General features: G+C 42.6%; 58 protein-coding genes, 2 pseudogenes and 1 other annotated feature (2 of these 61 only partly in view). Of the genes and pseudogenes, 11 read left to right on the forward strand and 49 right to left on the reverse strand.

Annotation, left to right across the window (positions count from 1 at the left end; translation table 11 throughout):
* The 9 genes from VIG27_RS09630 to VIG27_RS09670 all read right to left on the reverse strand — a co-directional run.
* Positions 1-28, reverse strand: the 5' portion of a protein-coding gene (locus VIG27_RS09630) for an iron-containing alcohol dehydrogenase (protein ID WP_394522284.1). 1,124 nt of this gene lie to the left of the window's left edge; the window shows 28 of its 1,152 coding nt (coding positions 1-28); the start codon lies at positions 26-28; its stop codon lies off the left edge, out of view.
* A 22-nt stretch (positions 29-50) separates the two neighbouring features.
* Positions 51-1,376: an aminotransferase class III-fold pyridoxal phosphate-dependent enzyme gene (locus tag VIG27_RS09635; RefSeq protein WP_394522285.1), complete on the reverse strand. Its 1,326-nt coding sequence runs from the start codon at positions 1,374-1,376 to the stop codon at positions 51-53.
* A 188-nt stretch (positions 1,377-1,564) separates the two neighbouring features.
* Entirely contained in the window at positions 1,565-2,725 is a 1,161-nt protein-coding gene (locus tag VIG27_RS09640; protein ID WP_394522286.1) for a PucR family transcriptional regulator, read from the reverse strand.
* A 134-nt stretch (positions 2,726-2,859) separates the two neighbouring features.
* The gene (gene rnr / locus VIG27_RS09645) at positions 2,860-4,962 is read right to left on the reverse strand and encodes a ribonuclease R (protein ID WP_394527474.1); all 2,103 of its coding nucleotides are present in this window, start codon (positions 4,960-4,962) and stop codon (positions 2,860-2,862) included.
* 157 nt (positions 4,963-5,119) lie between these two features.
* Complete coding sequence (gene secG, locus VIG27_RS09650; protein ID WP_394522287.1) at positions 5,120-5,347, reverse strand: preprotein translocase subunit SecG; 228 nt, start codon at positions 5,345-5,347, stop codon at positions 5,120-5,122.
* Positions 5,348-5,434: 87 nt separating this feature from the next.
* Positions 5,435-6,502, reverse strand: coding sequence for a hypothetical protein (locus tag VIG27_RS09655; RefSeq protein ID WP_394522288.1), 1,068 nt, complete (start codon positions 6,500-6,502; stop codon positions 5,435-5,437).
* Positions 6,503-6,636: 134 nt separating this feature from the next.
* On the reverse strand, positions 6,637-9,057 hold the full coding sequence (pheT, locus tag VIG27_RS09660) for a phenylalanine--tRNA ligase subunit beta (RefSeq protein ID WP_394522289.1): 2,421 nt from the start codon (positions 9,055-9,057) through the stop codon (positions 6,637-6,639).
* Between the two features lie 22 nt (positions 9,058-9,079).
* Entirely contained in the window at positions 9,080-10,099 is a 1,020-nt protein-coding gene (gene pheS, locus VIG27_RS09665) for a phenylalanine--tRNA ligase subunit alpha (RefSeq protein WP_394527477.1), read from the reverse strand.
* A gap of 72 nt (positions 10,100-10,171) precedes the next feature.
* Positions 10,172-10,412 (reverse strand) — a binding site (T-box leader).
* A gap of 120 nt (positions 10,413-10,532) precedes the next feature.
* On the reverse strand, positions 10,533-11,357 hold the full coding sequence (locus tag VIG27_RS09670) for a methyl-accepting chemotaxis protein (RefSeq protein WP_394527480.1): 825 nt from the start codon (positions 11,355-11,357) through the stop codon (positions 10,533-10,535).
* Between VIG27_RS09670 and VIG27_RS09675 the strand changes: the two genes are divergently transcribed.
* Positions 11,358-11,600: a winged helix-turn-helix domain-containing protein gene (locus VIG27_RS09675; RefSeq protein ID WP_394527483.1), complete on the forward strand. Its 243-nt coding sequence runs from the start codon at positions 11,358-11,360 to the stop codon at positions 11,598-11,600. It abuts the gene before it with no gap.
* Here VIG27_RS09675 and VIG27_RS09680 read toward each other — a convergent pair.
* Positions 11,487-12,605: pseudogene (locus tag VIG27_RS09680) on the reverse strand (cache domain-containing protein); the annotation flags it as partial. The gene VIG27_RS09675 and the pseudogene VIG27_RS09680 sit on opposite strands and share 114 nt — an antisense overlap.
* A 373-nt stretch (positions 12,606-12,978) precedes the next feature.
* Between VIG27_RS09680 and VIG27_RS09685 the strand changes: the two are divergent.
* Positions 12,979-13,287, forward strand: coding sequence for a helix-turn-helix domain-containing protein (locus tag VIG27_RS09685; protein WP_394522290.1), 309 nt, complete (start codon positions 12,979-12,981; stop codon positions 13,285-13,287).
* 97 nt (positions 13,288-13,384) lie between these two features.
* Here VIG27_RS09685 and VIG27_RS09690 read toward each other — a convergent pair whose 3' ends face one another.
* From VIG27_RS09690 to VIG27_RS09730, 9 genes are all read right to left on the reverse strand, one after another.
* Positions 13,385-13,579 carry a hypothetical protein gene (locus VIG27_RS09690; RefSeq protein WP_394522291.1) on the reverse strand — a complete coding sequence of 65 codons (195 nt, stop codon included), beginning with the start codon at positions 13,577-13,579 and terminating at the stop codon, positions 13,385-13,387.
* 34 nt (positions 13,580-13,613) lie between these two features.
* Positions 13,614-14,204, reverse strand: coding sequence for a hypothetical protein (locus tag VIG27_RS09695; RefSeq protein ID WP_394522292.1), 591 nt, complete (start codon positions 14,202-14,204; stop codon positions 13,614-13,616).
* A gap of 24 nt (positions 14,205-14,228) precedes the next feature.
* Positions 14,229-14,489 carry a hypothetical protein gene (locus VIG27_RS09700; RefSeq protein ID WP_394522293.1) on the reverse strand — a complete coding sequence of 87 codons (261 nt, stop codon included), beginning with the start codon at positions 14,487-14,489 and terminating at the stop codon, positions 14,229-14,231.
* A gap of 445 nt (positions 14,490-14,934) precedes the next feature.
* Complete coding sequence (locus VIG27_RS09705) at positions 14,935-15,516, reverse strand: accessory gene regulator ArgB-like protein (protein ID WP_394522294.1); 582 nt, start codon at positions 15,514-15,516, stop codon at positions 14,935-14,937.
* Positions 15,516-15,677 carry a cyclic lactone autoinducer peptide gene (locus VIG27_RS09710; RefSeq protein WP_394522295.1) on the reverse strand — a complete coding sequence of 54 codons (162 nt, stop codon included), beginning with the start codon at positions 15,675-15,677 and terminating at the stop codon, positions 15,516-15,518. The genes VIG27_RS09705 and VIG27_RS09710 overlap by 1 nt, the downstream gene beginning before the upstream one ends.
* 70 nt (positions 15,678-15,747) lie before the next feature.
* On the reverse strand, positions 15,748-17,097 hold the full coding sequence (locus VIG27_RS09715) for a sensor histidine kinase (RefSeq protein WP_394522296.1): 1,350 nt from the start codon (positions 17,095-17,097) through the stop codon (positions 15,748-15,750).
* On the reverse strand, positions 17,097-17,876 hold the full coding sequence (locus VIG27_RS09720) for a LytR/AlgR family response regulator transcription factor (protein WP_394522297.1): 780 nt from the start codon (positions 17,874-17,876) through the stop codon (positions 17,097-17,099). Before VIG27_RS09720 ends, VIG27_RS09715 begins: the two co-directional genes overlap by 1 nt.
* 142 nt (positions 17,877-18,018) lie before the next feature.
* Positions 18,019-19,764 carry an ABC transporter ATP-binding protein gene (locus VIG27_RS09725; protein ID WP_394522298.1) on the reverse strand — a complete coding sequence of 582 codons (1,746 nt, stop codon included), beginning with the start codon at positions 19,762-19,764 and terminating at the stop codon, positions 18,019-18,021.
* Between the two features lies 1 nt (position 19,765).
* Positions 19,766-21,496, reverse strand: coding sequence for an ABC transporter ATP-binding protein (locus tag VIG27_RS09730; protein WP_394522299.1), 1,731 nt, complete (start codon positions 21,494-21,496; stop codon positions 19,766-19,768).
* Positions 21,497-21,619: 123 nt separating this feature from the next.
* Here VIG27_RS09730 and VIG27_RS09735 point away from each other — a divergent pair, with 123 nt between their 5' ends.
* Positions 21,620-22,504 carry a LysR family transcriptional regulator gene (locus VIG27_RS09735; protein ID WP_394522300.1) on the forward strand — a complete coding sequence of 295 codons (885 nt, stop codon included), beginning with the start codon at positions 21,620-21,622 and terminating at the stop codon, positions 22,502-22,504.
* On the opposite strand, the gene VIG27_RS09740 is transcribed toward VIG27_RS09735, so the two are convergent.
* Entirely contained in the window at positions 22,501-23,394 is an 894-nt protein-coding gene (locus VIG27_RS09740; protein WP_394527485.1) for an SPL family radical SAM protein, read from the reverse strand. The two genes, VIG27_RS09735 and VIG27_RS09740, sit on opposite strands and share 4 nt — an antisense overlap.
* A gap of 191 nt (positions 23,395-23,585) precedes the next feature.
* Between VIG27_RS09740 and VIG27_RS09745 the strand changes: the two genes are divergently transcribed.
* Entirely contained in the window at positions 23,586-24,422 is an 837-nt protein-coding gene (locus VIG27_RS09745) for a YihY/virulence factor BrkB family protein (RefSeq protein ID WP_394522301.1), read from the forward strand.
* A gap of 70 nt (positions 24,423-24,492) precedes the next feature.
* Here the strand turns inward: VIG27_RS09745 and VIG27_RS09750 are convergent, their stop codons facing one another.
* The 4 genes from VIG27_RS09750 to VIG27_RS09765 form a co-directional block, all read right to left on the reverse strand.
* A complete protein-coding gene (locus VIG27_RS09750; protein ID WP_394522302.1) occupies positions 24,493-25,989 on the reverse strand; it encodes a carboxypeptidase M32 in 1,497 nt (498 codons plus the stop codon).
* 80 nt (positions 25,990-26,069) lie between these two features.
* Positions 26,070-27,146: a 5'-3' exonuclease gene (locus tag VIG27_RS09755; RefSeq protein ID WP_394522303.1), complete on the reverse strand. Its 1,077-nt coding sequence runs from the start codon at positions 27,144-27,146 to the stop codon at positions 26,070-26,072.
* A 35-nt stretch (positions 27,147-27,181) separates the two neighbouring features.
* Positions 27,182-27,415: a hypothetical protein gene (locus VIG27_RS09760; RefSeq protein WP_394522304.1), complete on the reverse strand. Its 234-nt coding sequence runs from the start codon at positions 27,413-27,415 to the stop codon at positions 27,182-27,184.
* Positions 27,416-27,439: 24 nt separating this feature from the next.
* Complete coding sequence (locus VIG27_RS09765) at positions 27,440-27,937, reverse strand: appr-1-p processing (protein WP_394522305.1); 498 nt, start codon at positions 27,935-27,937, stop codon at positions 27,440-27,442.
* Positions 27,938-28,121: 184 nt separating this feature from the next.
* Between VIG27_RS09765 and VIG27_RS09770 the strand changes: the two genes are divergently transcribed.
* Positions 28,122-28,943, forward strand: coding sequence for a CZB domain-containing protein (locus VIG27_RS09770; protein WP_394522306.1), 822 nt, complete (start codon positions 28,122-28,124; stop codon positions 28,941-28,943).
* A gap of 74 nt (positions 28,944-29,017) precedes the next feature.
* Here VIG27_RS09770 and VIG27_RS09775 read toward each other — a convergent pair whose 3' ends face one another.
* The 7 genes from VIG27_RS09775 to ruvA all read right to left on the reverse strand — a co-directional run bounded on the left by VIG27_RS09775 (position 29,018) and on the right by ruvA (position 36,704).
* Positions 29,018-29,470, reverse strand: coding sequence for an NUDIX hydrolase (locus VIG27_RS09775; RefSeq protein WP_002603763.1), 453 nt, complete (start codon positions 29,468-29,470; stop codon positions 29,018-29,020).
* A 133-nt stretch (positions 29,471-29,603) separates the two neighbouring features.
* Positions 29,604-31,031: a peptidoglycan D,D-transpeptidase FtsI family protein gene (locus tag VIG27_RS09780; protein ID WP_394522307.1), complete on the reverse strand. Its 1,428-nt coding sequence runs from the start codon at positions 31,029-31,031 to the stop codon at positions 29,604-29,606.
* Positions 31,021-32,346 (reverse strand): FtsW/RodA/SpoVE family cell cycle protein, encoded by a 1,326-nt coding sequence (locus VIG27_RS09785; RefSeq protein ID WP_394522308.1) that lies wholly within the window; start codon positions 32,344-32,346, stop codon positions 31,021-31,023. The genes VIG27_RS09780 and VIG27_RS09785 overlap by 11 nt, the downstream gene beginning before the upstream one ends.
* 7 nt (positions 32,347-32,353) lie before the next feature.
* Entirely contained in the window at positions 32,354-34,489 is a 2,136-nt protein-coding gene (locus VIG27_RS09790; protein ID WP_394527487.1) for a U32 family peptidase, read from the reverse strand.
* A 138-nt stretch (positions 34,490-34,627) separates the two neighbouring features.
* Positions 34,628-34,996 carry a cell division protein ZapA gene (locus tag VIG27_RS09795; protein WP_394522309.1) on the reverse strand — a complete coding sequence of 123 codons (369 nt, stop codon included), beginning with the start codon at positions 34,994-34,996 and terminating at the stop codon, positions 34,628-34,630.
* 82 nt (positions 34,997-35,078) lie between these two features.
* On the reverse strand, positions 35,079-36,077 hold the full coding sequence (gene ruvB, locus VIG27_RS09800) for a Holliday junction branch migration DNA helicase RuvB (RefSeq protein ID WP_394522310.1): 999 nt from the start codon (positions 36,075-36,077) through the stop codon (positions 35,079-35,081).
* Positions 36,078-36,098: 21 nt separating this feature from the next.
* Entirely contained in the window at positions 36,099-36,704 is a 606-nt protein-coding gene (gene ruvA / locus VIG27_RS09805) for a Holliday junction branch migration protein RuvA (protein ID WP_394522311.1), read from the reverse strand.
* Positions 36,705-36,866: 162 nt separating this feature from the next.
* Here ruvA and VIG27_RS09810 point away from each other — a divergent pair, with 162 nt between their 5' ends.
* Positions 36,867-37,955: a ribonuclease H-like domain-containing protein gene (locus VIG27_RS09810; protein ID WP_394522313.1), complete on the forward strand. Its 1,089-nt coding sequence runs from the start codon at positions 36,867-36,869 to the stop codon at positions 37,953-37,955.
* Positions 37,956-37,965: 10 nt separating this feature from the next.
* On the opposite strand, the gene VIG27_RS09815 is transcribed toward VIG27_RS09810, so the two are convergent.
* Together VIG27_RS09815 and VIG27_RS09820 are read right to left on the reverse strand one after the other, a co-directional pair.
* Positions 37,966-38,778 (reverse strand): AraC family transcriptional regulator, encoded by an 813-nt coding sequence (locus VIG27_RS09815; RefSeq protein ID WP_394522314.1) that lies wholly within the window; start codon positions 38,776-38,778, stop codon positions 37,966-37,968.
* Between the two features lie 38 nt (positions 38,779-38,816).
* Positions 38,817-39,362: a DUF5662 family protein gene (locus VIG27_RS09820; RefSeq protein WP_394522315.1), complete on the reverse strand. Its 546-nt coding sequence runs from the start codon at positions 39,360-39,362 to the stop codon at positions 38,817-38,819.
* Positions 39,363-39,576: 214 nt separating this feature from the next.
* On the opposite strand from VIG27_RS09820, the gene VIG27_RS09825 reads away from it, so the two are divergent.
* Positions 39,577-39,774: a cold shock domain-containing protein gene (locus VIG27_RS09825; RefSeq protein ID WP_025233342.1), complete on the forward strand. Its 198-nt coding sequence runs from the start codon at positions 39,577-39,579 to the stop codon at positions 39,772-39,774.
* Positions 39,775-39,897: 123 nt separating this feature from the next.
* Here VIG27_RS09825 and hslO read toward each other — a convergent pair whose 3' ends face one another.
* The 3 genes from hslO to VIG27_RS09840 all read right to left on the reverse strand — a co-directional run bounded on the left by hslO (position 39,898) and on the right by VIG27_RS09840 (position 42,161).
* Positions 39,898-40,779, reverse strand: a complete 882-nt coding sequence (hslO, locus tag VIG27_RS09830) for an Hsp33 family molecular chaperone HslO (RefSeq protein ID WP_394522316.1) — start codon at positions 40,777-40,779, stop codon at positions 39,898-39,900.
* A 1-nt stretch (position 40,780) separates the two neighbouring features.
* Positions 40,781-41,539: a class I SAM-dependent DNA methyltransferase gene (locus VIG27_RS09835; RefSeq protein ID WP_394522317.1), complete on the reverse strand. Its 759-nt coding sequence runs from the start codon at positions 41,537-41,539 to the stop codon at positions 40,781-40,783.
* A 112-nt stretch (positions 41,540-41,651) separates the two neighbouring features.
* Complete coding sequence (locus tag VIG27_RS09840; RefSeq protein WP_394522318.1) at positions 41,652-42,161, reverse strand: SEC-C metal-binding domain-containing protein; 510 nt, start codon at positions 42,159-42,161, stop codon at positions 41,652-41,654.
* Between the two features lie 371 nt (positions 42,162-42,532).
* On the opposite strand from VIG27_RS09840, the gene VIG27_RS09845 reads away from it, so the two are divergent.
* Positions 42,533-42,754, forward strand: a complete 222-nt coding sequence (locus tag VIG27_RS09845; protein WP_394522319.1) for a heavy-metal-associated domain-containing protein — start codon at positions 42,533-42,535, stop codon at positions 42,752-42,754.
* Between the two features lie 235 nt (positions 42,755-42,989).
* On the opposite strand, the gene VIG27_RS09850 is transcribed toward VIG27_RS09845, so the two are convergent.
* Entirely contained in the window at positions 42,990-44,663 is a 1,674-nt protein-coding gene (locus tag VIG27_RS09850; protein ID WP_394522320.1) for a S8 family peptidase, read from the reverse strand.
* 174 nt (positions 44,664-44,837) lie between these two features.
* Here VIG27_RS09850 and VIG27_RS09855 point away from each other — a divergent pair, with 174 nt between their 5' ends.
* On the forward strand, positions 44,838-46,520 hold the full coding sequence (locus tag VIG27_RS09855) for a S8 family peptidase (protein WP_394522321.1): 1,683 nt from the start codon (positions 44,838-44,840) through the stop codon (positions 46,518-46,520).
* Here the strand turns inward: VIG27_RS09855 and mscL are convergent.
* From mscL to VIG27_RS09870, 3 genes are all read right to left on the reverse strand, one after another.
* The gene (gene mscL, locus VIG27_RS09860) at positions 46,517-47,050 is read right to left on the reverse strand and encodes a large conductance mechanosensitive channel protein MscL (protein WP_394522322.1); all 534 of its coding nucleotides are present in this window, start codon (positions 47,048-47,050) and stop codon (positions 46,517-46,519) included. The two genes, VIG27_RS09855 and mscL, sit on opposite strands and share 4 nt — an antisense overlap.
* 142 nt (positions 47,051-47,192) lie before the next feature.
* Positions 47,193-47,951 (reverse strand): SDR family NAD(P)-dependent oxidoreductase, encoded by a 759-nt coding sequence (locus VIG27_RS09865; RefSeq protein WP_394522323.1) that lies wholly within the window; start codon positions 47,949-47,951, stop codon positions 47,193-47,195.
* A 106-nt stretch (positions 47,952-48,057) separates the two neighbouring features.
* Positions 48,058-48,963: a LysR family transcriptional regulator gene (locus VIG27_RS09870; protein WP_394522324.1), complete on the reverse strand. Its 906-nt coding sequence runs from the start codon at positions 48,961-48,963 to the stop codon at positions 48,058-48,060.
* A 142-nt stretch (positions 48,964-49,105) separates the two neighbouring features.
* On the opposite strand from VIG27_RS09870, the gene VIG27_RS09875 reads away from it, so the two are divergent.
* Positions 49,106-50,035, forward strand: a complete 930-nt coding sequence (locus tag VIG27_RS09875; RefSeq protein ID WP_394522325.1) for a ketopantoate reductase family protein — start codon at positions 49,106-49,108, stop codon at positions 50,033-50,035.
* A gap of 108 nt (positions 50,036-50,143) precedes the next feature.
* On the opposite strand, the gene VIG27_RS09880 is transcribed toward VIG27_RS09875, so the two are convergent.
* The 9 genes and pseudogenes from VIG27_RS09880 to VIG27_RS09920 form a co-directional block, all read right to left on the reverse strand.
* Entirely contained in the window at positions 50,144-50,512 is a 369-nt protein-coding gene (locus VIG27_RS09880) for a DUF1634 domain-containing protein (RefSeq protein WP_394522326.1), read from the reverse strand.
* A complete protein-coding gene (locus VIG27_RS09885) occupies positions 50,509-51,342 on the reverse strand; it encodes a sulfite exporter TauE/SafE family protein (RefSeq protein ID WP_394522327.1) in 834 nt (277 codons plus the stop codon). Before VIG27_RS09885 ends, VIG27_RS09880 begins: the two co-directional genes overlap by 4 nt.
* 15 nt (positions 51,343-51,357) lie before the next feature.
* Complete coding sequence (locus tag VIG27_RS09890; RefSeq protein ID WP_394522328.1) at positions 51,358-52,077, reverse strand: GntR family transcriptional regulator; 720 nt, start codon at positions 52,075-52,077, stop codon at positions 51,358-51,360.
* Positions 52,078-52,490: 413 nt separating this feature from the next.
* Positions 52,491-52,604, reverse strand: a pseudogene (locus VIG27_RS09895) (rubredoxin-like domain-containing protein); the annotation flags it as partial.
* A gap of 257 nt (positions 52,605-52,861) precedes the next feature.
* The gene (locus VIG27_RS09900; protein WP_394522329.1) at positions 52,862-53,065 is read right to left on the reverse strand and encodes a holin; all 204 of its coding nucleotides are present in this window, start codon (positions 53,063-53,065) and stop codon (positions 52,862-52,864) included.
* Between the two features lie 179 nt (positions 53,066-53,244).
* Entirely contained in the window at positions 53,245-53,568 is a 324-nt protein-coding gene (locus VIG27_RS09905) for a glutaredoxin (protein WP_394522330.1), read from the reverse strand.
* A 142-nt stretch (positions 53,569-53,710) separates the two neighbouring features.
* Positions 53,711-54,070: a molecular chaperone Hsp90 gene (locus VIG27_RS09910; RefSeq protein ID WP_394522331.1), complete on the reverse strand. Its 360-nt coding sequence runs from the start codon at positions 54,068-54,070 to the stop codon at positions 53,711-53,713.
* A gap of 310 nt (positions 54,071-54,380) precedes the next feature.
* A complete protein-coding gene (locus tag VIG27_RS09915) occupies positions 54,381-54,908 on the reverse strand; it encodes a GNAT family N-acetyltransferase (RefSeq protein WP_394522332.1) in 528 nt (175 codons plus the stop codon).
* Between the two features lie 39 nt (positions 54,909-54,947).
* On the reverse strand, positions 54,948-55,562 hold the full coding sequence (locus VIG27_RS09920; protein WP_394522333.1) for a hypothetical protein: 615 nt from the start codon (positions 55,560-55,562) through the stop codon (positions 54,948-54,950).
* 529 nt (positions 55,563-56,091) lie between these two features.
* Here VIG27_RS09920 and VIG27_RS09925 point away from each other — a divergent pair.
* A protein-coding gene (locus VIG27_RS09925; protein ID WP_394522334.1) for a 6-phosphofructokinase crosses the window boundary here: on the forward strand, positions 56,092-56,833 show its 5' portion. It continues 476 nt past the right edge of the window; the window shows 742 of its 1,218 coding nt (coding positions 1-742); it begins with the start codon at positions 56,092-56,094; the stop codon falls past the right edge of the window.

Consider the following 56,833-nt stretch of genomic DNA (forward strand, 5'->3'; position numbering starts at 1 on the left):
GTCCCGGTAACGTAAATTGAGCTGCCATAGTTCCCCTCACCTTCCTTCCATTATAAAAACTCTCGGTCAACAATTGTAAGCACTTCTTCTACCTTCTCCAGCTCTTCTTCCAGCTGCTCCTTTGTAATGATCAGTGGCGGTGCAATTAAAATCATGTTCTCATGGGTATAAGTCATGAACTTCCGTTGTTTTAAAAGTCCGGTTATTTTCCCCATAATCCCTTCCGGATCCTTGCCGTATGGCACCAAAGCCTCCTTTGTCTCTTTGCTTTTCACAAGTTCAATGGCTGAAAATAAACCAATATAGCGTACATCACCGACACATGGGTGATTCATTTTCATTTCTTCCAGCTTTTCGCCCAAAACCTGACCGACCTCATTTACATTGCCTAAGATATCCGCTTCTTCATAATAATTGACACAGGCAACTCCTGCTGCACAGGATAAGGGGTGGCCGCTGTATGTAAGTCCGCAGGATAATAAGTGATCATCGAAATATGCGGCAATCTCTTTGCTCACCACCACTCCGCCAAGGGGAACATAGCCGCAGGTAACACCTTTGGCAAACGTTACAATGTCCGGTTTGATATCAAAATGTTCAAAGGCAAACATTTTTCCGGTTCGGCACCAGCCGGTCATCACTTCATCGCATATCATCAAAATTCCATATTTATCGCAAAGTGCCCGAACCCCAGGCATATATCCTTTTGGCGGGATGAGGATCCCGTTGGACCCTGTAATCGTCTCCATTACAATGGCGGCAATGCTGTTTGGCCCTTCATACTGAATCTGTTCTTCCAATTTGGCCAGGTAATACTTGGAGGCCGCCTCCTCCGACTCAAATTCAACGGCTTCTCTGTAAACATAAGGGTCAAAAAACTTTACAAAACCAGGAACTCCCGGCTCCAGAGCATATCTTCTCGGCTCTCCTGTTAAGTTGCCGGCTCCAAAGGAGGAACCGTGATAACTCCTGTAGCGGCTGAAGATTTTATTCTTACCGGTAAACATTCTGGCAATTTTTACGGCGTTTTCATTGGATTCTGCTCCTGCGTTGGTAAAGAATACTTTTCCCATGGTATCGGGCATTAAATCAATGATTTTTTTTGCCAGAAGGGCTCTTGACTCTGCCCCATAGGACGGTCCCACGAAACAAAACCGGTCTACCTGATCCTTAATGGCCTGATTGATAGCCTGATTTCCAAAACCAAGATTCATATTGACAAGCTGGGAGGACATATCACTGTACCGGTTTCCTTCGTAATCCCAAAAGTAAATCCCTTCTCCCTTCTCTACCGGAATGGGATTAATGTTTTTCTGCCTGCTCCAGGATTGTAAGTTGTATTCCAATAATGTGCTTTTAATCTCTTCACCCTTCATGTTCTTTTCCTCCTACAAAAAAAGCAGCGGACCGATGGCTATGGTAGCATCGTCGCTGCATTCGTTATGTTACGATATATTTTCTTCTGTTTTTGATATGGTAGTATTATAAGCACAGTCAAACCGGGATGGCAACCAACAAGTGAACAAAGATATTTGTGCAGTTGCACAGACATTCTGCCTTGAGATCAAATAATGTCCTGGATATAAAAGCCTAAATATAACTTCACCTTGTCTTCCAGTTCCATGGGATTTAAACCGGTAATCATTTCGATTTTCTTTAATTGATTCGTCACTGTATTCCGGTGGATATACATTTTTTCCGATACCAGCTGAAGACTTCCGTTATTTTCCAGATAGGTTTTTAACAGGGAAACCAGATCCGTTTTATTTTCTCTGTCATAATGCTCCAATCCCCCAATGGTATCATCGTAAAAACTCCTTAATACTGATTTTTCTTTTACCGAATATAAGATTTTATAAACACCTAAATGGTCATAAAAAAGGGCCATTTCCTTTCGCTTTTCCGCCATTTCCATGGCGGCTATGGATCGTTGGAAGTTCTGTTCCTGATTATAGATCCCCGGCTGGTTGGAGCTGATCCCCAGATGGATCAGGGTTTCGTATTTTTCTTTTTTCACATACTCTAAAAAGTCCTTTACAAAACTTTCTATTTCCTCATCGGTATAATCCACCAGTACAAATACCATATTCTCTTTATACGTGAAAGAAATAAACAATTCATGGATTTTTCTGGCAGTTTTTTCTGCATATACGGTAAACTTATCCATATATTCTTCAGAATCCGGACTTCCATTCCGACCGGTCATCAGGCTGATAAAGCAAAATGTGTCACTTCTTTTATAGCCGTTACGCTCCATCTGCAAAATCTGAGATTCCAGATCACCAACGTTAAATATGATATTCTTAATGGTGGTTGCCATACTGTTTTCCACGTTGTCATTTACCATAATCCGGCGGCAGAAATCTCTGGTCATATCCACCATCCGCGTCTCCCAGGGTATGGTAAACAACGGCATATTGACTTCATCGCAGTAATCTGCTACTTCTTTTGGAATTTCTTTTGTATGAGGTCCCAGATTTACAACAAACGCACTGACCCCGGAGGCATTCAGCTTTTTTGCAAAATCCAAAAGCCAGTGCTCGGATTTGTTTAAAATTCCGGCTGTAAATACCAGTTCGTAACCATGGAGAAAGGGGCTGACCGCATCATCTTCAATGATATGAACCCATTGCACCAGGTTATTCATTCCATTCCTTCCGGCAACCAATTCCATCTTATATAAGAAATATGCATTTTTTACTAACTTTTTTACGACAATTGCCATAGAAAACCTCCTTCTGGAGTTAAATTTAATGGAAGAAAAAAACAGGGATAAAAGAATGAGGGACTTAATCCTGTAGAACCCAAGATCAAATCCCATTTTTCCATCCAAAGAATTTTACTGGTTGAATCTGATCGTTACTCAAAATCCTTTGCCGGAACAAAGTCGATGGTACGCAAAAGCTTATCCGTATTCTCAACAATGACCCGGATAGGCTGTCCCAGCTTATAAGTCTTTCTTGTCATCTCTCCCACCAGCTCATAGTGCTCTTCATCAAAAATATAATAATCGTCCTGAAGCTGATTGATATGGATCAGACCTTCCACCGTATTGGGAAGCTCCACATAAAGTCCCCAGTTTGTCACACCGGAGATCACTCCATCAAAGGCTTCTCCAATATATTTCGACATATATTCGCATTTTTTAAGCTTAATCGTTTCTCTTTCTGCCTCATCCGCTCTTCTCTCCATCGCAGAACACTGAACGGACACCTGACCTAAAATCTTATCATAGTGGCTGATCCTCTTATCGCTTAAGCCGGCTCTTAAATTCTCTTTGATGATCCGGTGGATCTGCAGATCCGGATATCTTCGGATGGGAGACGTAAAATGCGTATAATACTTGGCAGCCAGTCCGAAATGTCCGGTATTTGTCACGGTATATTTTGCCTGCTTCATGGACCGGAGAGCCAAACGGCTGATCAAAGCCTCTTCCGGCGTATCCTCCGCATTGGCAAGGAGCTTTTGAACCTCTTTGGGATACACATCCCCGTTGTGTAACCGGATGGAATAACCAAAGTTATTGATCAGGGTCGCCAGGCTCTTCATTTTTTCCGGGTCCGGGTTGTCATGGGTCCGGTACAGGAACGGAATTTCCTGCCAGAAGTAGTCTTCCGCCACGGTCTCATTGGCCATCAGCATAAAATCTTCAATGATCTTTGTTGCGGCATTACGGTCATAAGGTCTGATTTCCAGTGGTTTTCCCCGTTCATCGAGAATGACTTTTGTCTCCGGGAAATCAAAGTCAATGGACCCTCTTTTCTTCCTTTTCTCCCGAAGAATATCCGCCAGCTCTTTCATCTGTAAAAACATAGGAACAAATGCTTCATATTCTTTCATTACCGCTTCATCCCGGTCCGTTACAATTGCATTCACTGCGGTGTAGGTCATTCTGCGGTCCACATTGATCACAGTTTCTGCGATTCTGTGACCAATGACATCTCCTGTTTCATCAATGTCCATGATGCAGCTGAGTGCCAGACGGTCTTCTCCCTGGTTTAAGGAGCAGATTCCATTTGACAGTTTATGAGGCAGCATGGGAATGACCCTGTCTACAAGGTACACACTGGTCCCCCGCTTTAACGCCTCTTCATCAAGGGGACTGTATTCCGTCACGTAATTGGTCACATCGGCAATATGGACTCCCAATGTATAGACGCTGCCTTTCTTTGTTATGGTAATGGCATCATCAAGATCCTTGGCATCTTCCCCATCAATGGTAACCGTCTGTAAATCACGCAGATCCAGCCGTCCCTGCATGTCCTTTCCATCCACATGGTCAGGAACTGCAGCCACCTGCTTCATGACGCTGTCCGGAAATTCTTCCGCCAGTCCATAGGCACGGACAATGGATAAAATATCTGTTCCGGGGTCATTGACATGTCCTAATATTTCCGTAATAATGCCCTCCGGCTTACGTCCCGGTCCGCCGAAATCGGTGACTCTCACCACAACTTTATGGCCGTTGACTGCCCCCATATCTTTTCCCTGAGGCACAAACACGTCCTTTGAAAGCTTCTGGTTATCCGGGATCACAAATCCGAAATTCTTATTTTTTTGGTAGAAGCCGATGATCTCTTCATTGGCGTGTACCAATACCTTGACCACATGGCCTTCGGCTCTTTTCCCGTTGCCAGGTTTTGATTCTGCAGATATAAGCACCGTGTCTCCGTGAAGAGCGCCTCCTGTTTTTTCCTCCGGAATAAATACATCCTGATCCATTCCTTCTACCGAAACAAATCCAAAGCCTTTGGGATGCCCGCAAAAAATACCTGCCACAGACCCAAGCTCCGGTTTTCCATATTTGCCCTTTTGTGATATGCCGATCTTTCCTTCGGAAAGCAGAGCATCAAGCACTTCTTTTAACTCTTCTCTCTGCTCCTTTGGAACGTCAAGGAGTATGGCGATCTCCTTTAATTTCATCGGCACATAGGCAGGGTCTTCAATCAGCTTTAAAAGCATGGCCTTCCGCTCTAATAATTGTTCTCCTGTCATTGGATACCTCTCTTTACATTCTATATTTTTTCTAAGTCTTTTTGTCATTTTCTCTGCTATCATTACTTTATCCCATAATGTGAAAAAAACACCCTTGTTATCATGCCACAAGAGTGTTTAATCTTTACAGTATATTCAGTACCAATGATAAAACGAAAAAAAGGACTGCTCCGTACTTTGTAAATTTTTCAAGATTTCCTTCCATGGAACGACCCTTGTTCTTGCCCCAGTAAGTATCTGCCATACCGCCGATGGCTCCAAGGCCCTGACTCTTTCCTTCCTGCAGCAGGATAATCGCGGATAAAGCGATGCATATGATAACAAAAATGATTGATAATATAATCTTGATCATGTTTCCACCTCCTATAGTCAAACAAAAGATATCATACCATAATTTTTCAGTAAATACAAGCCACTTTTGTTTTTTAGCCGTCACCGTTTACCCTATGGAAGGTGTTCTATTATAATAAAATTCCTCAATTCTCAAAAGTTCATTGTATTTTGACGTGCACTCCCCTCTGGCCGGTGCACCGCATTTCACATAATCTGCATGAACCGCTGCTGCCAAATCTGAGGCAAAGGATTCTTCCGTGTCAATGAAATCACTGGCTATTATAATTTTATGACCGGCCACTCGTGACTCCTGCACCCTGGTAAGCACCTCCGATACCGTCCCGGCCTGTTTCATCTCAATTACATCGGCATTTCCTTCGTCCATACGGTCATAGCCGGTCAAAACCCGGTGTCCAAGCATTCCCGTGAGCTGGTTTCTCCCTTCAGTATCGTTTCTCCACAAGCCTCTGACAATCGAAACAATTGGAAATCCATCTGTCCAGATGCCGATTCCTGCGTCCGCTCCCGGAGCATATCCGGCAAGCTCTATGGCATCCAAAAGGTAATGAAGTGCTTCTTCGCCGTGTTTCATCTCTGCCGCAAAGCCTCCGCCCCTGCCTGTGGATATGTCAAAGCCATGATCTAACAGCAGTTTTTTTAAGGTATGATAAATTTCCGCCCCCATTCGGAGTCCTTCCCCATAGGAACCGGTATTTTGGGGAACGACCATGATATCCTGAAAATCAATGTCTTTCTCTGCATCTCCCCCGCATATCATGCTCATCATAGGTACCGGCATAACAGGTTTTGTAGTTCCTCCAAGGTAGCGGTATAACGGCAGGCCCAGCCCCGCTCCTGCTGCTCTTGCAACAGCCATGGACAGAGCCAGAACTCCAGGACTTTTTATCCCTTTTCCCACTCTGTTTTCATATTCTTTGAAAAGCATTCCATCAATTACCGGCTGCTCCAATGCATGTTCAAATAAAATAACTTCGGAAAGGTATTCTCTGATGAGATTTTCTTCGGTTTCGACACTCTGATTTCCAGTCACCGGGACCATTGCTCTTCCGTGTGCACCATTTTCCAGAACCACTTCTGCTTCTATGGCAGGCAGCCCCCAGGAATCAAATCTAATTCTTCCTGCTGCTTCTGTTATATCAAAATCTTCTAACATCCTTTTGCCTCCCTGCATATTCACATTTCTACCGTAAGGATTGACCGGATTATCTATATCCATGCAATTGGGACAAAAAAAGATGCCAGTCGTCGGATGTTCGATCTGGCATCTTTTACTATTTATCAATTTATTTATGCACGAAGTTCGATCCCCAGTCCCTGCAATCCATTGAGAATCTTTTTCATGACTGCAGAAACCTCCTGATCTTCCAGTGTATGATCCGCAGCACGGAATGTGATCGTATAGGCAACGGATTTAAATCCAGCCAAAATCTGGGCTCCTTCATAAATATCAAAGAGCTGGTAGCTTTCCAGGATCTTTCCTCCCCGCTGTTCAATCACTTCTTCAATCCGGCCTACTAAAACTTCTTTCGGCACTACCATACTGATATCTCTGGTAACGGCCGGATATTTTGCTATCCCCACATATTTGCGGTCAAAACTTGTAAACGGAATCATGGATGGCATATCAATAACTGCCACATAAGCCCGGTCACCGATCTTGTAATGATCTGCAACCTCCGGATGAATCTCACCAAGATATCCCAGGGTTACGCCATCATAAATGATATCCGCACACCTTCCGGGATGAAGAAACGGCTTTTCCTCTGCCGGTTGATAGTGAGGCTTTTTATGCATTCCCGTTTTATCAAATAATTCTTCCACAACCCCTTTCATATCAAAGAAATCACCATCTCCGTAAAAGCCAAGAGTAAACTGCATTCTTTCATCGGGCAGTTCTGTAAGCGGTAGCGCCTTGGGGAGATAGATGTTTGCCAGCTCATAAAGACGGACATTTTTATTCCTGCGGTTATAGTTGGTAGAAAGAGAGCTTAACATTCCATGCAGAGGAGACGTTCTCATAATGCTGAAATCCTCTCCCAACGGATTTAACACATCGACGGTCATGCGAAGGGGGCTGTCCTTTGGTATCAGAAGTTTATCAAATACCTTGGGGCTTTCAAAGGAATAGGTCATTCCCTGGGAGAATCCGCAGAACTCGGCAACTTCTCTGGCAATGGCTTCTACCCGAAGCTTATAGGAGAGTTTTCCAGTGGTCGCCTCTCCGTTCGGCAGAGAGACCGGGATCTTATCATAACCAAAAAACCTTGCCACTTCCTCCGCCAAATCTGCCATACATTCCAAATCCTGACGGAAGGTAGGGATGAGAATCTCAGAAGTTTTCTCATCGTATCCCAGCTCCAGCTTTTTATAATATTCCAGCATGGTCTCTGCCGGAATCTGGGTCCCTAATAAGCGGTTCATCTTCTCCGGTTCAAAAGGAATTCTTTTTCCCTCTCTCTTCTCCGGATAAATATCAATCATTCCGCCTATGACTTCTCCGGCTCCCAGTTCTTCAATCAGCTGACAGGCACGGTTGATGGCTTCCGCTGCATTGTTCGGATCAAGACCTTTTTCAAATTTTCCAGACGCATCGGTTCTCAATCCCACCTTTTTGGAGGAAAGACGGATATTGGTTCCGTCAAAGCACGCGGACTCAAATACCATGGTTTTTACATCATCCGTAATCTTGGTGTTTTCTCCGCCCATGATGCCGGCGATGCCTACGGCTTTCTCTCCATCATTGATCATCAGTATGGTGCTGTCTAATTTACGTTCCTGCCCATCCAATGTCTGAAAAGTATCCCCGTCCTTTGCACATGCCACAACAATCTCATGCCCAGCTAACCGATCGTAATCAAACGCATGCATGGGCTGTCCGTATTCCTCCATCACATAATTGGTGATATCCACAATATTATTGATGGGACGGATTCCGCATGCCGCAAGCCGTCTCTGCATCCAAACCGGAGAAGGCGCAAGCTTGATGTTCTTAACCATTCTTGCACAGTACCGAGGGCAAAGCCGGCTGTCCTTTACCGTCACTTTTAAATAATTCTCAACCTTCTCGCTGTTACCGGTGGCAGTCACTACCGGAGGCTGAAAGGATTTACGGAACGTGGCTGCAGCTTCTCTTGCGATTCCTATTACGCTGTAACAATCCACCCGATTTGATGTGATCTCGTATTCAAAAACCGTATCACGGAATCCAAGGAGCTCCACCGCGTCTGCACCAGGCTCAGAATCTTCGGGTAAAATGTAGATTCCGCTCTCAGGAGCATCCGGGTACATTTCATTGGTGCTTCCAAGTTCTTCGATGGAACACATCATACCGCAGGACTCAATTCCTCTTAATTTCCCTTTTTTGATCTTAACGCCGTGTTCCGGAAGGGGACCGCCGTCATGGCCTCCTGCCACTTTTCCGCCGTCTAAAACTACAGGGACTTTATCTCCAACCTTTACATTGGAAGCACCTGTTACGATCTGAACGGTTTCCGCCCCTACATGAACCTGGCAGACAATCAGCTTATCCGCATCGGGATGGCGCTCAATGGATAAGATCTGACCGACCACGATCTTCTCCAGGTTTTTATCCAGACATTCAAATCCTTCGACCTTTGTTCCGGTAAGTGTCATGGCATCCGTGTACTCCTGAGGTGCCACATCAAGATCCGGGACATATGCTTTAATCCATGATAATGGTGTATTCATTGACTTCTCTCCCTTTCTGTTCCTAGAACTGCTTTAAAAATCTGATATCATTCTCGTATAACAATCTCATATCATCAATTTCATATTTCAGCAAAGCGATCCGCTCCAAACCGACACCAAACGCAAATCCGGAATATTCGTCCGGGTCAATGCCGCTCATTTTAAGCACATTCGGATGAACCATTCCGCATCCTAAAATCTCGATCCAACCGGAGCCTTTGCAGAACCGGCAGCCCTTGCCGCCGCATTTAAAGCAGGTCACATCGACCTCTGCACTTGGTTCTGTAAATGGGAAATGATGAGGACGGAACTTCACTTTTGTTTCCGGTCCAAACAACTCTTTTGCAAACTCTGCAAGGGTTCCCTTTAAATCTGCAAATGTTATGTTTTTATCAATGACAAGGCCCTCGATCTGATGGAAGGAAGGAGAATGGGTCGCATCCACCTCGTCCGACCGGAACACACGTCCGGGAGCCAGCATACGGATCGGAAGATTTCCTTTTTCCATGGCACGTACCTGTACCGGAGACGTCTGGCTTCTTAATACAATGCTGTCGCTGATGTAAAAGGTATCCTGTTCATCTCTTGCGGGATGATTCTTTGGAATGTTCAGCTTTTCAAAGTTATAGGCATCGTATTCCACTTCCGGTCCTTCCATGACCTCATATCCCATTCCCACGAAGATCCGTTCCACTTCTTCCAGTGCAATGGTATTGGGATGGGTATGGCCTAATTTACTGCGTTTTGCAGGAAGGGTCACATCAATGACCTCTTTCTTTAACTGTTCTTCTCTTGCTTTCTTTTGCAGAGCAATTCTGGTTTCTTCTAACTTTCCTTCAATCAGTGCGCGGGCATCGTTTACCATCTGTCCCACCTTAGGTCTGTCTTCCGGAGCAACGTCTTTCATGCTCTTTAAAACATTGGTCAGCTCACCCTTTTTTCCAAGATAAGCGACCTTAATATCATTCAGTTTTTCCAATGCGTCCGAAGCTTCTATTTGTTTTAACGCTTCTTGTTTGATCTTCTCCAATTGGTCTTTCATCATGCTCTCCTTCTTTTCATAATTGAATGCTGCCATGACCGGAAAGGCCAGGACAAAAAAAAGCCCGCCCCAAAAAGGGACGAACTATATTCGCGGTACCACCCTGCTTCCTGTGTGAACACAGGCACTCGGTATACGTAACGTGTATCAAACGTCATGACCTACCCGCCAGGAAATGATTCATCCACTGGTTTCAGCCATGCTGCTTCGGTGAGAAATTCGAACTCTTATCTGAACTTAAAAGGGCTTACAGCCGGCGGCCCCTTCTCTCTGTAAGAAAATAAGTATCTACTGACACCTTCGTTGCATTTGCTTATAAAGTAACATTTTCTACCATTGTAATACAGAGAAGCAAAAAATGTCAAGGACTATTTCACGGATCATTGCTTTAAAACTCCCCGCCATATACGTATGGCAGGGGCAAATAAAACTATTATTTTAATTTAAATCCAGAAACCACCGTATTCAATTCTTCTGCGATGCGTTCCTGCTTCTCAGACATCTTTGACATATCGGTAACAACTTCGTATGCTTTTTCTACCGTAGTAAGTACCATATTGCTGTTGCCTGCTGTAGTCTGGACAGATTCAGAAACATTCTGAATCGCATCACGGACTTCCTGCATTACCTGGCTGATGTTATTCGCCATTTCCGCAATCTCGTTGGAAATTTCTTCAATGGAGACGGCATCACGGCCATACTGCTGCCCTACATCTACAAAATTATTGTAATCAGGAGTAACGGTATCCTTTAAGAATTTCAGCATGGATTCTGAACCGTTCATCATCATAGCGAACGCTCTCTGGACCTCCGTAATCGTATCTTCGATTTCTTTGACAATTTCGGAGGTATCCTTTGCAAGACGGCCAATCTCCCGTGCAACAACGGCAAAGCCTCTGCCCTGTTCTCCGGCTCTGACCGCTTCAATAGAAGCATTTAAAGACAACAAGTTGATCTGAGATGCCGTATTGGAAATGACTCTGGCCATATCACCGATTTTTTCCACTACCTTTGCATTCTCCACAGCCATCATAAGATCCTGTTCCCGCTCTTTGGAGATTTCAAACGCACTTTCATACGCTTCACGGCTGTTTTTCTCAATGACTCTGGCACGTTCCATAATCTCACCGGCCATCTTGCTGCTCTTTCCGGTCTCTTCTGCCAGAACGCTTACAGAGGAATTAACCTCGGCCATGGAAGCATTGACTTCTTCGGTTGCCGCGCTGGAAGACATCATGGCCTTATCCACATCTCCCATATATACTTTGATCTCACTAAACTGCTGAAGCAGATCCCCGGATACCGTATTCAAACGGACACTGGCATCGGTGATATCACCTGCCTGTTCCGAAATCTGTTCAATTACGGCTTTGTTGCTGTGAAACATATTATTCAGGGAACCGCTCATCTGGCCCAGTTCATCTCTGCTTCTGGATTTAAGGGGCTGGACGGTGAAATCACCTTCTGCCAAAGCACCCGCAAACTTTTTCACTTTCTTTAAACCGGAGGCAATGGTTCCCACCTGGAGTAAAACAGCTGCGATACAGCAGACGAGAGCTATCACACTTACCTGTATCAGCTTATTGTTAAGTGCAACGATCGGCTCCTCCAGTTCGGACTGCGGCATTTTAATCATAATAATCCAGCCGATTTCAGGAACTTTATCGTAATATAGGTTATAAGTCTCATTTCCCTCATCGTATGTAACGGTTCCTTTATCACTGGATATCATTTGGGCGCCTGCTGCTGCCAGAGATCCATTCTCATCCTGTGAAATATTCACACCATTTGTGATTTTTTCCTGATCGGTTCCGCAAAGGTATGCACCGTCTGCCGAAGTCAGCATAGCCGTTCCATTCTTGCCGACCTTAATGGACTGAATGAGTTCATTGATATCACTTAACTGCATATCCACCGTTACCGCACCGATAAATTTTCCGCTGGGATCGTAAACAGGTGCTGTACAACTAGCCATTGTGGTATTTAAAGTAGGGTCAAAATAAGGATCTGTAATAATTGCATCCTTCGTTGAGCTTGCTGCGAGCTTATAATATTCCTGATTGAAATAGTCATACTCTGCCGTGTTGTACTCGTAAGTCAGTTCAGTCTTTCCATTAGCTTTGTGCCAGTAAGGTCCCATATACTTCTGCTGGGGGTCATAAACATTGGGTTCAAACCAGATACCGCTGCCAAGGATCAGATCATTCTTCTCAATAATATTTGTGATTGCTGTTCCATAGGTGTCAATCTGGGTTGTCCGATAGGACGCTCCGACCATATGTGCAATATCCATTGCCGTTGTTTTTACCACATTCAGAGAATCATTAATACTGTTGACATTTGCTTTCAATTCTGACTGCATGGTGGAATTGCTTTGCTGTTCAATCAGGCTTCGGCTTGTGGATTCACTGATCCTTGTCAATAAAGCCAATGCCAATGCCACTACTGGTAAAATCCCAAGCAGCATCTTAATCCCAATACTTCTTATTCCTATTTTTCTCTCCATACTTTTCTCTCCTGTGTTTCGGATTTTCGACCTTATGCTACTTGTTTCGACATCAATTATCAATAATATAATACTTTGGTAAGGTAAAATATTCTTTTCTTGTGTAAAAACTTTATAAATTTATCGTTTATTAACAGCAGTCCCCCTGTAATTAACTGTATAAAGATGATAAATTATGACTCAAACATTTACCAATTGGTATAAAATCTATGATAGATCCTGATATTTTTTCTCCACACAGCAATTACAACATATGAAACGCCATTCATTATACTATTCCTATTTATTTTATGCAATATATTTATTTTTCATATTTTAATCGTGTATTTTCTTATTTTGATTATCATACAATAAATTGGAGAGGTGAAAAATTATGGAGCATGATTATATCAATAAACGGATCACCGAATTAAGGATTAAAAAGGGAGTCGCGGAACATAAGATGAGTATTGAACCGGGGCACAGCAGAAGTTATATTCAAAGTATATCCAGCGGCAGAAGTCTTCCTTCCATGACAGAGTTCCTTGCGATCTGTGACTACCTCGGCGTGACACCCCGGGATTTCTTTGATACCGATGTTTTAAATCCCCCTTTGATCAGAGAAGCGGTCGATAAGCTCAAAACACTTTCTAATCATGATCTTTTATTGATCCTTACCATGATCAACCGGCTGCAATCATAAAAAACGCAGCTTTCAATAATAAAAAAGCCCCTGCTTATGCAGGGGAATTCCTCTGATGCTCCCAAATCAATGAACCTTTATCAATCTTCTTTTCCTATCAGCCAAAGACGTTATCCGATGTATTGGTTCCAGATGGATCTAAGAGATTAATGCTCCCCTTAATAGAACCCAGGTCGGGCACTGCTCCCAGTACCTGACCATACCACTCATCCATATCCCCTCTGGTCAGCATTCCGCAAAAATACCCGTATAAATCCTGAAAGTTTTGGTTTTTAGCAATTTTTCTGTCCATATTTACCTCCTGCTTTTCGATAATCAACGGTTTTTTAATCCATTTCTTTCTTTTTCTTATGATTGCATAAAACTACACTTTTTCTGATTTGGGAGAGGCATTTCAGCCAGTCGATCCTTTTTTCAAAAGGACAGTTAAACATAGCCATCAGCAGTTTTTCTCCCACCGGATAAATGGTCAGCACGTTATAGATATTTTCGTTAAGTGCATTGCTGATAAATTCCATCCATGCGCTGGGAGTCTCATTCTCCGGCTCTGATCCGGTTTCCAGGCACACACTCATGGGCTGAAACCGTTTTAACACCCGATAGAAGTCCTGGATCACAGCATCCAGCTGTTCTGCAGGCACACTTTTTTCTATCATATTAAAGCAAAAGTTGACTGAGCCATCCTCATTGGTCTTTATGATGCAAGGACGCTGTTCGGAAAAGTATTTCTTTCTTGCCTCCTCCGGTTCCATATCCTTAAACGTAACTGGAAGAGAAACGCTGAGTTCATCATTAAATAACATAGTATTATGAAAATGTATCAGTTCTCCGTCAACATAGATTCCGGTTTCAATACTTGTATAGCGGTTAATCCATTCAAGATGTCTGGCAGCAGCTACTTTTTCTTCATCTAACATTGTTTTTCCTCCGTAAACGTTTCATCATTCTTCCTTAATCAGTACATGCTTTTCTGTTTGTGTTCTGTTTTCAGGGAAGATATTTACATCTGGTTCCTTTGCAAGAATTCCATTTTCTTCTGAAGCAACGGAAGTTTTCGTCATGTTTAGAAGAATCAGAATAAGCATTTCTAAAATAAGCAGAACTTTTTTAACAATCATTCCTGTCTTGCTTTTTTTATGATCAGATTTATACGTATATCTCGGTATAAGAACTAATTTTTCCTGTAAGATTTTGCATTTCACATTTCTGGTATCCTGGGCTGCTATGTTATAAAGCATATTTTGGCTTTTTCTCAAATAATAAAAACGATTCCAAAAATAAAGATCCCCGTAGAGGATATCTGTGTCCAATTGATATTTCGTGATTTTTTCCGTTCCATCTTCTCTGCGAATACAACAGCTGGCTCTATATTGATAATAACTTTCATTTAATCTCTTTTTCCGCACCTTGTGGTCATCCTTTCATTTCAGCCGCTCTTTTTATTGCATATAAATATATTCTACATGGAAAGAAATTTTTTTCAACACAAGTTCCAAAATTGTACACACTAGGTGCCGAAATTTGCACGGCTTTCATGAAAAAACTCCATTGTGCTAACTTTTTCATGCAACTGCAAAAATACATAAAACAATGGACAATCTCCAAAACATCAGCTTTGAAGATTGTCCATTGTTTTAAATAGCCCTTTTAATCACAAACCTTTTTATTCTTAAACACCCCATAAACCAACATAAGAGACAGTATGGCATGACTGATTGCAATCACAATGCCGGCTCTTATTCCAAAACACCAAAATACTACTCCAATTGCGGCTTCTATTCCCCATACAATTCTGCTTCTTTTTCGATAATGTATGGTTTCAACCTCATCTAAAGGCTTATTCTTGTCCGGAGCAGGAGCATATAAAAAAATCAATGCTCCCGAAATCGCCAGACACAATGGCGGTAATATGACGGTCAACTCCCCAGTCAACACGCGTTCCACCAAACAAACCAACACTATCAAAAAGGCCGAAACAATGGTGCAGCCACCGTTTGTCCTTGCATGATATCCACCGCAATAAGACCTTAAAGGTATGTAACTGACAAGAAAAACAAAAACCGGCATGGGTGCATTTAATACAATAGCTATCAGCCCTGCAATAAATACGTTGATTGTTTGATTCAGAAGCACTTCATAGCTGTAAAGATACAAAGCCCGCTGATCACCAGTTAAAATATTTTTCTTAATCTGCCAATTTACTATACTTTCTGATATCCGCTGAATCATTAAAACTTTCTAAACCTCTTCGCATCTTCAGGTACCTCTGGCTGATGATGCGCCCAAGCACAAGTAACATTAAATGAATAAACTGCAACCGCCAGAGCACATAAATTCATTACATTCACCACTGATAACTTACCTTTTAAAGTATTCATCAACTTCTTCATAATAGTACCACTCCTTTTTTTTTCTTCATCATATACTGAAATATATCATTTTTCAAGTAAAGTGCCAAAATTATACACGTTGAGTGCCAAAATTTGCATTTTGATGCTCAGCAAAAGTAGAAATAGTAAGTGTTGTTACAAATAATTCTCCCTTTTCTTCCAAATTTAGGGAACCTCCATATTTTTCCGCAAGTGTTCTTACAATTCCAAGTCCTAAGCCATGATGCTTTGGGTCAGCTTTCGTAGATAAAAAGTTTGTACCCTCTCTTTTTGCCGAAACAGCAAAGCTATTCTCGATATAAAATATCAAAAAATAATTTGTTCCCATAAACACCTTCACATTAACTTTTCTATTATTAGGATCACATTTCGCTGCAGCTTCCAGAGCATTATCCAACAGATTGCCAAACATTGATATCAAATCCGCATCGGAAATAAAATCCACCTTTAAAAATTTTTCAACAAACAGAGAGAAGTCTATATTTTGTTCTTTTGCCCTTGAAACACGTTCTGATAATATAGCATTTAGAACTGGGCTGCCGCTATAAATTACACTACTTGTTTCTTTTTGTATTTTCCCTTTTAACTCATCTATGATTTCAACAATTTTTTTATTCTCCCCGTCTATTGCCAGCATACGGAAGCTATTAAAATAAGAATTAATGTCATGCATAAAGCAACGATAATGATCATTAATTTTTAGAATATTTTGGAAATGTTCATTTTCCATATCCTTTTTTACAGTTATGAGCTCTGCATACTTTACCTTATTCATAACATCTGTATATTTTTCAAGTATAATAAATATGGCAGCATTGGTAAAATAAAGTAAAACTGCACAAGCACACATTAATACTTGTACCAAAGTTTCTTCCGGAAAATCCATATACAAAAAGCTGCTGGAAATCGTCAAAGACAGAATAGGCACAATTAGGAGATACCAGGATATTATATTGTTATTACTGACATTTAATTTTTTAATGAACTTTTCAATATATAAAAGGAAGAAAAATCCAGCTACATATTCTATAAACAGAAAATAAACTCCGCCTGACGTAAACCAAGGTGGTATGTAAAATGGAAGAACTTTTGACAGAAACCGATACATTAGTTCAAATAATACTTCTCTCCCACCAACAAATGTAAAATATATTATCGTATATGCGATTCCATTTGTTAAGGATATTTTAAAGGATAACATAATATACAAATAATAAAATAATGGTACAGTCAAAAAATTTAAAGTCACACTTCCAATTGCATTTTCTAAGAAAATCAAAATTACTGTAACGAAACTGGAAATTACCCGCTTTTTCCCACTCCATTTTTGTTGGAAAATAGCTTTGAAAAAACGATAAAGCATGTAAACATCCGCTGCACAGAAGAGCAGCCTACTTACTGATAAAAGCTCATTTCCCATTACAACTCGCCTTCCTTGTACTTTGATAGCATAAACTCTTCCTTTAGCTTGTTGAATTCCTGTGCTTTGCTCCGGGCGATTTGGAAGGTATTATCTACATTCTTTAGTTTCAATATCTTGCTTGTGCAGTAAACCAGATATTTTAAATTGATAAGATAACTGTCATGAGGATAGCCAAACCCATAACCTTTCAGTTTTTCATAAATCTTATCCAGTTTTTCCGGAATACGGATATCTGGAAGTTCTCCTTTTTCATCCGGTTTAACGCCATAGATACGATATGAAGTTTCTGAAATATGAACTCTGGTATTCTTTTTATATTTTTCAATATAAACAATATCATCGATTCGTAAAAACAATCTTTCCCGGTTCATGTTGGCGGTGAGAAAGGGGGCCTGGCCGAATTCCACCATTTTGTCCAGGGAATCCTTTATATAACGGTCCATGACCTGATCCTGCATATTCTTCATAATATATCTGTATGGCTGTACCTCAAAGCTGCGCGGTGATGGTTCAACAAATCCGGTATAGAATACCAGGATTACATTGTTATCCAGTTCACGGATACGAATTGCTGTCTCCTCTCCATCAATCCCTTTCATCTGAACATCAAGAAAGACAATGGAGAACCTGATGTTTTTAATTGCTTCTAACAGCGACACACCCGAATCGTATTGATGAATCCTGATTTTCTCCACTTCATTCATATTCTTTATAATTCGTTCAGACAATCGTTTCCTATCTCCTGCATTATCATCACAAATAGCAATCTCAAACATAAATTTTTCCCCTTTGTAAAAACTCTTTTTTAATTAAACTATCGGGTATTTAACCACTTTTCATAAGAAAAGATGGAAGAAAGATACCAGAAAATTATATTTTCTCCAATTTTCTGGCATCCTGATCCACAAGCTCTGGTAATTATACTGCAAACTGGCTGTTGTAAAGCTGTGCATAAAATCCATTTTGAAGCAGCAGATTTTCATGGGTACCCTGTTCAATAATATGCCCGTCCTTCATAACCAGGATCACATCCGCTTCCTTAATGGTAGACAGGCGGTGGGCAACGATGAAACTGGTCCTGCCCTCCATCATTTTGGAAAATGCCTTTTGAATCTTGATTTCAGTTCTGGTATCAATAGAAGAAGTGGCTTCGTCCAGAATCAGCATTGGAGGCAGGCACAGCATCACTCTGGCAATGCATAAAAGCTGTTTTTGTCCCTGAGATAAGTTCCCCCCATCCTCTGAGATCACCGTATCATAGCCATTTGGCATACGCTCAATGAAACTGTGGGCATGGGCTTCTTTTGCAGCCAGTATCACTTCTTCCTCCGATGCCTCCGGCTTTCCATATGCAATATTTTCCCTGATGGTCCCTGACTTCAGCCAGGTTTCCTGCAGCACCATTCCATAATTGGACCTCAGGCTCTCTCTTGTTATATGGCGGATATCGGTTCCATCTACCTGAATGGAGCCGGAATCTACGTCATAGAAACGCATGAGCAGATTGATGACCGTACTTTTTCCACATCCGGTAGGACCCACTATGGCAACTCTCTGCCCTGGCTTCACCAAAAGATTCATATTTTCAATCAAAGAAACCTGGGGATTGTAGGAAAAGTCCACATGTTCCAGGTGTACCTCTCCATTTGCTTCTGAAAGAACCAATGCATCCGGATCATCGGGAATCTGTGGTTCTTCGTCAATCAGTTCAAACACTCTTGCCGCGGACGCCAATGCATTCTGAAGCTCTGTCACCACTCCCGATATTTCATTAAACGGTTTGGTATATTGATTGGCATAATTCAAAAAACTGGTCAGCTGTCCAACGGTCAATAGACCATTGATCGCCGCAAATGCACCCGCAATTCCTACACATGCATAAACAAAACTGTTTACAAACCGGGTAGCCGGGTTGGTGATGGAGGAGAAAAAGGTCGCTTTCAGCCCCCATATCCGAAGTTCCTCATTGATTGTCTCAAACTTTTCCTGCGCTTCCTTTTCATGGCCAAAGGCCTGAACGACTTTTTGATTTCCCAGCATTTCATCAATGAGGGAAGTCAGTTCTCCCCGGGTCTTTGACTGCATCTGAAACAAATGGTAGGTTTTCTTTGCAATAAAACTGGCTGCAAACAGGGAAACCGGAGTTATCACCACAACCACTGCCGCAATCACCGGATTGATGTAAAACATAAAGAGCAAGGTTCCCAGTATGGTCAATACTCCGGTAAAAAGCTGGGTAAACCCCATTAAAAGTCCATCGGAAAACTGGTCTATATCCGCTATGATCCTGCTGATAATATCTCCATGGGAATGAGAATCCACATATTTTAACGGAAGAATTTCCAGTTTGTGAAAGGCCTGGGTCCTTATATCCTTTACTACCTGATAAGTCATCCAGTTGTTGATGTGGCTCATCAGCCACTGAGCTGCTGCCGTCAGGGATATTACGATTGCCATCTGCTTTAAGATGGCCGCCATACCGGCAAAATCAACATTGCCTTTCCCTGCCACACAGTCAATGGCACGGCCTATGAGAATCGGTACATACAGTGTCAGCAGCACGGTAACGAATGCACAGATCAAGGAAGCCGTAACGGCCCATTGATACCGGCTGATACAGCCAAGGACACGTTTGATGGTAGATCGGTGTTTAATGACAGCCATTTTACTGTACCTCCTTTTCGGATAACTGAGACAGGCAGATTTCCCGGTAAACGTCACAGGTCTGCAATAACTCTTTGTGGGTTCCGCAGCCAGCCATCTTTCCTTCATCAAGAACTACGATCTGATCCGCATTCTTGATGGTGGAGGCCCTTTGGGAAACGATAAATACCGTCATATCTTTTGTCCCCTCTTTGATCGCCTTTCTAAGTCTTGCATCCGTTGCAAAATCCAATGCGGAGGCACTGTCATCCATAATCAGAATTTGGGGCTCTTTCACCAGCGCTCTTGCGATCGTCAGCCTTTGTCTCTGGCCTCCCGATAAATTTTTACCTCCTGCCTGGATTACAAAATCCAGACCTTCTCTCTTCTCATCAACAAATTCCTTGGCCTGCGCAATTGCAAGTGCCTTGTAAATTTCCTCATCGGTGGCATCTTTTTTCCCCCACTGCATGTTTTCACGAAGAGAGCCTTTAAACAGAACGGATTTCTGCGGAACGATTCCCACCAGCTCCCGAAGCTGTCCTAAAGGATACTCTCTCACATCGGTTCCTCCCACCTTTACAGAGCCATCTGTCACATCATAAAATCTTGGGATGAGATTTACCAAGGTGGTCTTACCGGAACCTGTGCCGCCGATGATCCCGATCGTCTCCCCTTTCTTTGCCTGAAAGGAAATATCACTGAGTGCCGGAGCTTTTGCCTCCTCATAATAAAAAGTCATGCGGTCAAAGGATACTTTTGGTGCTTCCGGCGCTTCTGTGGCCTTTGTGTGAACCGTATCTGCAATTCCTGGTTTTTGCTGGAACACAGAATTGATCCGGTTTGCACAGGCCAGTGCTTTTGATATGGTAATGATTAAATTGGCCAGTTTCACAAGCTCCACCAGAATCTGAGACATATAATTCACCAAGGCAACGACTTGACCCTGGCTGATGATTCCCCGATCCACACTTCCTGCCCCGGTATTTATCAAAACAATGATTCCCAGGTTAATGATCACGTAAGTAAGAGGATTCATCAAAGCAGAGATTTTCCCCACAAATACCTGGAATCGGACTAAAAGACGGTTCTCCTCTTCAAATCTTTGGACCTCATCCTTCTGGCGGTTAAAGGCACGGATCACACGGACCCCCAGCAGATTTTCTCTGGCTGTCAGCAGGACCTGATCCAGCTGCTTTTGAACGTTCCGGTACAATGGCATGCTGACAATCATAATTCCGAATATAACCACTGATAATATGGGTATGGTCACCGCAAAGACCATGGCTGCCCGGAAATTGATGGTAAATGCCATGATCATGGCACCGAATACAACGAAGGGGGAACGCAGAAACAGGCGAAGGAACATGTTGACTCCCGACTGTACCTGATTGGCATCACTGGTCATTCTGGTGATGAGTGTGGCTGTTCCAACGGCATCAATCTCCCGGTAGGAAAGTTTATTTATATGGGCAAATAGATCATTCCGCAAGGAAGTTCCAAAACCGGCTGCCGCTTTTGCCGCAAAATACTGGGCAGTTATGGCACTTGCAAGGCCAATGAGCCCAAGAAGAACCAGCAGCCCTCCCATCTTTAGGATATAAGACGTATCCTGGGATTTAATGCCCACATCAATGACCTTGGCCATGACCAGCGGCACCAGAAGTTCAAAGCTGGCTTCCAGGAGCTTAAACAACGGTCCCAGGACGCTTTCCAGCTTATAATTTTTCAGATATTTCAGGAGTTCCTTCATTCTAAATTCCTCCGATTTTATAAATTCATACTCTTTTGGAATATTTTATTGTAATATTATATCATTCTGGTATAATATTACAAGTATAAATCGCTATACATTATGAAATAAAGGATGTGCCAAATGAATCCACTTAATTCAAAACAACTATATTATTTTTTGACCGTTGCAGAAACCGGCAGTTTTACCGCCGCATCCAAAAAGCTGGGACTGTCTCAGCCGCCTTTAAGCAAACAGATCATGCTTCTGGAACAAGAACTGGGATTAAAACTGCTGGAGCGGGGTTCCAGAAAGACAGAGCTGACAGAAGCCGGTGCTTTTCTTTATTCCCGCGCCAAGGATATCCTTTCCATGATGGAGGCGGTCACAGAAGAGCTCCATCATTTTCCCTCCTCTGCCAAAGGTGTTTTAAAGCTTGGAGCTATCTCTTCCTCTGGAAACCTCTTGACCAATTTTTTAAAGACATTCTGCGCATCCCATCCCAATGTCCGGTTTGAAATTACAGAAGGCAACACCTATGAGCTGATAGAAAAAATGAAAAACGGGATCATTGAATGTGCCGTCATCCGGACTCCTTTTTATGGGGAAGGCTTAGAATGTGTCTATGGCCTGGAAGAACCGCTGATGGCGGTAGGTAACCCTTTCTTTTTTCCGGAAATAAACACCAGCAGAATCAAACTGACCGAGCTTACCGGAAAACCGCTGATCTATTACCGCCGTTTCGATGCCATCATATCGACTGCATTTCAAAATATAGGAATGGAACCTTATATTTTTTGCCGCAATGACGATGCAAGAACCTGTCTGCAATGGGCAAAATCCGGGCTTGGTATCGCCCTTGTTCCAAAATCCATCAGCGAGATGGAAAACAGTACCGGTCTGGTGTTTCGGGAGATCGACTCCGTGGACACCGTAACACGGATTGCTGCCGTATATAAAAAAAATGGCTATGTATCAAACATAGCCAAGGAATTCGTATCTTGTTTCGGCGAAGAGATGTCTTTTTAATCAAACAGACTTAACTGGGTGATCTGGTAATTCTTCTTATAGGAATGAATGATATCCGGCATGCGGTACAGGATACCATAACGCTCGCATTCCTTTGAAAATATGCTCCAAAGCTTTTTACTTTCGGGACTTGGACATTGATAGCTGTTTCCATAACGCTTCATATATTCTGTCACCAGATCACGCTCCGGAAACTGCTCCCGCAGGCGGTCAAAATACCATTCCCTTTGATTGTTGCGCAAAGTCACACCTAATGCCGGATAGATAAAAGCAGCGCCAACCTCATGGGCTGCTTTTACAATAGACCGGATATTATCTTCATTGTCTTCCAGAAAGGGAAGAATGGGCATCATTAAAATGCCCGTAAATATCCCTTTCCCGCTCAGTGCCTGGATCAGTTCCAGACGTTGGGTGGGCACAGACACATAAGGCTCAACCTTTTTCGCCAGGCCGTCATCGGTTGTGGTTACTGTCACTTTGCAGATGACCGGCGAATGCTCCCTGATGCCCAAGAGCACATCAATATCCCGTTTTAACAGTGCACTTTTTGTTGCGATGGAGGCTCCGAAGCCAAAAGCATCAATCAATTCCAATGCGTGTCTTGTAAGCTCCATTTCTTTTTCAAAGGGATTATAGGGATCGCTCATGGAACCAGTTCCAACAACACCGCTTTTTACTTTACGCCTTAAATCATCCCGAATGATCCGAAGTGCATCTTCTTTCACCCTTACGGTATCAAAGTGATCAATCCGGTAGCAGTCAGAGCGGCTGTCGCAGTAAATACAGCCATGACAGCACCCTCTGTAAATGTTCATATTGTAATCAATTCCAAACCAGTTGCCGGGGTTGTTTGTCTTAATCACAATGTTTTTTGCAGAAATGTAGTCCATCATTCCCTCCTTCTTGATTCATTCTAAAGTTTATCTTCTGGTTTGTCAATTCTCTCCCTTGTTTCCCTTTAAAAATCAAAAATGGGGTGCCTTGATATTTTTTTTGTCCCATGATAATATGCTTATAGCAGTAAGCCTGATTGCTCTGCCTCACATACAATCGCAGAGTGAAATACGAAAAGGGAGGCATTATGATTCGATTCTTATTGCGTGGGAAACAGATTTATGATAAATATAGCAAAGATGAAATGACTGTTTACGCTGCCCAAGCCTCATTTTTTTCAATTATAGCAGCATTTCCATTTATGATGGTCCTGCTGGCCCTGGTCCAGTTTATTCCCCCCATTACCAAAGCCAATCTCTTACAGCTTGTGATTACAATCATTCCCAACACCATGGAGATGAACAGTGTTCTCGTGACTGTTATCGACAATCTTTATACCACTACTCCGGCAGCGGTCCTTTCCGTCAGTGCCGTAGCTGCCATCTGGTCTTCATCCCGGGGGATGTTAAGCATTGAGCGGGGCTTAAACCGGGTTTTCCACCAGCCGAAAAAAAGGAACTACGTTATGACCAGAATCATTTGTATGGGATACACTTTGGTTTTTTTGGTCATCTGTATCCTGACCCTTGTGCTCTTGGTGCTTAGCGGCACCATACAGAGTTTTCTGTACCGTCATTTTCCAGTACTTGGCGGCATCACCCAATATATCATTACCTTCCGTACCTTGCTTATTTTCATTTTGACCTTCTGCTTCGCACTCCTTTATACCTATGTACCCATTAAAAAGCAGCAGTTCTCAAAGCAGCTTCCGGGGGCTGTTTTCTCCACCGCCGGCTGGATTTCCTTCTCATTTATCTTTTCGATTTATTTTAATAATTTTGGGAATTATTCGGTTATGTACGGAAGCCTTACCGCCATTGTGCTGCTGATGCTCTGGCTCTATACCTGCATTTGTATCCTGTTCTTCGGAGCGGAGATCAATGATTACTATTCCAAAAGCCACAAAGAGCGAAAGGGTTCATAGCAAAACCCCAGGAGTGAAAATACGTTCACTTCTGGGGTTTTTGGTTTATTTCAGACCGTTGCTTCAGGACTTATGACAAATCATACAGCTTGCGGTATTTTTCCTTTAAGTACTGAATGAAATAATCAGGATTAAAATCTTCCCCTGTCACATCCTTTAAGATTTCCCGGCTGGTTTTCATTTTTCCGTACTTGTGCACATGCTCCCGTAAATACTCCCTGATGACACTGATCTTTCCTGTGCGCAAAAGTTCGTCAAAATCCATTTCTTTTTTCATGTGGTAATAAAGCTGGGCTCCAAAGGCATTCCCCAGTGCATAAGACGGGAAGTAACCAAAAGAGCTTTGGGACCAGTGAATGTCCTGAAGAATCCCTTCGGAAAACTTTTGGGGACGAACCCCTAAATATTCTTCGTATTTGTCTGCCCATAGCTTTGGAAGCTCTTTTAAATCAATGTCTTCCTCTATGATCATCTTTTCCAATTCATACCGGATTAAAATATGAAGGCTGTAAGTAAGCTCATCTGCTTCAGTTCTGATAAAGTTTGGCTCTACCTTGTTGATCGCTTCAATAAACTTTTTCAACGGAATGTCTTTTAACTTATCCGGATAAAGCTCTATCAATTTCCCATATATGGGTTCCCAGAAAGCTTCGTTTCTTCCAATGATGTTCTCAAAAAAGCGGGACTGGGATTCATGCATCCCCATAGAGGTACCCTGTCCTAAGGGTGTCTGGGTGATCTCATCGCTGATCCCAAGTTCATAAAGACCATGCCCGGCTTCATGGATAACAGAAAACATGGAAACGTCCATCTTATCGTGATAGCTGGTGGTGATCCTCACATCATGGTTATGGAGATTGGTCGTAAAAGGATGAGCACTGACGGATAGCACACCTTTTTTAAAGTCAAACCCCACATATTCTGCCAGGAATTCTGCCATCTTTTTCTGCTTATCTACGGGATAACCGCCGATGAGGAATGAATCATCAATGGTTTTTCCCTTCTCCATGATTTCCTTCAACAAAGGCACAATCTCCGTCTTTAGCTGATTGAAAAATTCATCAAGAAGTTCCTCATTAAAATCCTTCTCAAACTCGTTCAGCATCGTATCGTAGAGCTTTTGGCCTTCCTTTTTACGGTAAGAAGCAAATTTCTTTCTAAAACCGATGACCTTCTCAAGAGTGGGGGCAAAAGAGTCAAAGTCTTCATCCTTCTTGGCCTTTGACCAAATCCTTCCGGCTTCTGCCACTAACTGGGCATTGTCCCTGTATTCCTCAGCCGGAATACAGATCAAATCTTCTCTGGCCTCTTTCGCAGCTTTTACGATCGCCCGCTGCACATCATGAAGGTCTTCCTCTTTCTCACAGGCTTCAATGGCTTTTTCCATCTCATCACCGGTTATGTTCCGGTAATACTCCTGGGAAAGCAAACCAATTACTCTGGACGTATAAGAACCGGCATCTTCCGGTGCCAGTGTTTCGTTGTCCCATTCAAAAAGGACAAGGGAAGTCTGCAATGCCATCGTCCTTTCCAGTAATGAGCTCAAAGCTTCATAAGTTTTATTCATGTTTGGTTTCTCCTTTATTAAAATCAGGCATATTCTCTATGAGTGTCTCCAAAGGCTATGAAAAAATACTTTTCTTTGCATTACATCCCTGTTCCAAAAATGGAAGCTTCCTTAATATCAAGCTTTAAAAGCCATTCCCGGACCTTTTCCTCCTGATAGGATTCTGCTGTAAATGCAGAAAGCTCCAAATCAATGGGAATATCCAGCTTCATGGTGGCCAGCTCCTTTGACATCATGGCGGCTTTTTCTCCGCACAATTCTTCTTCGCTGGTCTTTGTCAGGGCTTTATACGGGGAACGTGAGATTCCCAATTCATTTTTCCAAAAATCCTGTAATTGTTTCAAACGCTTTTTATCCGCTTCCGCTTCATGGATGACGCGGTAAATCTCCTCCACGGTACCATATTCGCGAAGCAGTATGGGAGCTGCACTGCTCACACCTTTGACTCCGGGAATATTATCTGAAGTATCGCCCTGTATTCCTTTTAAATCTGCAATCTGTTCCGGTCTTACTCCCTCTTCGTAAAAGACAGTATCCGATGTATATTCAAATACCTTTTCAGGCAGGTTGACTTCTTGTTTTGATATTCCGTAGAAAGAATAATATTTTTTATACAACTCGTCTGCTTTTTCCTGTCTGGACTGGACCATCCAGGCACGTACATTGTATTCATTATTCACCAGCTGCAAATAATCATGATCCTTTGTCAGAAGAATCATGGGAATCTCCTCCCGGAACTTCATAACAAGACTTCCTGCATAATCATCCGCTTCATACCGCTCGCTGTAAAGCACCTGAAAGCCAACATCCTCCAGAATTTGTTCCATCAGCACAAACTGATTTTTTAAAGGTTCCGGTGTGGCACCCCTTGTCCCTTTATAATCGGCATATAATTCCCTGCGGAAGGTATCCCTGGTTTTATCAAAAACAAAAGCGATATAATCTGGCTGCTGCTTTTTCATCAGAGATACTACCATCTTGAGCATGCCAAATATAGCATTGGTATAAGTTCCATCCTTAGCATGAAGGATCTTCTCATAATGCCTTTGCTTTTCCTCTTCTGTCTTGGCGAACATAATCTCTCTGGGTAAAACCGCATAATAGCATGTCGACAGCATGGAAGATCCGTCAACTACTACAAATTTTCTTTCTGACATGTAATTCTCCATTCTTCCCTTGATCCGTGATGGAATCAAGTGAAATAATTCAGCAATTCTGTTTCATTCTTGGAACCCGAACGCTTCATGATCTCCCGGCGTTCCTGAGTGGATAATCCCTTCCAAAGCTTTTGAACCCTCGGATCTGAGAAGCCAATATACGCAATCCCATTCCGATCGCATTCATAGGATGACAAGTAGTGGTTAAGTGCACTCCATTCCACGTAAAATGTATTGATACTGCGGCTCAATGAGCTTACTTTTGCCATGTTCATTCCTCCCGGATATAACTCTTATTTCATTTTTTCATGATTCCAAATCTGTACTTCTCCTTCATATCCCTCGAAAACCCTCTCCAGGATTCCCTTCACGATCTCCCAATCTCCTCCGGCATTGCCGCAGCCGATTTTATATGGAAACGCTATCTTTTCGTGTTTATTTCTCACATCTACAAAATCCCTTATCTCCTGAACGGCTTTTTCCAGAGCCTTATAGTCGGTATACAGACCACTTTTCCCATAATTATTCTGACCGTATAAGTTGGCAATTAAAAACCACCGGTCATCTTTCTTAACCGGCTGTGCAGAAACCCTTCCGAGCAGTTCAGCGGTCTTTCCTCCGGCCTGTTCCTGCCACTGTTTTGTTAATATCTTATATGTTTTTTCTACCTCCGGGAACATTTTTTTGATCTGACCGTCAAGTCCCCGTTCAAAAACGCCCTGGCAATTCACCTGATGGCATATGATATCTGCATCAGAAGCGAAAATATCGCCGTCGTAGTACTTTATCATTTTTTTCCCTCCAAACAAATTAAATCCGATATCCAGTATCATTATACCCTGATTTTCCAGTTATTGATAGTCTTATAATTAAGTTTTAAAACATATTTTTCCTCAAAAGCTGTTGAACTATGCTGAGATAAGTTCTATAATGGGAAGGAAAAATACGAAAGAAAAAGGTAAGGTATAACAAATAATGGAAAATGAGAACAAATGTCCATACATAATTTTCAAACTCAACGGTTCCCTATACTGTATTAACAGCAAATACATATCAACCATTGTGCAGATTCCGGAATACAGCACCATCCCTTCAGCTCCTGCCAATGTATTGGGCATGTTCAAATACAGAGATCAGGTTATTCAGATGCTGGATCTGCGTATTACCTTCGGACTTAAATCCATTACCAGCGAATATAACGATTTTGAAGAAATGATTGACGCAAGAAAACAGGATCACATAAACTGGGTAAACGGCTTAGAACGCTACATAACAGAAGGCGGAACCTTTTCTCTTGCAAAGGATTCCCATCAGTGTGCTCTTGGTAAGTGGTACGACAAATTCACCACCGATAACCAGACAGTAAGCGCTCATCTAAAAAAAATGGAAGAACCTCATGAAAAGCTGCATCAGTCCGCTGTTGAAGCAGAACATTACATGTTGAATAAGGACAATGAAGAGAATAAAGCCCGATTGTCAGAGATATTAAGACTGGCTAAGGAAGAATATATGCCTGCCATTTTATCCCTTTTAGACCAGACAAAAGACATATTCCGCTCCACCATCTTTAAAGAGATGGTACTCATCTTAGATGGCATTAAATGGGGAATTGTGGTCGATGAAATTGTATCTGTAGAAGATCTTGATGTGATTGCGAACCGCCGGCAGGAGCCAATGATCAACCCATCTTCTTTCATTAATAATATCATGGAAAGCAGCAAACAGGATGGTCTTATCTTTGAACTGAATATAAATAGTCTGACAACTAAATTAGAAGAACTGGAATCTTCCTTTTAACTTATGGATCGGATTTTCATGCAAAAGAGCCGGAAAAGTAATGTTTCACTTTCCCGGCTCTTCCTGTGATCCGCTCAGAAATACTTCTTATTGCCCCAAAGGTTGCTCTTCTTCAAATCCAGATACTCATTATATGCTTTTTCTAAAATCTGTTTTTCATTGGAAAATTTAAGAAGATGATACGCTTCATGGAACTTGTAATATCCTGAATCAATAAAATATTCTTCCCGTTGTGGTTTACTGTAATAGCTGTCGGCCATCATTAGATACCAGTGTACATCCTTTTCCACCATATCTTGGGGCGTATTAAAAGAGTACTGGCTCTTGCCGATGTACTTGATAATAGACGCACTGACCCCGGTTTCTTCCTTTACTTCCCGGAGTGCCGTCTCTTTATACTCTTCACCCGCTTCTACTGTTCCCTTTGGCAAAACCCAACCTTCATATTTGTTCTTGTAATTCTTATATAAAACCAGAATTTTACCTCGAAAAATAACCACACCGCCACAACTCGTTGCTTCTATCATTGCAATTCCTCCAGAGTGAACCGGACATCTCTTGAAAATTCCGATTTTGGTGTGTCTCATAGACTGGCTATAGTATACCTCTTTTTGGCCTTATATGCAAGTCTGTAATCTCGGAAAGCAAATGTCACATCCTTCATCCTCTGGAAAAATATAAATCAAAAAGTTTTCTGGCTATGGGAGCAGCAGCCTTTCCGCCGGAACCACCCTCTTCTACAATCACGCTGACAACCACTCTGGGCTGCTCGGCAGGAGCAAAACCGATAAACCATGCATGGGTCTCTTTTCCCGTTTCAAACTCCGCAGAACCGGTTTTTCCTGCTACCGTATAGGCATCTGTCCGGAGGGCAGAACCAGTTCCGTCTGTGACTACGGATTTCATAAATTCCGTCAATGCCGCAGACTCTTCTGCAGTCATCAGACTTCCATAGGACTGGGGCATAAATTTTTTGATCACATCTCCTCCCGCATTTTCTACATGATCAATGAGATATGGCTTCATAAGAGTCCCGCCGTTTGCAATGGCTGCCGTCATCATGGCATTATGAATGGGCGTGATCTGGGTTTGTCCCTGTCCAATGGAGGTTTGGAGAACCTGCCATGTATCAGCACCTGCCTCCATGGAATAGGAACTCCTATTGTAAGCAACAGGAAGAGCCAAGTCCGAATTGAACAACAGCTGGTCTGCCGTTTTCTTTAAACCATTTAAGTCCAGAGATAGACCCAGGTTTGCAAAGGCTCCGTTGCAGGAATTTGCAAAGGCCTGCTGAAGATTCTGGTGACCGTGGGCTGTTTCATGATAACATTTGATGGTGTACGCTCCATTTTTATAGATTCCATTGCAGTCAAAGGTATAATCCCTGTAATTCGCCGGATTCTCTCTCATATATTCCAAAGCAGTCACCAGCTTAAAGGTGGATCCGGGAGGATACAACCCCTGTGTGGCCCGGTTCAAAAGCTGGCCGGAAGTATTTTCTTCCGCCACCAAACGGTTCCAGTCGGCAAGCAGGGTGTTGGGGTTATAATCGGGTTTTGATACCATGGCCAGTATCTTTCCGGTATCCGGTTCAAGAACCACCACCGCTCCATTTCTCTTCCCCAAGGCGTCATAGGCCGCTTTCTGGATATCCACGTCAAGGGTAGACACTACATTGTCTCCCTGATTCTTAATGGATGACATCTCATTGACTATCTGTTCTATGATGTTCACATGACTGGTAAGCAGATAAAAATTAGAAATAGCCTCCAGACCGGTTTTCCCATTGGTGGAATATCCTACTGCATGAGCAAACAAAGAATCAAAGGGATAGACCCTGGTTTCCTTTCCCTCCCCATCTACATCGGTTCGTGCAAGAACCCTTCCGTCACTGCTTTGAATCTCTCCCCGCACCACACGGTCAGCGAAATTGTCCAGCCTTGCATTATAGGAATTATTGATCACAGTATCGCTTTTTACAAAAAGAAAATAGCAATAATAAGCCGCCAGTCCTACAAACAAAAGCACGACTCCATAGGTGAGTATCAGCATATGATGGTTTGCTTTTGGATTTGAATTATTCTTCATATTCCTCATCTTCCTCTTCATTGCGCTTTAAAATATATAGCCCCTGGATGATTCCGAAAATAATAAATGTACTTAAAATCGAGCTTCCGCCATAGCTGACAAGCGGAAGTGTCACACCAGTGGATGGAATAAATTTGGTCACGCCTCCTATGGTCAAAAACACCTGGATAATGTAGATGGTGCCCAGGCCGAATGCGGTCAGTTTATAGAATACCGCCTGCATCCTACTGGCGATCATCATAAACTGCAAAAAACATCCAAGACAGATAAACAGGATACATAATGCAAAGACAGCGCCCAATTCTTCAGAAATGGCGGAAAAAATAAAATCCTTTTCCACCACCGGGATTTTTCTGGGCAGTCCCCGGTAAAGTCCCATTCCAAACCAGCCTCCGGTGCCTATGGCAAACAGGGACTGGGTGATCTGATACCCCTTTCCGGCAATATCGGACCAGGGATTTAGCCATGCCAAAACCCGGGTTCTTACATGTCCAAACAGGTAAAAGGCAAGTACGGATGCCAACGTACCTCCTCCTGCTCCTGCCAGAAGATACAGCCATTTGCCCGTGGCGACAAACAGCATAAAAACATAGGTCACAAAGAAAATAAGTGCGCTTCCCAAATCCTTTGAGAGCACAAGAATCAGAATATGGAGGGATGCAATTCCCGTGACAACCAGCACCGTCTTAAAGCTGGTAGAGCGGTAAAACATGGTAGCGATAAAAAATACATAACTGATCTTCACAAACTCTGATGGCTGAAAGGAAAATTCGCCTAACCCGAGTGAAAGCTGGGCACCATAGCTGCTGGTTCCCGCGATGCACACAATACCAAGAAGCAAAAGCCCTCCGATGCCGTAGATCCAAGGAATCTTACTCAGCTGCCAGACACGGTCAATAACAAAGGGGATCACCCAGGTAATGAGAGCCGCCGCCACTACAATGGCAAACTGCTTCATGGCACGGTCAAAGGAAAGTCTGGTCAGCATAATAAAGCCTACGGTCAAAAGCATGCACATATTATTGACCAGCAGTCTGGATACATTTCGGTAAAACAACCGGTACAGGAACAGGTAAAGAAGAAAGAACAGTACCTGAGCCAGATAAAACACCAGCATCCGTTCATCTTCCGTCTCAAACCATATGATCAGGTAAGCCAGAAGATGAATCAGGAACATAGCGATGTTCTGCCGCCTGCATATTTTCTTTTTTTTGTACTCATCCCGTGTGGAAAATACACGAAAGTTAAAATATGTGTATAAAGCGATCAACAGTATCATTAAATATCTGGATACGTCAATTATCAGATTAATCATATACCACCTACTCTACCCCACGTTTAAAATGACCTCTTGTAAATTCCTCAAGCGGCAGCTTTGCTCTCTGCCCGTTATAAAACTCTTCCGAAAAACTTCTTATTACAGCTTCCGTCTGCACTCTGTCCTCAGTGGTAAATTGAAGCCGCAGGGATGAAGGTTTCAGCGCCTTTACTGCATCCTCAAATCCATGAAGAGATAACGGAGCAGAATTATAAATGGAATTATAGCAGAATCTACAGTGATTTTTCACAGGAAACTCTTTGCCCATCCGGTCTTTTAACAGAAGAAGCGTGGGATTCTTATCACACTGTTCGGTCCCTTGGTGCAGGCACTGTGCGGTCACCATCATCGGCAGCCTGCCATAGATCAAAAGTTCCCCCGGAACGGTTAGTTTTCCCAATTCCCTGCTGTTTAATTCTACCGGCCAGGTAAGCTCATCTGCCCCCAGCTGAAACAGGAGTTCCTGGGACCAGTGATTCATTCCGTATACACCGAAATCAAATACCAGATGTCCCTTGATCCCTTTTTGTTTCAAGTAGCCCACTTCCTCCAGCGAACGGATCAAAAAGCCATCAAACCCTGCTTCTTTAAGTTCTTTTCCATGCTGATCAAAAAATTGTTCTGCCCTGCTGCGGAAAATGTGGGGCATGGTAAGCATACATTCCTTGCCATTCTTATGGCACATGTCTGCATAGGCTTCCCACCGCTCCGGTTCAAATTCTGCAGCATCAATATAAATACGGTTTACCCGGCTGCTTGCTGCCGCTGCTTCCAGACAATCCGGCCGTTCCAGAGAAACCGTCAGCTTTGGTACTTCAATCGGCTTTTCCTTCCTATGGTTAAGTATCTCCTCTGCTTTAGGAGAACTTTCCCCAGATTCTCTCCGGTAATCCTTTAAAACAGCCTGCTCAAGCTCCTCCAGTCCTCTCCGGCGAAGATCATTTAAAGACTGAACCGGAAGAAAGACCTCCCCACTCAACCGTATCTCAAGCTGTTCAAAGTAAAAAGGTGTATTGCCTGTCTTATCCAGCTGCTTTTTTACCTTTTCTTCTGTCATAGGCTGGTTCTGAGCCGTCTGCACCAGCTCCCCTGTAACCGTGATTTCCTTTCCGCAGGCTTCTAAGAACAAGCACGCCTGCTGGCCTTTTTCCAGGAACGCATGACCTCTGACCGGTTCTTTTATTTCTTTTTCCACATAATTCTTATCCAAAAAATCAAACAGCGTCTGGTTTCCCTCCCGAAACGAAGGTTTTTCCTTCCAGACCACCATATCACGTCCGTTATGGCGCTTGTAATACCCGTCGGTCTGCCCTCCCCGGTCAAACAAATCCAGCAAAGCCTTCCGGTCCTCTTCCCTGACCCGGTACCCTTCTCTCCCATGATTTAAATACAGGTCCGTGTATTTGCGGTAAATACTTACTACCCCTGCCGTATATCTGGGGCTTTTCATTCTTCCTTCAATCTTCATGGAATAGACTCCGGCCTCAATCATATCCGGGATTAAGTCTAACGTGCTTAAATCCTTTAGACTCAGACAGTAACGGTCCTCTTTTTTTCCAAGCGTCTTTCCATCCCGCTTGACTTCATAAGGCAGACGGCAGGTTTGGGCACACCTTCCCCGGTTCCCGCTTCGTCCTCCGATCAGACTGCTGAAAAGACACTGTCCGGAATAGCAGTAACACAATGCACCATGTACAAAGCTTTCGATTTCCACATCCACATGGTCACGAATCTGCTCAATATCTTTTAATGACAATTCCCTGGCCGTGACTACCCGCTCTGCCCCCAGTTCCTTTAACATCTCAGCACCGTATGCACCGGTAATGGTCATCTGGGTACTTGCATGAATGGGAAGTGAAGGAAAGTGTTTCTTTATGAAGGAAAGAACGCCCATATCCTGAACGATCACCGCATCAAGCCCCTGTTTGTAATAAGGAAGAAGATAATCAAAAAGTTCTCCCATCTCCTGTTCCTTCATCAGCGTATTGACCGTAAGATACAGCTTTCGCCCATGAAGATGCACATAATCTATGGCTTCCAAAAGCTTGTCCTCTTCCGGGTTTTGAGCAAACGCTCTGGCTCCGAACCTGCTGCCACCCATATAGACCGCATCAGCTCCCGCCGCAACTGCTGCTTTCATGCTTTCAAATGATCCTGCCGGAGCAAGAATTTCCACTTCTTTCTTCACATATGCCTCCTGATTCCCTGTATTGATGAGATTCCCTGTATTGATGAAAGAGAGGATGCCATGGCTTTGCCATAAAACATCCCCTCCCGTTTATTCTTTCTTCCCAAGATCCGCAGACTTTTTCACTTCTGCCAGTTCCGCTTTGACGGCCTCTAGCTTCATCTGAGTCGCCACCAGCTCATGCTTTAAGCTATAGGTCTCTTTTTCCATCTCCGCCTTCTGCTGTTCCAATCTTGCAATCTGTTCTCTGGCTTTAAAATAATCATCCGCCATGTTCAGCTCTATCATAACATTCTGGTACTCCGCACTCTGCTTTGTAAACCCTTCCTGACGTTTTAATGTCAGAACCATCTCATTGATATAACTGGCCAGACGCTGAATGTAACCTTCTTCTTCACTTCCAGCTAATGTATAAATCTTGCCATCGATTAAAACTTCAGTATTGTGTTTGGAATCCATGTTATTCTCTCCTGTTATCATTTGCTCTTTCTTTACTATATCACACTTTATAGCGTTAGGAAAGTTCTAAAATTCAGGCAGGTCATGGTTCCATAACAATTCCAAGATGATGATAGGCCCGTTCTGTAGCAACACGTCCCCGGGAGGTACGGTTTAAAAATCCGTTCATCAGCAGATAAGGCTCATAAACATCTTCTAATGTCCCGGCATCTTCTCCCAATGCCGCTGCCAGAGTATCCAGACCAACCGGTCCCCCGGAAAATTTTTCGATCATTGTGGTTAAGATGGCCCGGTCATTGTAATCCAGTCCAAACTTATCCACATCCAGAATATCCAGTGCAAAATCCGCCACCTCTTTGGTAATGATTCCGTCGTATTTCACCTGTGCAAAATCCCGGACTCTCTTTAACAGGCGGTTTGCAAGCCTTGGGGTTCCCCTGGACCGTTTGGCAATCTCTGCCGCTCCCTCCTCTTCAATCTCCACTTGAAGGACCTTTGCAGAACGGCAGACAATGATCTTTAGTTCCTCAGGCGTATAAAATTCCAGCTTCTGCACCACTCCGAAACGATCTCTTAACGGTGCCGTCAAAAGACCGGCCCTTGTAGTCGCCCCCACCAGAGTGAACTTTGGCAGGTCCAGTCTTATGGATCTTGCGGTGGAATCCTTTCCCAGCATAATATCAATGGCAAAGTCCTCCATGGCCGGGTACAAAACCTCTTCTACCTGACGGTTGAGCCGGTGGATCTCATCCACGAACAGCACATCGCCTTCCTGTAAGTTATTTAAAATTGCCGCAATCTCTCCGGGTTTTTCAATGGCCGGTCCTGATGTCACCTTTATATTGACTCCCATCTCATTGGCTATAATTCCGGAAAGAGTGGTCTTTCCAAGGCCCGGCGGGCCGTAAAACAGCACATGGTCCAGGGATTCTCCTCTGGCTTTGGCGGCTTCAATATATACTTTTAAATTGGTGCGGATCTTTTCCTGACCAATGTATTCCTGCAGACACTTGGGCCTTAAATTAGGCTCAATCCGCTTGTCTTCTTCCGTTACCTCTGTAGTTATTATTCTACGCTCCATCTTTGCCTTTACCCGTTATCTTTATAAAAATGCCAAATGTTTTAAGGATGCCTTCAGCACATCTTCCGCTGTCATGGAATCTGTCACTTCCACTCTCTTAACGGCACGTCCGGCTTCTACCGCAGAGTAACCCAGAGCCGTCAGTGCTTCGATGGCTTCTCCTGCCACACCGCCGGATTCTCCGCTGCTTGCTTCCTCTGTAAACGCCGGTAAGAGAAGCTCTTCCAGATCAATCTTGTCTTTTAAATCCAGAATGATCCTCTGCGCGGTCTTCGCACCCACGCCGGGGGCTTTTGAGATGGCTTTCGCATCTCCGGAAACAATGGCTCTCCTTAAATCATCCGGAGACAGGGCGGACAGCACTCCAAGTGCTCCTTTGGGACCAATTCCATTCACACGGATCAGCTGCTTAAACATCTGCAGATCCTGACGGTTCAAAAACCCGTAGAGGCACATGGAATCCTCTCTTACCTGAAAATATGTATAAAGTTTTGCTTCCTTACCGACTGCCGGCAAATTCTGAAGCACTGACACAGGAACGTGTATTTCATAGCCTATGTTTCCACACTCTATTACGACCGTTTCCTCGATGATTTCGGCCACCGGCCCTTTCACATAAGAAATCAAATCTGTCTTTCTCCTTCTAATTCAAGTATTCATGTTCAATGCTTTTATCATAGCATACTGCCTGTTGTTATGCAAGCAGATAGTCGAACAAATATTCTGTTTCCGTTGACGATAGGACCTGTTTCCGCTATAATATTTGTGAAAGAAAGGACGGAATCATTGATGATCACCTTACATAAAACCATTGAATTTAAAGAGACCTATTCCCTTGACCGCATTGGCAGACGGGAAGAGCTTCTGTTTTTTGATATAGAGACCACCGGCTTCTCAGGGGAATATTCCACCTTGTATTTAATCGGAGGCGTGTACTACCGCAACGGCTCCTGGAATCTGATCCAGTGGTTTGCCGATACTCTGGAAGCAGAACAGGAACTGCTTATTACCTTTTTTGAATTTTTAAAGCAATTCCGCATGGTCCTTCATTTCAACGGGGATGGCTTTGATTTGCCCTACCTGTTAAAACGCTGCCGGGCTTACGGACTCCCTTATGACTTTTCTGCGGTTGACAGTTTTGATATCTACAAAAAAATCCGCCCATACCGGGAAGTTCTAGGACTTACCAGTATGAAGCAGAAATCAATAGAAGCATTTCTAAAAGTGGAACGAAAGGACCTTTACTCCGGAGGACAGCTCATTGAAGTTTACAAGGATTATTTGATGACCCATGAGAAGTTTTTATTTGATCTGTTAATCCTTCATAATGAAGACGATTTAAAGGGCATGCCTCTGATCCTTCCTATCTTAAACTATCCGGATTTTCTGGAGGGGGATTTTCATCTGGAGCATCAGGAACTTGTAAGCCAGACGGATATTTTCGGACAGGAGCATCGTTCTTTACGCTTAACCTGCAGAAACGGTTTTTCTGTGCCCATAGGATTTTCAAAATCCAACGCTCTTGTCTCTCTTGAAGCGGAAGGGGAATGGCTGACGGTTACCATTGATCTTTATGAAGGGGAATTAAAATATTTTTATCCGGATTATAAAAATTACTATTATCTCATTTATGAAGACAAGGCCATTCATAAGAGCGTGGCGGAATACGTGGATAAGGAAGCCAGGATTAAGGCCACCGCCAAAACCTGCTATACCAGACAGACAGGGCTTTACCTTCCACAGTTTTCCAGGCTGTGGTCTCCCTTTCTTCAGATGGAATACAAAGACAAGGTCACTTATGTTTCCTATGATCCAGGTCTTCTTGAGGACGGGCAGAATGTATGTACCTATATCCGTCATTTATTCGACAGTCTGTAACAGGGTCACGTCATACGATTCCCTGCATTTTCCGATATACTCTGGGAGCGACTCCCTTAATCTTCTTAAATGCATCCCCAAAGTAATTCCCATCTCCGAATCCGCATTCCACTGCAATTTCAGTAATGGATTTGGAGGTGGTCAACAGTAAATTTGCCGCTTGTCTGATGCGGATATTGGTTAAGTATTCCTTATAGCCAAAGCCTGTGACTGCCTTGAACCTTCTGGAAAAATAGGCCGGACTCATATGGGTCCGCTCTGCCACCTCTTCCAGGGTGATCTGAGAGTCATAATGATGGTAAATATATTCCGCGGCCTCCTCAATGGCTTTTTCCGAAACAGGGAGCTTAACCGGTTCCGGCTTTGACTCCTGGCATCTGGACAGAAACACAAGCAGTTCATAAAGATAATTCTGCATCATGATACCGGAATATCCATCCTGGCCTGCCGCTTCATATTCCATTTTTTTAATCAGTTCCTGTACATAAGCCTGCCTTCCCTCCGGCATGGAGATCATGGAGTTACGGAACAGATAGCCGGTCATCTCATGGCCGCACCGTTCTATCATGGGGTCCAGATACTCTTTTCCAAAGCTAACCGTGATCCGTTCGTTCACCGGACTGGAATAGTAAGTAGTCCGGTGGATTTCACCTGGTGAAATCAAACACAAGTCCCCTGGTTCAATATAGTATAAGGTATGATTGATCAATAATCTGCAATGGCCGGATTCCAGATAAAACAGCTCATACCACGGATGCCAGTGGCTGCTGGCCATATTAAATTCAAAGGAACGTTTCGTTCTGCTAATAATAAATTCCATCATTTGCTCCTGCTCAGTGAATCATAGCTTCTTTCCGCTCTTTAATAGTCTCCTTTTTTCAGCAATTCCCTCATATATGAAAACAGTTTTTCTTCCCCCTGTTCTTTCAGCATGATAAGAAGTTCCTCAAGAAGTTTTCCCGTTTCCGGGGCAATCACTGTATAAGGCTTTGTCAGCATATAGTATTCCCAGGGGGACGCATCCGTGTAATTTTTTCCCTTATACGTCCTGCATGCGGCCATCCGGTCAATGACCATCTCAATGACATACTTTAAAGGCATCTTTAGTCCTACCAGACCTTTGGAATAATCATTGGAAAAATCGACCCAATATTCATCATGGTGTTTATTGCGTCCCTTATGATGCAGCCATGCTCCGGAATATCCCTTTTCTTCTCTTTCCGCAGCATTGGGACTTCTGTTTCCCTGATAATATTTAACTCCAGGAAAAAACTCCTGGGGGCTGAATTTTGACAAGTCATGGAGAAGTCCCTGCTTATAAAGTCCCACCCGAAAACAGTTTTTCATAACCTGGAATTTATGCCGGCTGACGGTACTGAAATGTCCCCAAATATTTCTGAATTTCATAGTTCATCCCTTCTTATTCTGTGTCGCAATCTTTACCCATTCTATCACAATTTTCTTCGTATTTACCACATGTTTTTCCAGTTAATTTATTTTTGTGATTTCTTGTTTTTTAAGGCGGAAAATGTTTGACACTTTCCCCGTTTTATGCTATTCTTAGGGAAGTTACAGATATCCTGTAACAGTACAATTTTTTATTCGTTTTGGAGGTATCATAATGAAAGGTACAGTTAAGTGGTTTAACAACCAAAAGGGTTACGGATTTATTTCCGACGAACAGGGTAACGATGTATTTGTTCACTACTCAGGGCTTAGCATGGATGGTTTTAAGTCTTTAGATGAAGGCGCAGCTGTTGAGTTCGATGTAGTTGACGGAGCGAAGGGGCCACAGGCAACAAACGTTACTAAATTATAATCATTGACTCATCAGTGTACCTTTTTTCAATATATAGGAAGAAGTTATATTGTTTCACATGATTACGACTAGAGCCACCCGGTTGGATGGCTCTTTTTGATGCTCCCTGCAAGAAAGAGATATTTACCTATTTGCTTTTTCGTAGAGTTCGGTCAGATCCTCCACCGTAAATTCGTAATTCTTGTTGCAGAAATGACAGTTTACTTCTATGCTTTTTCCATCGTCAATCATCTCCTGCAGTTCTTTTCTTCCGATGCTGATCAATGCTTTTTCCACCCGGTGCTTATCACAGTTGCAGTGGAATCTCACAGGAACACGCTCCATCATCTCAACACCAAAATCTCCAAGAATATGTTCCAGGATCATCTCCGGTGTCTTTCCTTCATCCAAAAGCGCGGTAATGGAGGTGATTTCCCCAAGTTTTTTCTCAAGCTGGTCCACGATCTCCTCCGATGCTCCGGGAAGAAGCTGTATGATAAAACCGCCGGCCTGCTTCACTGTATTTTCCTTATTCATCAGGACCCCCAATGCGACAGAGGAGGGAGTCTGCTCCGAAGTTGCATAATAATAGGTAAGATCTTCTGCGATCTCTCCGCCTACTAAAATGGTCTGACCCACATACGGCTCTTTTAAACCGATGTCCTTGATCACACTCAACACGCCTTCTCCTACGGCACCTCCCACATCAAGCTTTCCCTGCTGATTAGGCGGGAGCATGACTCCCGGGTTATAGGCATATCCTTTTACATTCCCTTTGGAATCAGCCGTTACGGTGAGGCCCTCCATAGGACCGCTTCCCTGGATCTTGATGGTCAGTAAATCCTCCTCTCCCTTCATCATGATTCCCATCATGCCGCCGGCAGTCAAAAGTCTTCCTAAAGCCGCAGTTGCAATGGGACTTGTATTATGAGCCTGTCTTGCCTGCTCCACCAGTTCTCTGGTCGTTGCTGCAAATGCCCGGATCTGATGATCTCCTGCCGTCGCCCTTACAATATAATCAGTCATTTCATAACTCCTTTCCATGTTCTCTTGCGATTACATAAATCCGCTCACTGGTTTCTTTTACCGGTTCTCTTGTAAATGCATCATACGCTGCCACAAATTCCATTCCAGATTCTGCTATGGCACTTTTCACCTGTGACAACGTATAGGATTTCTGATAATGGTATTCCGTATACTTACGGTATAAATCATCTTGCTGTCTGATAAACAGCGAAAGTCCATACTCATTGACCCCGGTTTCTTTATCGTAATAGTTGTCCCAGATAAAACTGCATTCCTCCCGGTCTTCTGCAATGGTAGAATCTCCCATAACGGTTTCATATTTATAGGCAGTATTCATATCAAAGATGAAAATACCGCCGGGATCCAGATAATTATTAACCAGCCGGAACACGTTCGTCAAATCCTTATATTCCAGAATATAATTCATACAGTCGCAAATGCTTATCACTGCCCGGACAGTGCCGTAAAGTTCAAATTCTCTCATATCCTGCTTGAGATATAGAATATCTTTTCCTGACTCTGCCCGCTTTTCCATGGCGATCTGAAGCATGTCCTCAGAGTTATCCACTCCGATCATATCATACCCACGTTCTGCCAGTAATTCGGTCAAACTTCCTGTACCGCAGCCCAGATCCAGAATCAGCCCATCGTTTATTTTGTATTCCTTCAAAAGACCGGATACATAGCTGCACCAATCTTCATAAGGAATGTTGTCCATAAACAGGTCGTAGACTTCTGCAAAGCCTTCATAAGCCTCCATTTGCACGTTTCCTTTCCTGCGTCCATTCTTTAAAAACAAAGCAGGTATCCCCTTATGAGGTACCTGCCTTCCTGTCTCTTTTTTATTGCCTTAAAAGAAACGCCCGGTCTTCTTACAGGCCGCTTCCACAGCACTTTTTATATTTCTTGCCGCTTCCGCAGGGACATGGATCGTTTCTTCCGATTTTTGCTCCCTTAACAACTGTGCCGGAAGCTTTCTGCTTTTTATACAGTTCTTTTCTCTTTTCCTTTGTCAGGATTTCATCCCACTGAGGAAGATTAAACAACCATTCTGCCTTTGCCTCTACCATATTATAATAAAGCTTTTCTGCATCAATCTCGATCTTAACCACAGTTTTCTCATCCATGGTCTCAATTGGATTTTCGTATCCTTTTAAGCTTTCATTAATTCCATCTAAAAACCCGGTGAACGTCTGAACATCGGTGCCATATCTCTTTGCCAGTTCTTCCACTGTTCCTTCGATGACTTCTTCCGGTTTGGAAAGAATTTGTTCATAGATTCCTTTTTCTACCTTGAAATACTGTGACCATAATTCTTCTTTGCCTTTATCATCCAGCCCTTCACCATATGCCAGATTTCTCCAATTTTCTAAAATAGTCATGCTTAAACCATCCTTTTATCTCTTTTCTGGTAATACTCCATCAAACAGTATATAACATCTTTATGGATTTTGCAAGCTGTCCGGTCATATGTTTTAGTCGTGCCGTCAGGCATTTTACCCTGGTCCGCATACATCCTGAGACAAGTTCCAACTACAGCCCTATCATTCCCTGGTTTTATTTGTAAACGAATCACAGAATGAAATTTTTAAATAAGCAGAAAGTGCAAGGGCTGTATTTGGATTAAAGTCAGATAATTCAAAAGAGAAAGATTCTGACGGAGGATCGAAACCTGTCTAATCATACCGGTATCCTCAAAAGGGTTAAGAATGAAATGTCCATAAAAATAATCAAACAACAAAGGAGTTATCGTATGAATCGGGTACACTATACAATATCAGGAATACAAAATTCCGAAGTGAAAACACAGCTTAAAAATGCATTAGAAAAATTAGATGGAATCTCCATGGTGAATGTCGATGCAGCAAGAGAATCCATTGAAGTGGGATATAATGAATCAACCGATGAAAATTCCATAAAGTCCTGTATTGAAAATGTTGGCTGCAGCATAAAAAATCAAACCAGCCAATCCTGAGAGGAGGACGGAATTCATTTGCAATCAATAAGAGTAGGGAGCACTTCCCGCAAGGAGAAAACAAAAAAATACCCCACCTGGACGCCTTTGCCACAGACAGGGTATTTAAAAAGGGGAGGATAAGTATTCACTCATCTTTGGTATACTTTTATTATGGACTATTTTTGAAATATTATTCAAAGAAAGAAAACTTTTATTTTTTAAGGTTATTATGGTATTTCATTATTCTGCTGTTTTAAATATTTGTCAGCCGTTCAAACAGCCTGTTTACCTCAACCTGACCATATCCCCAGATGTTATTGGGATAGGTATAGTCACTGTTTCGCTGGGCACCTCTGATGATCAGGCGGTTTACATCGTTTCCTGTAATATTGGTATAATTTCCTCTGGGTACTGCCCATTCAAACACCATGGCTACTATCCCCGCTGCATGTGCCGCAGCGCAGCCGCTTCCGGTGATCGTTCCGTACCCATTTCCGGGAACGGCACATGCAAGCTGAAAGCCGGGAGCTGAGATATCTGGCTTGATAAAACCGGTTCTGGTGTAGCCTCTGCCGGATTCCGGCAGGATGCTGTCATTAAACTGATTGTATGCAGTCACGGTCAATGGGTGAGTGGCATTTCCAGGAGAGGTTATGGTGGTGTCCGGATTAGGATTTACGAAAAAGGTTTCTTCTGAAATTAAATCCCCGGACGGAAGCCATACATGAAAAGAAAAGGCTTCATTGTCCAGATTCTCAACCCGGATATTCCAAATTCCTGGAATGGGATTCCGAAAACGCATTAATATCAGCTGATCTCCTGTCTCCTCTTCAAATATATAATTATTAATCCATACTCCGCTTTCATTCAGTACAAACGAAAATTCCCTGCATTCTCCCAGGGTAGGGAAAACGGCCCCGGTAGACTCCTGATTGGGCGCTATTATTTCAATAGACAGTCTGGAGGGAGCAAAGGGCCACAGTTCTACGGAAAACAACTTGTCACTTTCTCCAACCCGCAGTTCAAACTGATTGGAAAATGGCGCTGCCGTAGTGTTATTAAAATAGTGTCTCCGCTTGTTGGCTTCATTGCCGGAGGATATGATGATTCCGGTCTGAGGCTGCTGAGCCAGATAATTGGTATAATAACTGGTGGCTCCTCTTCCGTCATGGCTTGACTGGTTTGTTCCCATTGCAACGCATACAACAACCGGACGATTCAGTCTCAGTCCTACCGATACCACATAATTAAGACCAATGATTAAGTCCGATTCCTGGTAGCATTCTGCATTTTCCGGCACAAAAAAGATTCTTTTTAAATTTTCTTTTGCCGGCTTCAGCTTTACAATGAGCAAATCCGCTTCCGGTACAACACCGCTGAACGACTGTTCCAGATTGGGTTTTCCAGCCAAAACACTTGCAATTGCAGTTCCATGTCCATTGGTATCTACAGAAGGAACAATGGATAACGGATCTTCCGATTTCAAAGCTACATTAATATGTTCTCTGGTGTATTCAGTTCCATATGTAAATCCTTCCGGAGGCGGACCTTCCTGAATGGTCTGGTCCCAAAGCGAAAGGATTCGCGTGGTTCCGTCATTGTATAAAAATGCCTGATGCTGATAATCAATTCCCGTATCAATCACCGCTACAATGATTCCTCTTCCGAACAATGCAAGATAAGGGTTTCTCTGTACCGTTCCGATTCCAGACTTTTCAAGGCTGATGGTAGAGCTTAGGGTAAGCACAGAGGGAAATGCATTGTAGGGATAGGTTCCAAGATCACAGGGGACTCCGTCAGTAATGGGAATATGAGCCAGGGAATGCCTTAAATTCATATGTGTGATATTATCTCCCGTGTCATAATTAGGAATCATAACATTACTGATAATGATATCATAATAGTTTTCATCCACTATTTTTTGCATAATCAGGCCTCCCTATCTGCCACTATGGCACATATGATACATTTTATGCAAATGGACTTCTATTATGAGTGTAAGGAGTAATGCTTCCCATGGAAAACCAATATTCATATCAACAGGAATGGTGCATAAACTATAACATATGTTTTTATCCGCGGAAGCAGGAGGGACGAAATTATGGAAAAAATATTGGACAACAATTATTATGACCTCTTTATCAGCAATTCCCTGATTCCAGAATTCAGTACCGGCGACAACATCACATGGCTGAATAATGACTTTTCTCTGCTTCATGTTACCAAAACTGATAAGCAGATCTGTGATCTGGGCGTTTACCCATATCATATCTTTTCATCCCTATATACTCTGACTTCTGTGATCAGTCCAACTCATGATGTCATATCTTCCACCCAGCAGCAGACAGATTACCGCTTATTGGGGCAGGGGGTCATGATTGGCGTGGTGGATACTGGAATTGATTACCAGCATCCCGCTTTTATCAACAGAGACAGAACCTCCCGGATCGTTTCCATCTGGGATCAGACCATACAGGATGGGGAACCTCCCACAGGCTTCACCTTTGGCACCGAGTATACAAGAGCTGCGATCAATAACGCACTTCAATACGCGGAGCCTCTGGCTGCGGTACCTACCACCGATGATACGGGACACGGAACAGCCATTGCCAGCATCATTGCAGGTTCCCCCAATGAAGAGCAGTCCTTTTCCGGTGTTGTGCCCAATTCAAACCTGATTGTGGTAAAATTAAAAGAAGCCAAACAAAATCTTAAAATGATATTTTGTGTTCCTGAAGAAAAGAGGTGTTATCAGGAGTCTGATATCATTCTTGGGGTACGGTATCTCATTTCCACTGCGCAAAGACTGAAACGGTCCATTGTCATCTGCATTGCTCTGGGAAGCAGTCAGGGAAGCCATGACGGGCGGGGAATCCTGAGCACTTATCTGGAAAGTTTGGTCCGGGTCCCTGATATTGATGTGGTTGTTTCCGCAGGAAATGAAGGAAACAGCAACCGCCATTATTACGGTCAAAACTTTGCAGCTCCTCACGCAAAAGATTTTCAGCTCAATGTCAGCCCTCAGGACCGGATGTTTTCCATGGAAATCTGGCCCTATGTACCCGGAATACTATCCATCGAAATTTCCACTCCAAACAACGAAACGATTCCGATTATTAATCCTACCTTTGACGTATGTGACCAATTCAACTTCCCCTCCAGCAACAGCACTGTCTGGATCAATAATATGGCCTTTGAACGGGGGTCAGGTGACCAGCTGATACTGATACGTTTTAGGAACCCTCTTCCCGGAATCTGGTATTTTCACGTCCAGAGTACCAATGATGAGCCTTTTTCGCTCCACTCCTGGCTGCCTTCCGGAGATCTGATATCCAATGGAACCTTTTTTCTTCTTCCAAATCCGGACACCACCATAACCTCCCCAGGTAACTCCTGGCGCCCTCTTACAGCAACCGCTTACAATCAAATGACCGGTAATATCCTTGATGAGTCAGGAAGAGGTTATACGCGAAGCGGCCTGGTAAAACCGGATCTGGCAGCTCCAGGCTTTCAGATCCCCTGTGCCCTTCCTGATAACCAGTATGGAACGCTTACAGGCACCGGAGCGGCAGCCGCCCATATCGCAGGTTCCTGTGCAGCTGTTTTTGAGTGGACCCAGGGCAAGGGCAACTTTACTTATATTACGGGGGAACAGATCAATCTGATGTTAATGCGGTCCGCCAGACGAGATCCCAATTTCCTCTATCCCAATAATATCTGGGGATATGGCATTGTTGATGTACCCACCCTGCTGGATCGTCTTACCGGTGACCGCCCAATTTAATTTTGACCGGACGGCGAACTGGTTTTGCTCTGCTCTTCCAACTGGCTGGTGCAGTAAGGGCAGCGGGTGGCCTTCACGTGGATCTGCTTGTAACAGTGGGGGCACTGCTTCTCCTGGGAGACCGCTGCGCCTGAAGATGGAAGCTTTGACTGCTGCGCAATGATCTGCTGCGTCTTTCCCCGAAGAGTATTAAGGGCTTTTACCATAAAAAAAATGACGATTGCCATTATTAGGAAATTAATGACTGACGTAATAAATGCACCATATGCAAATACCGGTCCCAGAGAGCTTGCCGCATCCAGGGTTGAAACATCGGCTCCCTCCTGCGGAGTGTAAAGGAGAAGGAATTTGTTGGAAAAGTCCACTCCTCCGGTGATTACTCCGATCAATGGGGAAATAATATCCTTGACCAGAGAACCGACGATGGACTGGAACGCCGCACCAATAATGACACCGACTGCCAGATCCACCACATTTCCACGTAAAATAAACTCTTTGAATTCATTGATCACTGTCTTATTTTTGCTCATAGCTATCTATCCTCTCTCAGTATCTTTATGGATACCTGTTTTTTGGCGGTGTTAAACATTCTTCCTTATAATGGATTGACGCGATACAAAATATTCATACCGCAAAAACCCACAGCAGGGAAACAGCTGTGGGTCTCTTTTTTTATACAGCGGTATATCCACCGTCCACTGGTAAAATAACTCCTGTAACGTAAGATGCTTCGTCACTCCCCAGAAAAATCGCAGCTGAATTCAATTCACCTTCGTTTCCATAGCGCCCCATTGGTACAGTAGCTTTCATATAATTTGTGAACTGCTCTGTTTTTAAGGTATCAATGGTCAGTTCCGTTGCAAAATATCCAGGACAGATGGCGTTGCATGTAATATTATGTTTTGCAAGCTCCGCTGCTACTGCACGGGTGAAATTGACCACTCCTCCTTTGGAAGCATGGTATGCTACCGTATCAAGGGCAGTATTTCCAACCAGACCGTACATGGAGGCAATGTTAATGATTCGTCCGTATTTCTTTTCAATCATATATTTGGAGAATGCTCTGGTAACCTTGAATACACTGGTCAGGTCCGTATCAATGGTAAAATCCCATTCTTCATCAGTCATATCCACAACTCCTGCATTCTTTGCGGAACCTGCACAGTTTACAAGAATATCCACTTTACCAAATTCTTTTATCACCGTATCTGCCGCTGCATTTACAGACTCTGTATCCGTAACATCACAGCGAACCGCCAGAACTTTTCCGCCAAAGGATTTAAGCTTTTCCGCTACCTGCTCAAGTCTCTCCAGCCTTCTGGCCATAATTACCACATCAGCGCCCTGGGCGGCAAAGCCCTCTGCCATCTGTGCCCCAAGACCAGAGGAAGCACCTGAAACAACACAAACTCTACCTTTAAAATCAAACATAATTAATCTCCTTCCTTCATATGACAAGTTTCGCTTTGTAATTGATAGTATTCTACCGTATTTTCCTAAATATGTCAATAAACTCGCTAATATCTTATAAATAATCTTACCATTTTCCGGAATCTTCTATAACATTTTCTGCATTTTTTTTAATCCACTCCCGTGCAAAATTGGAAAAGCACCGGATGGTCGGATGCAGTACCTTCCTTGAAGAGATACAAAAATAAATGATTCTGTGCACTTCGGGGTCAAGAATTCTTCTTATATAGCCGTCGGAACCATACGAATCAAGAACCAGTTTGGGTAAAATGCTGATTCCGCAGCCTCCGCATACCATGGCGATGGCTGCCTGATCGCTTAAAAATCCGTTGTGCTCAATCAGCTTTCCCTTTGCCTGACGCAAAATTTTCCCCACCGAATAACTGGTTCCCTCACTGGGAATTACAAATGTTTCGCCTTTTAATAGCTGGGGAGTGATGGTTTCATAAGAACCCAACGGATGGTCCGGAGACATGATCACATAGTAGGGATCTTTGACGAGAGGAATCTCATTGTCCTTTCTGCTCGCTTCTGCGGTAAATGCGCAGTCGATGACATCCTTGGAAAACCAGTCCTTCATGATCTCATAGTGAATGGCATCATTTAAATTCAATTCCACAAAAGGATATAATTTCCTAAATTCCATAATAATCCTTGGCATCCACTTTACCGCCACGCTTGTGATAACACCGATACGAATCCTGCCATGGTGGATTTTTTCTTCCCCGGCCAAAATTCTGATGGCATCTTCCTTTTCCGCAAGCTCTCTTGCCAGAGGATAAATGCGCTCTCCTTCTTCCGTAAGGGAAACTCCGTTTCTTCCTCTGTAAAGAAGCTTGATTCCCAGTTCTTCTTCCATAGAAGAGATCATATGGCTGGCAGCCGTCTGAGAATAGCTTAACTGGGCTGCCGCCTTTGATAAATTACCGGTTTCGACCGCACGCACAAACAATATATATTTATTGACATCCATAGTTTCACCTTCTTCCCCGTATATTGTCCAAACCTATTATACATGAAAATTCTTCATGGTACCATTGAAAATATTGTATTATATATAGAAAAATATTCATGATACTATAAGTGAGTATTTGAATAAAACGCGGAGGAAACAAATGAAAATTGCAATTCTGGGAGCTGGAGCTATGGGAAGCCTTTATGCCAGCTATCTTGCCCCTATCCATGATGTAACCTTATTAGACAGCTATGAACCACAGGTTGAAAAAATAAATGCTGACGGAATCACCAAAATCGAAAACGACCGAACGGAAACGACTTTTTCCGTGAATGCCGTATTAAGCGGCACAGATATCGGCATTCAGGATCTGGTAATCGTATTTGTAAAGGGAATCCATACCTATGAAGCCATGAAGGAAAACTTAGGACTGCTGGGTCCTGGAACCCTTGTGATGACACTGCAAAACGGCGCAGGCAATAACCGGGACATTGCCCAATTTGTGCCAAAAGAACGGATTATTGTAGGCACCAGCAGCCACAACAGTGTTTCCATGGGCCTTGGAAGATTTTATCATTCCGGATGCGGTCCCACCAATATCGGTCCCGATTTTCTCTGTGAAGAATCGCTGCGTGATGTGAAGCTTGTGGCGGCTGCCCTAGAGGAAAGCGGCTTAGACGTGAATATTATGGAAGACATTCAAAAGGTTTTATGGCAGAAGCTGCTGGTCAATTGCGGAATCAATGCCCTGAGCACATTGATGCAGTGTAAGATCGGGGAGATTTTTACCAATCCCTTTCTCTGGGACCTGTGCAAAAAGATCGTTTATGAATGTGTAATGGTTGCGGAAGCGGACGGCACTTATTTTGACCGGAAGGAAGCTCTGCAAATCGTCCGGCATGTATGCGAAAATGATGCCGAAGGATATGCCAGTATGTATCAGGACCGTCAGAACAAACGGATCACCGAAATCGACCGGATCAATGGAGTTGTTGACGGTCTTGGGCGGGACTATGGAATCTGCACCCCTTGCAATCACATGCTGGTAACTCAGATCCATGCCATGGAACAGCTGTATCCCAATCTTTAACATCATAAAAAACAAGCCGGGTACCTGCCGCAGGAATCCGGCTTTTGCATTGCAAATGAGAAGCAATTAAAGTCTAAGAGGGTTGTAAAATCCTGATTTTCTCTGTCACTATTTTCCCATAAAAAAGCTGATGATTAAAATCACAAATACAGTTGCCGTAATCATCGCATACAAATGATCCTTTTCTTTTAAAAACGTAATTATAGAAACCCCCACTCTCAAAACCGGCGTAAGTATCAGCACCAACAGGCCGCTTAATATAATTGCATAGGGCTTAAAAGCAAGAAGCCCTTCCATTATCCCAACCAGAGATGTGGGGAAACTCTCTCCCGGATATCCGCTGTTACCCGTAAGCAAAAACAGAACCAATCCAAAGCCTGTTATGACGGCGCTTAACACCACTCCCGCCCTTAAGGTCTTGCTGATCCATATCTCCGCCTCCTCAACGTTTTTATAATTTTCAACATTCTTACTCATAATTTTACACCTTTCATAATCATCTCAATGGAAACATACAGCAATACCGGAATAAAAACCAGCCGCAGAGTGGTACTTTTTAACCGCTGCATGACTTTTGTCCCTACCGCAGCTCCAACAAGGACTCCAAGCGCCACAGGAGCTGCAATCTTTGGGTCGATATTGCCTCTGGTTAAATAAATCCCCGCACTGGCGGCAGCCGTAACGCCGATCATAAAATTACTTGTGGCAGTGGAGACCTTCATGGGAAGTTTCATAAAAGAATCCATGGCCATTACTTTAAAGACACCGCTCCCAATCCCCAAAAGCCCGGATATGATACCTGCAGCATACATCATACCAAAACCACTGCGGATTCCTGTCACATGATAATCTACCGTCCGGTCAAGTGCTTTGTCATAGTAGCTTCCGTTCAGTTTCAGTTTATCTGCCATAGGATTGGCGGGAAATTCCTGAGGCAGTTCCTGATTTCTCTTTTGAAACATATTTACAGCGGAATACAGCAAAAGAAGTCCAAACGTCAGGTATAAATACTTGGTACTGACCAGGCCCGCAATCAATGCTCCGGTCAGCGCTCCGGTCGTCGTTGCAATTTCCAAAAACATGCCTGCCCGCACATTGGTTATCTTATCTCTTAAATAAACAATAGCAGAACCGCTGGATGTAGCGATTACAGAGACGATACTGGCTCCAATTGCGTATTTGATGTCAATACCAAGGAGCAGGGTCAGGGCCGGTGTAATGATAATTCCTCCTCCAAGACCTAAAAGAGAACCGATAAAACCTGCAAATACTGATAGGAATAATATTTCAACCGTTAGGAAAATCATTCTAAAACCACCTTTTTATCTTAATTTTAAATCCACCGAAAAGGTGAATTTATCGCTTCTTATAACAGACTCCCGAAACTCGATGGGCCTGTCCTTTAAATCAAAAGTAATCCGCTTAATCAAAAACACAGGCATCCCCTCATCGACCTCTAACAGCTCAGAATCATCATGGTCTGTCAAGCAGGTATCAAGAAATTCCTTTGCTCTTGATATACGGCATCCATATGTATTTTCCAAAAGGTCATAAATCGAAAGGCTTTCCAGATCGTAGGTTTCAATGTCAGGAACAAGAAATGACGGAATGTAGGAATTCTCTATGATCACTGGCAGGTCATCCAGCCTTCGGATACGGGTGATCCGTTTAACCGGTTGGTCTCCGGGAAGATTCAGGGCTTTCTGGGCCTCAATATTCTGCTCCTCCTCAACCCCCAGCAGCACTGAATTTTTATTAAGTTCGCTGTGGTCCCTTCCAAAACTATAAAATTTAAACAGACTCTGCTCGATCTTCGGCTGGTTCACATAGGAGCCTTTGCCCTTTTCCGTCAGAATAAGGCCCTCATTCTGGAGCTTTTTTAAAGCATTCCTTACCGTTGCCCTGGTCACTTCAAATTCCCTTACCAGCTCATTCTCTGACGGAATCGGTTGACCGGGTAAGTAGTTTCTTGTAAGAATCCGTTCCCGGATCTCCTGATAGATCTGTAAATAATATGGGAATCCATTATCTTTATGTATCATTGGTGTTCCTCCTGACTACTTGTGTATACATGCTTTATTATAACATTCTGTTTTCATTCGTCAAGGAGCGTTTTGTCTCTGCCGGACTTCTTTGGCTCCTATCCCTATGCAAAAACCGGCACATTCTGGTAAAGACAAACCATCATTTCACATTGAAAAAAAGAGACGCCCCTAAAGACGTCTCTTTTTTTCAATTAGTATTTTCCTAATTTCATATGTCCTGCAAGTTCTGTTTTGCATCTCTGCTTAATTACCCATGCCTCATTTTTTGCCTCAGTAAATGCAGCCAGACATTTTGGATCCAGGTTGTCCTCGATTCCTTCCTGACTTAATGCAATAATTTTCTCTGCCAAGGTAATAACCTCCATATGAATGGCATTGGTGCGGTCAGAGCGATAGATTTTTTCTGCATCCTCTGCACTAAGTTCTTCAAACTTATCTGCACCCATTTTACATTTTGGACATTTTTCTGGAGCTGTCTCTCCTTCATGAACATAGCCGCATACCGTACATTTAAATAACTTCATAAAAATACATGCCTCCTTGAATTGAAAATTTTAATCATTAAAATATGATTACTTCTAGTATTAATCACGATTCAATATTTGTCAATAATAATAATAATAAAAATCTTTATTTTTTTCTTCATCTTTCAATCCTATATTCCGTTATGACGAAACTTAAAATGAGTATATAGAAAAATTAATAATAACCATTGAGTCGTTTCTCAGAACCAAAAAAAGGCCCAGGATTGCCCTGGGCCAAATAATTATACCATTAAAAATTACACTTTTAATTCCGGGAGTCCTGCAATCGATGTAAGAAGCGACATAATTCCGGCAAGTGCTGACGTAGAACCTACCATGACCCAGTCAACGCCTGACATGACTGCCGTAGTACCGATAGCTGCTATTGCCGTTTGTGCCATCGTTTTAATTGCTCTTATTCCTGCGGCTTTCACCCACTTTAATAAGTATTCCTTATTCATTTACTTGTCCTCCTTATCCACTAAATATTATATGCTACAATATAAAATATGCTATTATAAGGCATATCAGCACTAATATCTAAAATAAGAAGGAAAATTTACGAAATAATTTAAATTTGTATGATCATTTTCCTCATATATTAGAAATAAATATCATTCTAAATACAGCTTTTATTTCACTAACACTGCCCCTTCTTATCAATGGAACAGGAAGAAGCAGAGTCTTTTGTTTGATTTTCTACCGCAGGCATCTCTATATACTTGCCGATATCAAAGGTTTTTTCTCCATTTTCCAATATAAAAAATGGTATTCCGATTCTACCGGACTCTTTCACTTCCTGAAACATACTATCGTTATCACGATAAGCCAAAAATTCCTTTAAAGTAGCAGTATCGCCAATGATATTCTTAAATTCTAACTCTATCTCTTTAAGTGTTGACAAACTCTTTTTCGCGTTCACGCAATCACCGCAAATTTCTGCTCCATACATTGTTATTTTCATATTTACCTCACATTCTATAGCCAAAAGGCAGCCCTAATTCCTTTATCTTGCTGCTATTTTTATTAAGGTTTCCTTTGCCGCCAAGTCGATCCTGCTGTTAGTTAAATCGTTGTCAAATCTTGCTTAAAAGTAAGCAGTTTTTTTAGTTAAGGATAGCATCTTTCTTTTCAAGTATCGCCTCTACAGCAGTGCAAGCCGGGCAATCGCAATATTTTGCTCCTGAAGATTTGATTTTCATTGCATGTGCTTTAATATTTTTGGCTAAATCCGCTCCAAAAGCCTTCATTCCCTCCTCAGAACCAGCGAAACCAATCAGGCCATCAATTGGCACAATATCTTCTTCTAACTCAGCAAGATATCTTTTTGTTTCCTCAGATTCCTTTTCAGTTCCAACAGCCTCCAGCCATTTCTGTGCGGCTTCTTTTGTCTCACTGCTGCATGATGGTGCATCAATTAATTCATGAGTTTTCTCGACAACATAATTTAATACTTCTTTATCCATATTTAATATTCTCTCTTTCCTTTGAAATTTATAGTTATTTTACCATAACTGCCTGGGTTTGTAAAACTTCTTTATTGGCTCGAATATACTCTTTTCCCTTTTTTATATTTCTTATACATTGTAGTATGTAATGAAACTTTATAGAACGCATTAAAATGTTAATGTCATTAAGAATAATCCGGTGAGCCGTTCTTAGATATTTTTTAATTATCGGTAAGCCAGTGGTTATTAAGCAGACGTAATTTTACTATAATGATTGAAAATCATCTGGTGGCTGTTTTTTATCATTGCGAAAAATTTATCAACCAATCTAATTTTTATTATTCCATTGTTCTGCTGAAAGTCGATACTCATAAGAAGAAATATTTCTGTTTAAATATTCCATTCTATAAGTTCCCTCCTGTTGAAACACAAATCCACACTTCTCAATCAGATTCTTTGATGCTACATTATTTTGAAAACAACATGCCCATACATACAAAATACCTTGATCAAAGAGATAATCCAGAACTGCATTTACAGCCTCTGACATAATCCCCTGCCGATGATAATCGTGGTTTAAAACAAACCCAAGCTCTCTGGTATCTTTACGTCCTTCTTCTGAATCCGCTTCAATGGAAATATGGCCAATGACTTTACCGCTCTCAAGACAAACGATGGCCAGTTTCCTCCTTTGAGTGATCCAGTCTGAAAGAATCTTTTCAGTATGTACCACTGATTTGTGAATGTCCCATCCTGCCATTTCCCCCAAATCTTTCTGATGGCAATATTCAAAAACATCGTTAATATCCTGTTCGGTAAAAGGTCGTAATTGTAAACGAGAGGTAACAATTTTCATTAATTTTACTCCTTAAAGCTTAGTTATCATAGTTTCTATTTATTTTCGTTTGATCTCATTCCAGTTATCTTCCCCCAAATCTTTCAAATCCTCAACATTTAAACTTGAATATCCATTATAAACATACTTCAAAGCTCTATCATCTTCCCCTTGATGAATCAAAAAGGTCACATTGAAAGCAGACTCAGAAAAATCATATTTATAATCGTCAGATGAAGATAATGACAGAGAGAATACATAATATCGGTAGTCACCTTTATCAATCTCACGAATTTTAGTCAGCTCCTTATTATTTAATTGATTTTTATCATTAAATATTTTGCCATAAACATAAATATCTTGGTCAAACAAATGCAAGGTTTCATCATCAATTCCAGCCGTTTTTACTTTTGCAATTAAATAAGGCGTATACGAACCATTGATATCTGACTTTTCCTGATACAGTTCACATGATGAATATTGAATAATATGTCCTTTATATTCCATATCATAGGGCAGTGTATTCAAATCAAATGTAACACTCCTATCTTCTTCGTAAATCTCAACACCTCCCGTAGTTTCAACGGCACCCCCCACCTCTACGCCATTTTTTGAACAGCCAGCTATATAAAAAATACCAAGTACCAAAGTCATTGCAAAAAAATACTTTTTCATAGTACTCCCCCATACATATATAGAAAATATACCATACTTTTTAGTAATATTCAAAAAAATCTATCTAACCACCAATATTTTTTGTATATTTATTCTTACTTCCTCTGTCATTGACGTTGCATTTATCCGTTATATTGCTTTAACATTTACCGGCTTTTTTACATTCACAGTTTTTTCACAAGCCGTACAAAATTTATTTACAAGTTCAACAAACTTTTTTCACATCTATCTTCTATAATTATAACATAAACAAGAGCAACCCCAAAACTTGTTTTAATAAAAACTTTTTTTCATAACTCGCCGGTGAAACCCACATTTCACCGGCTCCTCCCTTTTTTAGGGCTTTTATTTCTTGGATTCTTCCCTTCCTCCATTTCCCCTCGATTCAAAAGCTCACAGCTTATAAGACTTTTGCAGTAACTTGTCTCCAAAGCAGTAAATATAAGGAAATGACCGTTGCAAAGATGGACATTCTATTATAGAATAGGAAGCGTGCCTGTGGCATACGCAAATCTGGAGGACATTATACATGAAGAAAAATGCAATCGTAGGACAATCCGGCGGTCCCACCGCTGTGATCAATGCAAGCCTTTACGGTATTATTAAAGAAGGAATGGCTCACGAAGAAATCAGCCGTGTTTATGGCATGATCAACGGCATAGAAGGCTTCATGTCCGGCAATTATATGGATTTATCAAATGACCTGACGGCAGAAGAACTGGAACTGCTTAAAATGACGCCTGCCGCTTATTTAGGCTCCTGCCGTTATAAGCTTCCGGATGACCTTTCTTCTCCTTTCTACCCTGCCCTGTTTGAAAAATTCCGGGCCATGGAGATCGGATATTTCTTTTATATCGGCGGAAATGATTCCATGGACACGGTAAGCAAGCTTTCCCGCTACGCTTCCCACCACCAAAGCGATATCCGCTTTATTGGCATTCCAAAAACCATTGATAACGACCTGGTTCTTACCGATCATACTCCCGGATATGGAAGCGCAGCCAAATATGTGGCTGATACAGTCCGTGAAATCGTTTTAGACTCATCGGTTTATCAGCAAAAATCCGTCACGATTATAGAACTGATGGGCCGTCACGCCGGCTGGCTCACCGCTGCCAGTGCTATGGCGAGAAAATTTGAAGGGGACAATCCGGTACTGATATACCTTCCGGAATCCGATTTTGATTTTGAACGGTTTGCATCTGATGTACAAACGGCCCTTACCAGGAAAAGTTCTGTTGTTATCTGTGTTTCAGAGGGAATCTCCGATT

The organism is Lacrimispora sinapis (genome assembly GCF_043633585.1).
GTDB classification, from domain to species: domain Bacteria; phylum Bacillota; class Clostridia; order Lachnospirales; family Lachnospiraceae; genus Lacrimispora; species Lacrimispora sinapis.

Excerpts from the sequence above, each read along its gene's own strand:
- VIG27_RS09635 (WP_394522285.1), bottom strand. The coding sequence starts at position 1,376 with ATGAAGGGTGAAGAGATTAAAAGCACATTATTGGAATACAACTTACAA.
- VIG27_RS09640 (WP_394522286.1), bottom strand. The coding sequence starts at position 2,725 with ATGGCAATTGTCGTAAAAAAGTTAGTAAAAAATGCATATTTCTTATAT.
- rnr (WP_394527474.1), bottom strand. The coding sequence starts at position 4,962 with ATGCTTTTAAAGCTGATTGAAGACCCTGCCTATGTGCCGATGAAATTA.
- secG (WP_394522287.1), bottom strand. The coding sequence starts at position 5,347 with ATGATCAAGATTATATTATCAATCATTTTTGTTATCATATGCATCGCT.
- VIG27_RS09655 (WP_394522288.1), bottom strand. The coding sequence starts at position 6,502 with ATGTTAGAAGATTTTGATATAACAGAAGCAGCAGGAAGAATTAGATTT.
- pheT (WP_394522289.1), bottom strand. The coding sequence starts at position 9,057 with ATGAATACACCATTATCATGGATTAAAGCATATGTCCCGGATCTTGAT.
- pheS (WP_394527477.1), bottom strand. The coding sequence starts at position 10,099 with ATGAAAGACCAATTGGAGAAGATCAAACAAGAAGCGTTAAAACAAATA.
- VIG27_RS09670 (WP_394527480.1), bottom strand. The coding sequence starts at position 11,357 with ATGGGAGATGTGGATAAGGCCATGATGTCTTCCAGCGCGGCAACCGAA.
- VIG27_RS09685 (WP_394522290.1), top strand. The coding sequence starts at position 12,979 with ATGGAGCATGATTATATCAATAAACGGATCACCGAATTAAGGATTAAA.
- VIG27_RS09690 (WP_394522291.1), bottom strand. The coding sequence starts at position 13,579 with ATGGACAGAAAAATTGCTAAAAACCAAAACTTTCAGGATTTATACGGG.
- VIG27_RS09695 (WP_394522292.1), bottom strand. The coding sequence starts at position 14,204 with ATGTTAGATGAAGAAAAAGTAGCTGCTGCCAGACATCTTGAATGGATT.
- VIG27_RS09705 (WP_394522294.1), bottom strand. The coding sequence starts at position 15,516 with ATGATTCAGCGGATATCAGAAAGTATAGTAAATTGGCAGATTAAGAAA.
- VIG27_RS09710 (WP_394522295.1), bottom strand. The coding sequence starts at position 15,677 with ATGAAGAAGTTGATGAATACTTTAAAAGGTAAGTTATCAGTGGTGAAT.
- VIG27_RS09715 (WP_394522296.1), bottom strand. The coding sequence starts at position 17,097 with ATGGGAAATGAGCTTTTATCAGTAAGTAGGCTGCTCTTCTGTGCAGCG.
- VIG27_RS09720 (WP_394522297.1), bottom strand. The coding sequence starts at position 17,876 with ATGTTTGAGATTGCTATTTGTGATGATAATGCAGGAGATAGGAAACGA.
- VIG27_RS09725 (WP_394522298.1), bottom strand. The coding sequence starts at position 19,764 with ATGGCTGTCATTAAACACCGATCTACCATCAAACGTGTCCTTGGCTGT.
- VIG27_RS09730 (WP_394522299.1), bottom strand. The coding sequence starts at position 21,496 with ATGAAGGAACTCCTGAAATATCTGAAAAATTATAAGCTGGAAAGCGTC.
- VIG27_RS09735 (WP_394522300.1), top strand. The coding sequence starts at position 21,620 with ATGAATCCACTTAATTCAAAACAACTATATTATTTTTTGACCGTTGCA.
- VIG27_RS09740 (WP_394527485.1), bottom strand. The coding sequence starts at position 23,394 with ATGGACTACATTTCTGCAAAAAACATTGTGATTAAGACAAACAACCCC.
- VIG27_RS09745 (WP_394522301.1), top strand. The coding sequence starts at position 23,586 with ATGATTCGATTCTTATTGCGTGGGAAACAGATTTATGATAAATATAGC.
- VIG27_RS09750 (WP_394522302.1), bottom strand. The coding sequence starts at position 25,989 with ATGAATAAAACTTATGAAGCTTTGAGCTCATTACTGGAAAGGACGATG.
- VIG27_RS09755 (WP_394522303.1), bottom strand. The coding sequence starts at position 27,146 with ATGTCAGAAAGAAAATTTGTAGTAGTTGACGGATCTTCCATGCTGTCG.
- VIG27_RS09760 (WP_394522304.1), bottom strand. The coding sequence starts at position 27,415 with ATGGCAAAAGTAAGCTCATTGAGCCGCAGTATCAATACATTTTACGTG.
- VIG27_RS09765 (WP_394522305.1), bottom strand. The coding sequence starts at position 27,937 with ATGATAAAGTACTACGACGGCGATATTTTCGCTTCTGATGCAGATATC.
- VIG27_RS09770 (WP_394522306.1), top strand. The coding sequence starts at position 28,122 with ATGGAAAATGAGAACAAATGTCCATACATAATTTTCAAACTCAACGGT.
- VIG27_RS09775 (WP_002603763.1), bottom strand. The coding sequence starts at position 29,470 with ATGATAGAAGCAACGAGTTGTGGCGGTGTGGTTATTTTTCGAGGTAAA.
- VIG27_RS09780 (WP_394522307.1), bottom strand. The coding sequence starts at position 31,031 with ATGAAGAATAATTCAAATCCAAAAGCAAACCATCATATGCTGATACTC.
- VIG27_RS09785 (WP_394522308.1), bottom strand. The coding sequence starts at position 32,346 with ATGATTAATCTGATAATTGACGTATCCAGATATTTAATGATACTGTTG.
- VIG27_RS09790 (WP_394527487.1), bottom strand. The coding sequence starts at position 34,489 with ATGAAAGCAGCAGTTGCGGCGGGAGCTGATGCGGTCTATATGGGTGGC.
- VIG27_RS09795 (WP_394522309.1), bottom strand. The coding sequence starts at position 34,996 with ATGGATTCCAAACACAATACTGAAGTTTTAATCGATGGCAAGATTTAT.
- ruvB (WP_394522310.1), bottom strand. The coding sequence starts at position 36,077 with ATGGAGCGTAGAATAATAACTACAGAGGTAACGGAAGAAGACAAGCGG.
- VIG27_RS09810 (WP_394522313.1), top strand. The coding sequence starts at position 36,867 with ATGATCACCTTACATAAAACCATTGAATTTAAAGAGACCTATTCCCTT.
- VIG27_RS09815 (WP_394522314.1), bottom strand. The coding sequence starts at position 38,778 with ATGATGGAATTTATTATTAGCAGAACGAAACGTTCCTTTGAATTTAAT.
- VIG27_RS09820 (WP_394522315.1), bottom strand. The coding sequence starts at position 39,362 with ATGAAATTCAGAAATATTTGGGGACATTTCAGTACCGTCAGCCGGCAT.
- VIG27_RS09825 (WP_025233342.1), top strand. The coding sequence starts at position 39,577 with ATGAAAGGTACAGTTAAGTGGTTTAACAACCAAAAGGGTTACGGATTT.
- hslO (WP_394522316.1), bottom strand. The coding sequence starts at position 40,779 with ATGACTGATTATATTGTAAGGGCGACGGCAGGAGATCATCAGATCCGG.
- VIG27_RS09835 (WP_394522317.1), bottom strand. The coding sequence starts at position 41,539 with ATGGAGGCTTATGAAGGCTTTGCAGAAGTCTACGACCTGTTTATGGAC.
- VIG27_RS09840 (WP_394522318.1), bottom strand. The coding sequence starts at position 42,161 with ATGACTATTTTAGAAAATTGGAGAAATCTGGCATATGGTGAAGGGCTG.
- VIG27_RS09845 (WP_394522319.1), top strand. The coding sequence starts at position 42,533 with ATGAATCGGGTACACTATACAATATCAGGAATACAAAATTCCGAAGTG.
- VIG27_RS09850 (WP_394522320.1), bottom strand. The coding sequence starts at position 44,663 with ATGCAAAAAATAGTGGATGAAAACTATTATGATATCATTATCAGTAAT.
- VIG27_RS09855 (WP_394522321.1), top strand. The coding sequence starts at position 44,838 with ATGGAAAAAATATTGGACAACAATTATTATGACCTCTTTATCAGCAAT.
- mscL (WP_394522322.1), bottom strand. The coding sequence starts at position 47,050 with ATGAGCAAAAATAAGACAGTGATCAATGAATTCAAAGAGTTTATTTTA.
- VIG27_RS09865 (WP_394522323.1), bottom strand. The coding sequence starts at position 47,951 with ATGTTTGATTTTAAAGGTAGAGTTTGTGTTGTTTCAGGTGCTTCCTCT.
- VIG27_RS09870 (WP_394522324.1), bottom strand. The coding sequence starts at position 48,963 with ATGGATGTCAATAAATATATATTGTTTGTGCGTGCGGTCGAAACCGGT.
- VIG27_RS09875 (WP_394522325.1), top strand. The coding sequence starts at position 49,106 with ATGAAAATTGCAATTCTGGGAGCTGGAGCTATGGGAAGCCTTTATGCC.
- VIG27_RS09880 (WP_394522326.1), bottom strand. The coding sequence starts at position 50,512 with ATGAGTAAGAATGTTGAAAATTATAAAAACGTTGAGGAGGCGGAGATA.
- VIG27_RS09885 (WP_394522327.1), bottom strand. The coding sequence starts at position 51,342 with ATGATTTTCCTAACGGTTGAAATATTATTCCTATCAGTATTTGCAGGT.
- VIG27_RS09890 (WP_394522328.1), bottom strand. The coding sequence starts at position 52,077 with ATGATACATAAAGATAATGGATTCCCATATTATTTACAGATCTATCAG.
- VIG27_RS09900 (WP_394522329.1), bottom strand. The coding sequence starts at position 53,065 with ATGAATAAGGAATACTTATTAAAGTGGGTGAAAGCCGCAGGAATAAGA.
- VIG27_RS09905 (WP_394522330.1), bottom strand. The coding sequence starts at position 53,568 with ATGAAAATAACAATGTATGGAGCAGAAATTTGCGGTGATTGCGTGAAC.
- VIG27_RS09910 (WP_394522331.1), bottom strand. The coding sequence starts at position 54,070 with ATGGATAAAGAAGTATTAAATTATGTTGTCGAGAAAACTCATGAATTA.
- VIG27_RS09915 (WP_394522332.1), bottom strand. The coding sequence starts at position 54,908 with ATGAAAATTGTTACCTCTCGTTTACAATTACGACCTTTTACCGAACAG.
- VIG27_RS09920 (WP_394522333.1), bottom strand. The coding sequence starts at position 55,562 with ATGAAAAAGTATTTTTTTGCAATGACTTTGGTACTTGGTATTTTTTAT.